The sequence below is a fragment of the Kitasatospora sp. CM 4170 genome (assembly GCF_032110285.1).
Taxonomy (GTDB): domain Bacteria; phylum Actinomycetota; class Actinomycetes; order Streptomycetales; family Streptomycetaceae; genus Kitasatospora; species Kitasatospora aburaviensis.
In genome coordinates this window covers 4515230-4571374 of record NZ_CP134877.1, presented here as the reverse complement: position 1 = coordinate 4571374, position 56145 = coordinate 4515230, and the positions used below count along the sequence as shown (strand labels likewise).

Sequence of the window (56145 nt, the reverse complement as noted above, 5' to 3'; positions counted from 1 at the left end):
ACGGCTGGCACGGCGGGGCGAGCGACGAGGGCCGGGTCCGGGTCCGCCGGGTCTTCCCGGCGCCGGCCCCGGTGGCCGTGCCCGGCCCACTGGACCCGCCGGCGGCCCCCGGTACGCCGTGGGGACCGCAGCCGAGCCGGCCGGCGGTGCTGCTGCCCTTCATGCTGGTGCTGCAGATCGCCTACGTGCCGCTCTGCGGGGTGCTCGGCCTTCTGCTGTTCTGGGGGCGCCACGCCCGGCCGGACTACTGGGACCGCTGGGGTGCCCGCTGGGCGGTCGGCCCGCGCGCCTTCTGGGCGGAGCTGACCGGCAGTTCCGCGGCTTGGGACCGCCACATCCGGCGCATCCTGAAGCCCGACCGGGGCGCGCCCAGGAAGAAGGCCGACGAGCCCGGGGTGCCGTCGCCCGTCATCCGGGCGGTCGTGCCCGCCCGGACCCGGGTCAACCTCGCCACCTACCGCGGCGCCGGCGCCCAGGAGGTGCTGCGGATCGCCGCGGAGCAGGGCTGGGTGCTCGACCCGGCGTACACACCCGAGCCGGAGGCCTGCGTCCGCCTCTACAAGCCGCACCGGGCCGCCTGACCGGGCCGCCTGACCGGTCGTCATGCCGGCCGCCCAGGGCCCTGCCGGGTTCGCCCGGCAGGGCCCCGGGCCGTTGCCGGAGGGTAAGTCAGTCCCGGAGGCCGAGGGAGAGCCAGCCGCTCCCGGCGCAGTCCCGGCAGGTCTCCGGGATGTGGCCGGTCCCCGAGCGGTCGGACCGCACGCCCAGCCGGGCCCGGGTCCGCACGCCGCCGGAACAGCACGGGCAGGGCACCTTGAACCCGGTCGGCCCCGGGTCGACCCGGCGGTCGTCTCGACTGTCACTCATGCGGCCCAGTATTCCGTGCCGCCGCCCGGCCCGGGGCACCGCCGCCGGGCCGGCCCCGCCACCGCCCGGCCCTCAGCCCGGGGCGGATCCCGCGCCGGCCAGGGCCGCAGCGAATCCGTGATCGGCACAACGGGGTCGGGATACTGACAGCGGCGAGGTGGGAGGGGCACAATCGGGCTCGACTGCCCGCGTTACCCACCAGTAGCAGGTGCCGTCGCAGCCGCAGTGCCGCCCGGTCAAGGAGGACCCGTGTTCAGCACGATGCAGGACGTACCGCTCACCGTCGCCAGGATCCTCACCCACGGCGCGACCGTCCACGGGCGCTCGACCGTCACGACCTGGGACGGGACGGGGCCGGTGGTCCGGACGTACGCCGAGGTCGGTGCGCGCGCCGCGCAGCTGGCGTGCGCCCTGCGGGACGAGCTCGGCGTCACCGGGGACGACCGGGTGGCCACGCTGATGTGGAACAACGCCGAGCACCTGGAGGCGTACCTCGCGGTGCCGTCGATGGGGGCGGTGCTGCACACGCTCAACCTGCGGCTGCCGGGGCACCAGCTGTCGTTCATCGTGAACCACGCCGCCGACCGCGTGATCATCGTCAACGGCACGGTGCTCCCGCTGCTGGCCGCCGTGCTGCCCCAGCTCAACCCCACGCTGAAGCACATCGTGGTCACCGGCCCCGGCGACCGGTCCGTCCTCGACGGCTTCGCGGGCACCGTGCACGACTACGAGGAGCTCATCGCCGACCGGCCGACCGAGTACCCCTGGGCGACCGACATCGACGAGCGCCAGGCCGCCGCGCTCTGCTACACCTCCGGCACCACCGGCGACCCGAAGGGCGTGCTCTACAGCCACCGCTCGGTCTACCTGCACTGCCTGCAGGTCAACACCGGCGACAACTTCGCCCTCACCCCGCGCGACCTCGCGCTGCCGGTGGTCCCGATGTTCCACGTCAACGCCTGGGGCCTGCCGCACGCCGCCTTCATGTCCGGCGCCGACCTGCTCATGCCCGACCGCTTCCTCCAGCCGAAGCCGATGGCGGAGATGATCTCCGCGCTCCAGCCGACCGTCAGCGCCGCCGTGCCGACCATCTGGAGCGGCCTGCTGGACGAGCTGGACGGGGGCGACTACGACACCTCCAGCCTGCGCATGGTGGTCATCGGCGGCTCGGCCTGCCCGCCGTCGCTGATGAAGGGCTTCGAGGAGCGCCACGGCATCCGGGTCGTGCACGCCTGGGGCATGACCGAGACCTCGCCGCTCGGCTCCTTCGCCCAGCCGCCCGGCGGCCTCACCCCGGAGGAGGAGTGGCCGTACCGGGTCACCCAGGGCGTCTTCCCGGCGTCCGTCGAGGCCCGGCTGATCGGCCCGGCCGGCGAGCGGATGCCGCACGACGGTGTCGCGGCGGGCGAGCTGGAGGTGCGCGGCCCGTGGATCGCCGGCGCGTACTACGGCGGCGCCGGCAACGACCCGGAGCGGCCGGACGACAAGTTCGCCGAGGACGGCTGGCTCCGCACCGGTGACGTCGGCACGATCACCCCGGACGGCTACCTCACCCTCACCGACCGGGCCAAGGACGTGATCAAGTCCGGCGGCGAGTGGATCTCCTCGGTGGACCTGGAGAACCACCTGATGGCCCACCCGGAGGTCGCCGAGGCGGCCGTGGTGGCGGTGCCGGACGAGAAGTGGGGCGAGCGTCCGCTGGCCACCGTGGTGCTGCGGCCGGGCGCCACGGCCGGGCTGCCGGAGCTGCGGGCCTTCCTGGCCGGGCGGGTCGCCTCCTGGCAGCTGCCGGAGCGCTGGTCGATCGTCGAGTCGGTGCCGAAGACCTCGGTGGGCAAGTTCGACAAGAAGGTGATCCGCGCCAGCTACGCCGCGGACGAGCTGACCGTCACGCTGCTCGGCAAGGAGTAGTCGACAGAACACCTAGGGCCGGCCACCCCGGGAGGGGCGGCCGGCCCTCGGCCTTTCCGCATCCGTGCCGCGGCCGCGCTCCGGCCGGACCGCGCCGGCGGCCGTGGGCCGCGACCGTCAGCCCGCGGCGGCGACGCCCGCCTCGCCCATGGCGCCGATCCGCCCGAGCAGGTCCACGATCCGCGACTGGACGTCCGCGGTGGTCGAGCGCTCGGCGAGGAACAGCACCGTCTCGCCGGTGCGCAGCCGGGGCAGCTCGCGCGGGTCGAGGTCCACCGAGGTGTAGACGACCAGCGGGGTGCGGTGCAGCCGGTCGTTGGCGCGCAGCCAGTCCAGCAGGCCGACCCGGCGGCGGCGGATCTGGAACAGGTCCATCACCACCAGGTTGGGCTGCACGCTGCTGGCGCGGGCGACGGCGTCGTTCTCGTCCGCCGCGTGCTCGACGTGCATGCCGCGCCGCTCCAGGCTGCTGATCATCGCTGCGGCGATGTCCGGGTCGCCCTCGACCAGCAGCACGCGCGGGGCGTGGTTCTCGCCGTCGCGCGGGGCGAGCGCGCGCAGCAGGACGGCCGGGTCCGCGCCGTACGCGGCGTCCCGGGTCGCCTGGCCCAGGCCGGCGGTGACCAGCACCGGGACGCGGCTGTTGAGCGCGGCCGTGCGCAGCGACTGCAGCGCGGTCCGGGTGATCGGTCCGGTCAGCGGGTCGACGAAGAGCGCGGCGGGGAAGCCGGCCACCTGGGCGTCGACCTCCTCGCGGGAGCGGACGATCACCGGGTGGTAGCCGCGCTCCTGCAGCGCCTGCCGGGTGGCCGGGTCGGGCTCGGGCCAGACCAGCAGCCGGCGCCCGCCGTCCTCGGCGGTGGGCGCCGGCGCGGGGTGCTCGGAGGCCTCGCCGCGGCCGGCGGCGGGCAGCTCGGCCATCGGACGCGGCGCCGTGCGCGCCTCCTGCCCGGCGGACGGCTGCGGCGCGTCGCCCGCGGGCACCGGGAGGGGCGCGCCGGAGTCCTGGAGCGGGGCCGGTGCGGGCGGCAGCGGTGCGGGCGGGAGCGCGGCCGGGAAGCCGGCCTGCTCGGGACCGCCGTGCTGGTCGCGGCCCGCGCCGTCCTGCTGGTCGCCCGGTACGGCGGGCGCGAGCAGCGGGCGTGGCGGCATCAGCTCGGCCAGCCCGGTGGCGACCGGCTGCGGGCCGGCCTCGCGGCCGTCCGGTGCCGCGCCGGGGGCGGGCAGCGCGGGGCGCGCGGGCGCCAGGGCGGTGCCGGTGCCCTCGGCCGCCGCCTGCGGCTCGGCGCCGGGGCCGGGAGGGACGGCCAGCCGCCGGCGGCGCCCGGTCGGCGCGGCGGCCGGCTCCGGCGGGGCCGGGGCCGGTCCGGCGGGCAGGGCGTGCTCCAGGCCGGGGTAGTGCGGGGTGCCGGCGTCGGGGACGCCGGGGAGCGCGAAACCGCCGGACGAGTCCTCGGCGGCCGGCAGCGCGCGGCGCCGCCGGGAGGGCTTCGCCTCCGGTGCGCCGACCGCCTCCAGGCCGGTCCCGCCGGCCGGCGTGCCGCCGGCGGGGGTGCCGTCGGCCGGCGTGCCGTCGGACGGCGTCCCGTGCGCCGGAGTGCCGGCGGGGGTGTCGGAGGGGGCGGGGCCGAGTGCGAGCGGGCCGCGCGGACCGGCCGGGCGCGCCTCGGCGGCGGCCCGGTCCTCCGGGGGACCGTCGACCGGGACGGCGTACGCGGTGCCGGACCGGCCGTCGTCCTTGCCCCACGGGTCGGCCGCCTGCGGGGTTGGGCCACCGAGGCCCGGGCGCCCGTAGGCGGCGTCGTTGCCGGTGCCGTTCCACTGCTCGGGGACGGCCCGCTCGACCCGGGCCGGCGCGTGCGGCCACTGCTCGGCGCCGTCGGGGGCGGCCGCGGCACCGGCGACGACCGGGGCGGGGCCGAGGGCGATCGGGGCGCCCGCGCCGCCCGTGTCGCCCGGACCGTCCGCAGGGCCGGCGCCGTCGCCGGACGGCCGGGCCTCGGCCGATGGCTGCTCGGGGGCCGGCCGGCCGCGGCGCCCGCGCCGCTCGCCCGCCGGCTTCTCGCCGGGATCGCCGTCCGCGGGCCGGTCCGCGCGATCGGCGGCCGGGGCGGCACCGTCCGACGCCCCCTCGGCACCGTCCTCGGGCCGCTGCGCGGTGGGCAGCTGCGGGATCCCGGGCAGCTCGGGCAGGACGGCGGAGTCGCTCTCCTTGGGCCGGTCCGACCGGCCCTCGGCGCCGGCGCGCTCGGCGGCGGCCTTCGCCGCGGCCGGGTCCAGCGGCAGCTCGACGACGTACGTGGTGCCGGCCTTGCCGGGCAGCTCGTGCGGCTGGAGCACGCCGCCGTGCCGCTCGACCACCGCGCGGGCGATCGGCAGGTGGACCGGGCTGCCGCCGCGGCCGGGGCCGCGGATCTCCACCCGGGCGACGTCGCCGCGCTGGGCGGCGGCGAGCACCACCATCGGCACCTCGTTCCCGGCCGGCGCCTGCGCGGCCCCGCCGGCGGCGGGCAGACCCGGGGTCAGGCCGGGGGAGGGGAGGCCGGGGGCGGCGTCCAGCGAGAGCGTGACGCCGCTGACGTCGGCCACCAGGTGGGCCAGGGCCTGGGCGAGCCGCTGCTCGTCGGCGATCACCTCGACGGAGGCGGCGTGCACCGAGAACCGCACCCGCCCGGCGCCGACCAGCTCGCCCGCGTGCTCGACGGCCCGCCGGACCACCTTGTCCAGGGCGACCGGGACGCGCTCGGCGGGCTTCTTGCCGGTCCGCCCCTCGGCCGCGCCCGCGCCGGAGCCGGCGGACGCCCCCTCACCGGCCTCGGAGCGCTGGTGGGCGAGCACGCCGTCGATCAGCTTGCCGAACCGGCGGCACTCGTCGGCCAGCCGCCGCAGCGTCCAGTTGGCCTCGGGCCAGAGCTGGCCTGCCGGGTCGGCGGCGAGCGCGTCGATCCGCCGGTGCAGCGCGGTCAGCGCGCCGCCCAGCTCGCTCTCCAGGACGGCGGTGAGGTGCTCGTTGCGGGCGACCAGGGCCAGCTCGCGGCTGCGGTCGGTGAAGGTCATCACGGCGCCGACCAGCTGGTCGCCGTCCCGGACCGGGGCGGTGGTGAGGTCGACGGTGACCGGCCGGCCGTCCTTGCGCCAGAGCACGGTGCCGCGCACCCGGTGCTTGCGACCGGAGGTCAGGGTGTCCAGCAGCGCCGACTCCTCCAGCGCCAGCGGGGTGCCGTCGGCCCGGGAGTGCTGGATCAGCGGGTGCAGCTCGCGCCCGCCGAGCTCGCTGGCCCGGTACTCCAGGATGTGCGCGGCGGCCGGGTTGACCAGGACGCAGCGGCCCTCCAGGTCGACGCCGAGGACACCCTCGGCGGCGGCCCGCAGGATCATCTCGGTCTGCTTGTGCTGGCGGCGCAGCTCCGCCTCGACGCCGAGCCGGCTGGAGAGGTCGCGGACCAGCAGTAGCAGCAGGTCGCTCGCGGAGGGCCGGGAGCCGTCGCGGTAGGGGTCGTAGGGGACGAGCGGCGAGAGCGCGTAGCCGCGGCCGTCGCCGGAGGACGCCCCGTCGTCGGCGAAGTCGTTGCCGGAGACCTCGACCGGGAAGGTGGTGCCGTCGGTGCGGCAGGCGGTCATCCGGACCGGGCGGTCCAGCGCGTCGTCCTCACGGGCCGCGGGGCGCATCGAGCCGGGGATCCGGCTCGGATCGAACTCGGGCAGGAGGTCCAGCACGCCCATGCCGACCAGCGAGGTGCCGGGCGCCTGAAGGGCCTGGACGGCGGCGTTGTTGGCATCGACGACGGTGCCGTTGCTGTTCACCAGCAGCAACGCGTCGGGCAGGGCGTCGAGTATGGCGGCGAGGCGAGCAGCGCCTCGGATCGGCCTGCTGCTCACGTCGACAGGTCTCCTCGGCTCAGGGCAGCTCCTCCGGAGACGGCAGTATCTCATTCTTCTTTGCGGCGGGGACGACCCGCCTAGTAACGTGGTCGGTGGTTGGTGCCGAGCCTACGGGTTGTGGCATCATCACAGGCACACGGAACGGGTCCGCCCTGCGGGTCCGGTCTTTGTGGGGAGGCTTCGCCTAGTCCGGTCTATGGCGCCGCACTGCTAATGCGGTTTGGGTCTTAAAGCCCATCGAGGGTTCAAATCCCTCAGCCTCCGCCAGCCGGGAGCCCCGTCGACGATCTTGTCGGCGGGGCTTCTCGCATGTCCGGGCCGGTTCCGCGGCCCCCGGCGGGGCCGGGTCGGGAGCCCCGGGCCCGGGCCGGGCGGTGGCGGAGGCCGGATCCGGGCGGGGTCGGCGGCCGGTCGGCCGGGGGCCGGATCAATCGATTTCGCCCCGCGTCGCAGGTCATGTAATGTTGTCCCCGCACCGCCCCGGTGGCACGTTCACCAGGGCGAGCGCTCATAGCTCAACGGATAGAGCACTTGACTACGGATCAAGAGGTTGCAGGTTCGAATCCTGCTGAGCGCACCAAAACCCCGCAAGACCGGGTCCGCCCGGCACTTGCGCTCATAGCTCAACGGATAGAGCACTTGACTACGGATCAAGAGGTTGCAGGTTCGAATCCTGCTGAGCGCACCAGAGAGAAGCCCCCGGCCACCGGCCGGGGGCTTCTCCCGTTCCCGGGTGGCGGAGGTCACGCCGGCGGCCGGCCGGCCGGCCCGTGCCGGGCGCCTCCGCCGCCGAGGACGCCGGCCGTCCCGTGCCCGGCGTGCCGGGCGGGCGGGCCGTTCGAACAGATCTGCCCGATGAACGTTCAGGCACCGGGTGGCGGCATTCGGTTGCCTTCGCGGGGATTCCCGGCGATACCGGGCCCAAGGGGATGAAATGCCTCCCTTTCGGGTACATCCGGCCCTGCCGGTCGGATGCCCGCCAATCGGGTGGCAGACGGCTGTCCGCGTAGGTGTCGCGGTATGACCGGCGCAGGATCGTGATTCCGTTTTGTCCGATCTTGTGCCCAGACTGCCCGGCCATCGGCCGCCCTGGCAGCCGATACCGAAGGAGAGCCGGATGAGCCGACAGTTCTCCCGCGAGGCCGCCCCGTCCGCTCCGGCCCCGGACCGGCACGGTGCCCCGGCAGCCCGGGGGCGGCGGCTGCGCCCGGCGGCCGCCGGCGCCTCGGCGGCGCTGGCCGCCGGACTGCTGATCGGCTGGAACCCGCCGCCGTCGGCGGCCCAGCAGTCCCCCGACGGCTGGTCCGGGGAACACCGCGCCGTCCTTCCGTCCGGTCTCACCGTGCAGCTCGACTTTGCCGCCGCGCCGGGCACGGCCGTCATCGCCGAACCGGGGGAGCTGGCCGACCGTTCCGGAGGCGGCCGGGCGGCCGCGCTCTACACCGACGGACTGCGGCCCGGAGACCCCGCGCAGGCTTTCCGGATCGCGCCCGAGCGTTCGCAGGCGGACGGCTCCTGGCGCACGGTGGGCACGCTTCAGCTCACCTTCTCCCGGGCCGTCCGGAACCCCCGGCTCCACCTCTCCGGGCTCGCCGGAACGGCCACCGGAAAGGGCGGCAGCACGAGCACCGCGACCCGGCTGACCCTCACCGGCGGCTCGCCGAGCGCCCCCACCCTGGTCAACCGGACCGACTGGCCCGGCTGGACGGTCGACGGCAACACCCTCGCCCCGGCCGGCGCCGATGGCGCCGACGACGGCTCGGCAGGCTCCGCCGCCGAGGGCAGCCTGGAGCTGGTCGGCACCTTCCGCACCGCCGTCTTCCGGGTCGAGCTGCGCTCCACCGCCCGGGCCGGCAGCAGCACCCCGCCGGAGCCCCTGGACCAGGCCTACACCGTGACCCTGGACGAGGGCGTCAGCACGGCCCCGCAGGTCTACGGCAACGCCTCCCACCTGCTCTCCGACCTCTTCCTCGGTGCGGACGCGGGCGCCACGGGCCCGAACGCCCGCCGGCCCGCGACCGGCGACGGCACGGCGCCGAAGGCGGTCCCGGCCGGGGTCCCGGCCGGAGCGGACGGTGAACCGCTGGTCCAGCTCGACCACGGAGCCGGCCGGCGCAGCGTCTGGTCCAGCCCCGCGCCCCCGCAGCTCCAGCCCGGACACGGCGACTACCAGGGCGCCGACCCGGCCATCAGCTACCCCGCCGAGGCGGCGATCGGCCGCTACTACCGGCTCACCGTCCCGGTCTCGGTCGGCGGCGCGCCGGCCACCCTGGCCGGCTGGATCGACTTCGACCGCAACGGACGCTTCGACGCCACCGAGCGGGTGCAGGCCGAGCTCCAGCCCGGGGCGGACAGCGCGACCCTGGAGTGGACCGTCCCCTCCAACGCCGCGTCCGGGGAGACCTGGGCCCGGCTGCGGATCGGGCGGGACGCCGCCCAGCTGGTGCCGGCCGGCGGCTTCGCCGACTCCGGCCAGGTCTCCGACCAGCGGATCCGGCTGACGGTGGGCGCGGCCCGCCCGGAGATCGCCGCCCCGGTCGACGGCGCCGTGGTCGCCGACGCGCGCCCGCAGGTGCGCGGCGGGGGCGCGGTCGCCGGTGCGACGGTGGAGGTCCGGGACGGTGACGGGGTGCTCTGCCGGGCCCGGGTGGAGCGGACCGGCGACTGGGCCTGCCGGCCGGGCGCCCCGCTCGGTGCGGGACCGCACAGCCTGACGCCGGTCGAGACCACCAGCGGCGGCCTCGTGCTGCGCGGCGAGCCGGTCCGCATCACGGTGAAGACCGCACCGCCCGCCGCCCCGGTGCTCACCGTCCCCGAGTTCACCAACGACCCCGGCCTCCAGCTGACCGGGACCGGCGAGGCGGGCAGCACCGTGTCGGTGGTCGACGAGCCGGCCGGTGCTCGCGGTGGCCCCGCCGTCGAGCTCTGCAGTACGGCGGTGCGGTCCGACGGCGCGTGGTCCTGCCTGCCGGTGGAGAACCTGCCGGACGGGCGTCACCGGCTCACCCCGAGCGCGGTGGACGCGGCGGGCAACCGGACGACCGGCCGGGCCGCGGGGCTGGTGGTCGACACCGTTCCGCCGGACCGGCCGGTGCTGACCGTGCCGGCCGCCGGGGAGACCGTCCGGGTGGCCCGGCCGAAGCTGGCCGGGCGGGCGGAGCCGGGGGCCACGGTGATCGTCACCGCCCGTTCGGGCCGTGCGGCCTCGGCCGAGCGGATCGTGGCCTGCGGGGCCACCGCCGCCGTCGACGGCAGCTGGGTCTGTACGGCCAACCGGGATCTGGTGGACGGCGAGCAGTGGCTGGTCGTCACGGCGACCGACCAGGCGGGCAACGGGACGGCGGCCGACGCGGTCGCCGTCACGGTCCGGGCGTCGGCTCCGTCGGCCACGGCGGTTCCCGCGGCTCCGTCGGCGTCGGCTCCGGCGTCGGCCTCGGCTGCTCCGTCGGTCGCGGTGACGCCCACGGTGACGCCCACGGTGACCGTTCCCGCGGCGCCGTCGGCTCCGGCTACGTCCGCCCCCGCACCGGGCGGCGCGCCGACGGGCGGGGCGCCCTCGCCCGCGGCGTCTCCGGCCGGGGTGACGGCGTCCACGCCGCCCGCGGTGTCCCCGTCCGCTGCGTCGGCGTCCGCGTCGGTGGCGGTGCCGGTGCCCGCCGCGCCGGCCACCCCGGCTGTGGAGCCGGTGCCCGTGCCCGTGCCGCCGGGGCTGTTGCCGATCACGGTCCCCCCGGTCACCGGCACCTCGGCTCCGGACGCCTCGGCGGCACCTGCCGCGGTCGGTGCGCAACCCCCGTCGGCACCGACGGCTGCCGGCGGGACCACCTCGTCGCCGCTGCCGTCCGGGTCGCCGTCGGCCTCCCCGGCTCCTCCGGTCGCGCCGTCCGCCGTGTCGTCGCCGTCCCCCTCCTCGCCCTCGTCCCAGTCCCCGTCCCCGTCCGCTTCTCCGGTCTCGCCGTCCGCCACCCCGTCGGTGACCCCGTCCGACTCCCGGCCCGCGGCCCCGTCCACGGCTCCGGCCGCCGCTGCGGCCACCGCCACCACCCATTCGGCCACGGCCACCACCTCCGCGGCGGCGGCCGTGGCGGCCGGCCGATCGGCCGCCGAGCCGTCCCGGGCACTGGCCGCGCCGCCCGTCGATCGGCCGACCGGACCGGGGGCGGAGGCGTCGCAGACGGCCTCCGACCATTCCCGGTCGGACGGCTGGCGCGGCGGCCTCGCCGGCGTCCTGCTGCTGCTCGCCGGGGTGGGGCTGATCACCCGCCGGGTCTTCGCCCGGGGCCCCGGGCGACGACGGCGCTGAACAACTCCGACCATCCGCTCATGTGCCTGCGCGTCAGGTCCGGGCTTCGGATGATTCGTCAGGAAATGTCGACACGCTCTATCGCAAATGTCGCATTTGATGACGTATGAACTTAGCCTGACTCTGGCACTGCCCGTCAGGTCCGGGCCGCCCGTTGCGCGACACACTGAACCCGAGGATCCGTGCATGGACGTCACCCGCGACTCTTCGCAGCGACCCGACAACCTGTCCAAGGCGTCGCCCCCGGCCCCGCCGGTACGTTCCGCCTCGGGCTCCAGCCCGATGGCCAAGGCGGCCGGCGGCGCCCTGAACGGCACGGCGCGCCGGGTGGCCGGGCCGTTCGACGGCGGGCCGGTCACCACCCCTCTGGCCGTGGTCCCCGGCTCGGCGGTCACCCCCGTCGACCTGCGCGATCCGCTGGAGGCGGCGAGCCCGGAGACGGTGGAGCTGCCGGAGGCCACCCCGGGCGGTGTCGTCACCGCCGCCACCTCCCGCCGCCCCCCGCGCGCCGACCAGGCGCTGCGTGAGCACGCCGCCGCCACGCTGCCCGGCTTCGTCGCCCTGGCGGCGGTACTGCTCGGGGCGGCCGCCGTGCTGCTGGTGCTGCTGCACGACGGCGTCGTCCCGTACTGGAACGCGCTGCCCGACCTGCGCGGCGCCGCCGTCCGGGCCGGGGGCAGGGCCGGGGTGGACGCGAGGTCGATCGCCTCCGTCTCCGCCGCCGGGCTGCTGGTCATCGGCGCCCTGGCCGGGCTGCTGGCCAATGCGGGCGGCGAGACCCGGGTGCTCACCCGCTGGGGCCGCTACCGCGGCACCGTCCGGCGGACCGGCCTGGTCTGGGTCAATCCGCTGCTGCGCCGCCGCCGGGTGGACGTCCGGCTGCGGCACTGGCGCAGCGAGCCGGTCAAGGTGGTCGACCGGACCGGTACGCCGATCGTGGTCCGGCTGCTGATCGTCTGGCGGGTCAAGGACACCGCCCGGGCGCTGCTGGCGATCGAGGACCACGAGAGCTACCTGCGGGAGCAGGTGCAGGCGGTGCTGACCCGGACGGCGTCCACCCTGCCGTGCGACAGCAACGCGGCGCCCGGCCCCGCGCTGCGCGACGGCCAGTGGTTCGCCGACGAGCTGACCCGGGCGCTGGCCGCCGAGGTCGCCCCGGCCGGTCTGGAGGTCTACTCGGCGCAGCCGCTGGCGCTGGACTACGCGCCGGAGGTGGCCGAGTCGATGCGCCGCCGCCGGCTGGCCGATCTGGACGCGGGCCTGCGCACCGTGCTGGTGGACGACGCGGTGGAGGCCGCCGCACTCGCCGTCCGGCGGCTGGAGCGCGCCACTGCGCACGAACTGGACGAGGCCGCCCGCAGCGCGCTGATGGAGCAGCTGCTGGTCGCCTTCGTCGCCCCGGCCGGAGTGGCCGCTGCGGTACCGCCCCCGGCCGCCCGGGCCGGACGGAAGGAAGGACGACCGGCATGAGGATAGCCACCGGCACGGAAGCCGGTGCCGACGGCGGGATCGGGAACGCGTTCGGGACGGGCTCCGCGCTCGACCTCCCGGACGCGTTCGCGGAGGAGGTCGAGCGGGACATCGCCGCCCTCGACGCCGACGCCGCGCTGATCGGCTTCGAGGAGAGCCTCGGCAGCATCCCCGCGATCGCGGGCTGCGGCTGCCCGAACTGCGCCGCCCGGCCGCGTACCGCGCGCCCCGCGGCGGCGGCCGGTGGCGGCCGAATACACCGCGCGGTGCGAAGCACCTGCCTGGCCACCACCGTGCTGGCCGGCGCCGGCGTGGTCGGTCTGACGGCCGGGGCCGGAACGGCGCACGCCGCCCCCGGCAAGCCGGGCTGGGACGGCTCGAAGTACTGGTTCAAGAACGCCAAGGGCGAGTGGCGCTACACCAGCCACTACAGCGTCTACGCCGACCGCACCGGCCAGTCCGGCGGCTCCGAGAAGACCGCCGCGCCGGGCGGCTCCGGCACAGCGGCGACCGGCACCGGCACCCCGGCGGCCGCCTCCGACGGCTCGGCCTCCTCCGGGGGGATGCGGCAGGGCTGGGACGGCTCGAAGTACTGGTTCAAGAACGCCAAGGGCGAGTGGCGGTACACCGGCCACTACGACGTCTACCTCGACCGCACCGGCCAGTCCGGCGGCCAGGGCGGCCAGAGCGGTACGGCCTCCGCGCCGGCCGCCCCCGCGGACGGCGCGCCGTCCTCCGACCGTTACGAGACGGCGATCGACTACGCACTCGCCCAGCTCGGCAAGCCGTACGTCTGGGGCGGCAACGGGCCGTCCGGCTACGACTGTTCGGGCCTGGTCCAGCAGGCGTACCGGCGTGCGGGGATCAGCCTTCCGCGGGTGGCGGACGACCAGTACGCGGCGACCACGCCGATCGGGGCGGGGCAACTGCGCCGCGGCGACCTGCTCTTCTGGTCGGACAACGGCCGTGCCTCCGGCATCCACCACGTCGGGATCTACCTGGGTGGGAACACGTTCGTCGAGGCGCCCCGGCCGGGGAAGACGGTCCGGGTCTCCACCATCAGCCCCGGATTCCGCCCGACCCACTTCGGCCGCCCGTAGCCGACTGCGGGCCGCGACACCCCCCGGCCCGCGACACCCCCCGGCCCACGACACCCCGGGCCAGCGACAGTCGGGGTCCGAAACACCCCGGGCCCCGGCGGGACGATTCCCGCCGGGGCCCGGGTGCGTTCGCCCGCCCGCCCGGCGCCCCGGACCACGACCGGCAGCCGGCCGGGTCGGTGGGCATTGCGTGATCGGGAAGGACTTCACACGTCAGTCGCCCCGGTGTTGCACGGCCGGCGGGTGAAGGCCTGGTGGAGGGTGCCGTCGAAGGGCCCCGCAGGGAGGGTCCGGGGTGTCGGCGGAGTGCACGGATTCGTTAGAGTCCCTGCCATGGCTGACAACGACTACGACTCCGCCGGCAGCACCCAGATGTTCCGGGCGTTCGTCGACGAGAGCCCGGCACCGCAGGCACCGGGCTCCGTCTCCACCTACGGCAGCAGCAACGGCAGCCGGACCGGCCTGATCGCGGTCGTGGCCGTGGTCGCGCTCGCCGTGCTCGGTGCCGTCATCTGGCTGGCGGTCAAGTAACCCTCACGACGGGGTGCCTGGCGGAGTACCCGCACTGCCGATTCAGCAGGGCTTCCGCCAGGCGTCCAGTTCGAGCTTCTTCTGCATCGAGCTGAGGCCCAGGGCCTTGGACTGGGTGCAGAACTTCTCCGTGCCGAGCTTGTACTCGACGTGGAAGACCGCCTTGCCCGCCTGGACGAAGGGCGAGAGCCGGGCGCACTCGTTGAACTGCGCGCACTCCTCGTTCACGGCGAAGTCGAAGTCCGGCAGCAGGGCGGGGATCTGCTCCAGGTCGTTCTTCAGACCGATCGCCATGCCGCGCTCGTGGGCGAGGCCCGCCAGCATGCGGTTGTAGCGGAGCTGGTCCTCGGAGGTCAGCGGGAAGCCGCTGTTCTGGTTGTAGGCCTCGATGGTGTCGGGCTCGACCGCGTCGAAGCCCTTCTGCCTGCACATGTCGAAGCGGGCGGCCATCAGTGGCTTGAGCTGGTCGAGCTTGCGGATGTCGAACCACTTCTCGCCCTTCCAGCCGTTGCCGGAGCCCTGGAGGGCCTGGGCGAAGGCGGCGGAGTCGGGGCGGAAGTCCTCCCAGGAGCCGGCGTTGATGTAGCAGATCACCTTGCGGCCCTTGGCGTGCAGCGCGGCGACCACCGAGGCGTCGGTCTCGAAGCCGTCGACGTCGTAGACCGGTACGTCCACCGACTGGTCGACGCCGCCGCCGAGCTGCCACTGCCAGGCCAGGCCGGGGGCGGGCTGCCAGCGGCCGCCGGTCGGCTGATGGGTGCCGGGGGTGCCCGGCGTGGCGGGCGTGCCCGGAGTGCCGGGGGTCGCGGGGGTGCCCGGGGTGGACGGCGCCGGGGTGCCGGGCGGGGTGGTCGGGGTGCCGGGAGTGCCGGGGGCGGACGTCGCGGGCGGCGTCGACGGGGGCTCGGTCGGGCTGCCCGGAACGGGCGCGGCGGTGGCCGCGGGCGGCTGGGCGCCGGTGGCGTCGGCCGAGGGGTCGTCCTCGTCCTCCGGGCCCGAGCTGCTGCAGGAGGTGGCGAGCAGGGCGGTGGTCAGGGCGAGCGCGGCCAGCAGGGGCCGGGTACGGCGGGTCACGGTACTCGAACTCCGGGTGGGGTCAGGTCGGTTCGGCGACGGTCAGGCCGTGCGGCACGGTGCTCCAGGGGTTGTCCCCGGTGCCCGGGACGGCGCAGCCGACGGCGGCGCGGCGGGCGGCGATCAGGGCGGCGGCCTCCCGTGCCTCCTCGGTGGGCACGTCGTACACCAGGTGGCAGAACCGGGCGGCGGCGTGCCGGCCGGTCCAGAGCGGCAGGGTCATCTCCCGGTACGCCGTCCAGTCGCCCTCGAAGGTGACCAGCAGGTCGGCGAGGCCGACCTCGGCGTAACCGGGGTCGGGGTGGTCGCCGTGCCCGAACACCACGGTGGAGCAGCCGGCGGCGCGGGCCGCGGTGGCCAGCCGCCGGTAGTGCGGCAGCGCGCTCGGGTGGGTGGCGACCTGGTCGAGGTAGACGCCGGTGATGCCGTGGCGCTGGCGGTAGGTCAGGACGTCGTTCACCACGGCGGCGTGCGGGCGCCGGCCGTAGTCCGTGTCGGCGTAGCCGAGCAGCGGGAGTCCGGCCTCGCGCAGCTCCTCGGCGGCGTCGGCGAAGACGTGGTCCGGGGTGGCGCCGGGGCCGTCGGCGAGGTTGAGCACGACGGCGGCGATCCGGTGCGGGTCGGCGGCGGCGACCGCCCGCCAGGCCGCCGGGTCCACCGCGGGGTGGACGTACAGCGGCACCAGCAGGCGGCCGTCGGGGTGGCTCGCGCCGGTCATGCGGCGACCGGTGCTTCGGTGCTGAGCCAGAGGTCGCGCAGGGTGTCGGCGAGTGCGGTCTCCGGGTGCCAGCCGAGCTCCCGGGCGGCGGCCGACACGTCGGCCTGCTGCCAGGAGACGGCGGCCGAGCGCTCGGAGCCGGCCCCGCTCTCGTCGATCCGGCCGGTGAAGCCGGCCGCCGCGACCAGGCCGTCGGCGATCGCCCGGACCGGCTGCGCCCGTCCGGAGGCCAGGTTGAGCACCCGGGGCAGCGGGCGCTCGGCCGTGACCGCGAGGCCGACCGCGCGGGCGATGTCGCGGGCGTCGACGAAGTCGCGGTGGGCCGAGAGGTCCCCGACCTTCACCACGCCCTCGGTGCCGTCCGGCAGCGCCCGGCGCAGCTCGGCCGCGAGGCGGCCGGGCAGCGAACCGGCCGGGGCACCCGGGCCGACCGGGTTGAACACCCGGAGCACCACGGCGTCCAGCGGCGAGCCGGCCACCGCGAGGGAGCCGGCCAGCTTGGTGGCGCCGTAGACGCCGACCGGGCGGGCGTCGGCGTCCTCGGCGAGCGAGCTGCCGGGGGCGCAGACGCCGTACTCGCCGGCCGAGCCGATGTGCACCAGCCGGGCCCCGCGGGCGCCCTGTTCGAGCGCCTCGCAGAGGACGGCCGGGCCGCGGGCGTTGACCTCGGCCAGCTTGACCGCGCTGCCGGCCACCGCGCCGGCGAAGTTGACCACGGCGTCCGGTGCGAGCGCGGCCAGCTCCTCGCCGAGCGGGCCGGCCTCGGCGGCGGCCAGGTCCAGCCGCAGGTCGTGGTCGGGCCGGCGCCCGGCGGTCAGCACGGTGGCGCCGGGCAGCGACCGCAGGACGTCGGCGGCGTGGCGGCCGAGGAAGCCGTCCGCGCCGAGCAGCAGGATCCTCACGCGGCCCGTCCGTCGTTCTCGGGGCCGCCGGCGACGGCCGCAGCCGGCTGCCCGGCGGCGTCGGCCTCGGTGCGGGCGGCCGGGATCGGGGGCTCCTGGCCGTTCGGGACGGCGTACAGGCCCTCGGCGGACTCGGCCGGGAGCAGCTGGGTGCGGATCTCGGCGAACTCGGCGTTGGCCCGGTCGTAGTCGTCCGGCCGGCCGATGTCGAGCCAGTAGCCGCCGAACTCGTAGGCGGACGGCGGGGTCTGGGCGGCCAGCAGGTCGAGGACCAGCTCGTCGAAGCCCAGCGGCAGGCCGGGGCTGTACTTGGCGAGCGCCGAGCGGGAGACGCCGTAGACGCCCATCGAGACCCGGTAGTCGATGCTCGGCTTCTCCTGGAAGCCGGTGATGGAGCCGGACTCGGTGGTCAGCACGCCGAAGTCGATCTTGACCTGGCGGGCGTAGGTGGCGATGGTCAGCGGCGCCCCGGAGGCCTCGTGGTGCTTGAGCACACCGGCGAAGTCCAGGTCGGTGAGGATGTCGCCGTTCATCACCAGGAAGTTCTCGGGCAGCCGGTCCTGCATGGTCAGCAGCGGGCCCATGGTGCCGAGCGGGGTGTCCTCGACGGCGTAGCCGACCCGCAGCCCCCACTGGGAGCCGTTGCCGACGTAGGCGCGGATGATGTGGCCGAGGTGGCCGATGGCCAGGGTGACGGACTTGAAGCCCGCCGCGGCGAGCTGGCGCATCACGATCTCCAGGATCGCGTGCTGGTCGCCGATCGGGACGAGCGGCTTGGGAAGCGCGGTGGTGTACGGGCGCAGGCGTACGCCCTTGCCGCCGGCCAGGATCACTGCGTGCATGGTGTTTCCCCCACGGAAAGATGGTGCGACTGGAGCCTTCGGTTACCAGTGGTCGGGCGGAGCCGGCGGTTCGTGCGGCCGGCGGCCCCGGTGTGTGGCGGAGCGGCGCGCGGGATCAGACGTTGTAGATGTCGGTCTTGTAGCGCGCCAGGTTGGCCGGGTCGCGGAAGAACTCGATGGTCTGCTCCAGGCCCTCCTCCAGGGAGAACTGCGGGGCCCAGCCGGTGGCGGTGCGCAGCCGGGTGGCGTCGGCGACCAGGCGCATGACCTCGGAGTTGGTCGGGCGGATGCGCTGCTCGTCCTCCTTCACCGTGACGTCCACGCCCATCAGCTTGCCGACCAGGGTGACCAGGTCGCCGACCGAGATCTCGCCGCCGGTGCCGGCGTTGAAGGTCTTGCCGACGACGGCCTCGGCCGGGGCGGTGCCGACCGTGCGGAAGGCGTTGGCGGTGTCCTTGACGAAGGTGAAGTCGCGGGTCGGGCGCAGGTCGCCCAGGGTGATCTCGGTCTCGCCGGCTGCCAGCTGGGCGATCACCGTCGGGATGACGGCGCGCATCGACTGGCGCGGGCCGAAGGTGTTGAACGGGCGCAGCGTGACGACCGGGGTCTCGAAGCTGGCGTGGTAGCTGTCGGCGAGCCGGTCCCCGCCGGCCTTGGAGGCGGCGTAGGGGGACTGGGTGTTGATCGGGTGGTCCTCGGTGATCGGCACGGTCTGGGCGGTGCCGTAGGTCTCGCTGGTGGAGGTGTGCACCAGGCGGGGGATGTCCAGGTGGCGCACCGCCTCCAGCACGTTGAGGGTGCCGGTGACGTTGGTCTCGATGTACGAGTGCGGGGCCCGGTAGGAGTACGGGATCGCGATCAGGGCGGCCAGGTGGTAGACCGCCTCGGTGCCCTTGACCAGGCCGTTGACCGAGCCCGGGTCGCGGACGTCGCCGAGGACGATCTCGACCGAGTCCAGCACCTCCTTGGGCAGGGTCTCCAGCCAGCCGAAGGACGAGAAGGAGTTGTACTGGACCATGGCCCGGACGTGGTGGCCGTCGGCGACCAGGGTCTCGACCAGGTGGGAGCCGATGAAGCCCTCGGCTCCGGTGACGGCAACGCTGCTCATGGTGACTCGCTTTCTGCTGAAGGGGACTGCCGAGCGCCGGACGGTCGTGGTGGCGCGCTCAGCGGTGCTTGGTGGTGCGGCCGAGCACGGGCCCGGCGATGGCGGTGAGGACGGCGGCTGCGGCCCCGCAGCCGATCAGCTGCAGGACGGTCGGGTCCGCACCGGTCAGGAGCCCGGCGCACTCGGCGCCCGCGGCTGCCAGACAGATCAGGGCGGTGCTCCAGCTGAGCCCGAAGGCGTTCAGCAGCAGCGCCAGCCAGAGGGAGCCGCCCAGGAGCAGCAGCGCACCGAGCTCCGGGATCCCGAGCGCCGGGGCGCCGGGCCAGAGCACGGTGGCGGCGGCGTCCAGCGCGGCCACGGTGGTGAGGTAGATGAACAGACAGCCGAGCAGCACGCCGCCGGTGCGGCGGACGAACGCGGCCGGGGTGTGGCTGGTCCGCAGCGCGGCGACGGCCATCGCCCGGTAGCGGAAGAGCAGCCACTCGGCGAGGCCGAGGCTGAGCGTGAGCGCGATCATGGCCGGCCCCGTCGGGCTGGCGGACGCGCCCGCGGCGGCGCCGGTCTCGACGGCCTGGTGCACGGTGGCACCGAGGCCGGCGATCAGGGTGAGCGTGCCGACCGCCAGGCCGAACAGCAGGTGCGGCAGCTCGTGCAGGAGCGGGAGCTTCAGCACGGTGGTGTCCCGCTCGCCGCGCAGGCAGCGGACGATCTCGCGGGCGGCCAGCCCGATCGCCAGCCCGAGCGAGGACAGCAGCACGACCGTTCGGGCGAGCTGCGGGACGTCCACGGCGAGCACCACACCGGCGCCGACCGCGGACGGTGCCAGTGCGAGCAGCAGGAACTTCTCCCGGCCGAGCACCAGCAGGACGGTGGCCGCCGCCAGGTAGCCGGACTGCCCGGCGGCGAAGCAGAGTGCGCCGAGCGGCCCGCCGACGACGTACCCGGCGGTGGCCGCGACCAGCGCGCCGAGCGGTGCGCCGACGGCCAGGCAGACCCCGGCCGCGCGGCGCCGGCCGCGGCCCAGCCAGGCGTACGAGCGGTGCGCGAGCGCCTGGTTCCAGGACCAGCTGACCAGGGTGGACACGGAGAGCGCGACCATCCCGGAGGGGAGGCCGAAGCGCATCCGGGTGGCCGCGAACAGGTTGGCGCCGAGCAGGTAGCCGAGGCCGGGCAGGGCGAAGACCAGGCCGCGCACCACGCAGCGCCAGGGGTCGGCCCGCCAGGGGTTGGCGAACTCGGCGCTGGGCCCGGGGTAGCGGCGGTCGACCTTCTCGAACAGCTCCTCGGCGACGGTGAACGCGTCGGGGCGGCCGTAGAGCAGGGCGGCCTGCTCGTCGGAGAGGCCGTCGGACTCCAGGAAGGCCGCGATCTCGTACGGGTGGACGGCGTCGGCGCACACGTCGGCGAGCCGCTCGGCGAGCTCGTCGAGCGGGTCGGGGGAGAGGTCGAGCTGAGGCTCCGGCTCGGGCCGCTGCCCGGGCAGGACGGGGCGGCGGCGCTTGCGCGGCAGGGTGCGCAGCTGCACGGTCTGTTCGGCCCAGTCCGGGCCGGCCTCGTCCGGAACGAGACGCAGGGGACCGCTCATGCCGTCACCTCGTCGCGCTCGCCGACGGTCAGCGGTTCGTCCCAGCCGGCCGGGGCGGCGTCCTCGACCGCCACGACGCCCTTCGGCATCCAGCGGGAGGTGCCCAGCAGCTCGGTGTAGATGCCGCGGAAGCCGTCGATGTTCTGGCGGAGGGTGAACTGCTCGATCACCCGCAGCCGGGCCTGCTCGCCCAGCCGGGCGCGGCGCTCCGGGTCGCGCAGCAGCTCGATGGCGGCGGCGGCCATCGGCTCGGGCTCGCGCGGCGGGACGACCAGGCCGGTGTCGCCGACGGCCTCGCGCACGCCGCCCACGTCGGTCGAGACGGTGGAGCGGCCGCAGGACATCGCCTCGATCAGGGTGAACGGGAAGCCCTCGCTGATGCTGGAGAGCATCACCACGTTCCCCGCCGCGTACGCGTCGGTGATGTCGGCGACGCGGCCCTCGAAGGCCACCGAGTCGGCGATGCCGAGCTCGGCGGCCAGGGCTATGCAGCCGTCCCGGTACGCCTCGCCGCCCTTGGGCGTGCCGCCGAACAGCCGCAGCTTCGCCTCGGGTATCTCGCGCTGGACGATCGCGAAGGCGCGGATCAGCGTCTCCAGGTCCTTGATCGGGTCGACCCGGCCGGCCCAGCTGAGCGTGGGGGTCTCCGGCTCCGGCCCGGCCGGCGGGAAGGCGGCCGGGTCCACGCCGTTGTAGACGGTGCGGATGTGCGCGGACGGCGTGCCGCCGCGCTCCTCCCAGCGCCGGTTGTAGCGGTTGCCGGGGGTGACGAGGGCGGCGCGGCGGTAGCTCTCCTCGGCGAGCATCCGGTAGAAGCCCAGCAGCAGCGCCTTGACCGGCCAGCGGTAGGGGCCGGTGCGGTAGCCGAGGTAGCGCTCGCGCAGGTAGATGCCGTGCTCGGTGAGCAGGAAGGGGACGCCGTACTGCTGCGAGGCGATCAGCCCGGGCAGCGTGGCCAGGCCACCGCTCGCGGCGTGCGCGACGCCCTCGCGCGGCGGCTCGACCGACAGCGGGCGCAGCGCGTGCTCCAGCAGGTCGGTGGCGTTGAGCGCGTCGTGCAGGGTGGGCCGGGAGACGGCGGTGGAGAGGTAGTCGCGGGTCCAGACGTGCTGGAGGGTGCGCAGGGCGCGCTCGCTGCGCAGCGCCGGGCTGAGCAGCCCGCGCCGGGCGAGGTCGGCGAAGCCGTACAGCTCGGTGCCGAAGTGGGTGGTGTAGACCGGGTCCAGGATGGAGTGCAGGAAGCGCTCGTACGCGTTGAGGAAGCGGCGCATCTCCTTGCCGCGCGGGGCTCTGCCCTCCGAGGGCGGCCCCCAGAGCGGCGCGGTGGTGACCGACCGCACGTTGGCGGGCAGCTCCCAGGCGAGCGACTCGTGGCCGGTGCCGGTGACGGCGATGACGTCGAAGTCGACGTCGGGCATGCCCTGGACGAGCTGGTCGCACCAGACGCTCACGCCGCCGTGCTGGTGCGGGTACGTTCCCTCGGTGAGCAGGGTGACGCGCATGGCTTTCCCCCCTCCTGTCCTTGCGTCAAGCGCCCGGTCCTGGACGGTCCGGGTCGGGTGCGAGCGGTGGGGCCGGGAGACGGCCCGGCCCCACCACTCGTATCACCTGTCTAGCGGTTGCCGGGCTGGCCGGCGGTCTTCTTGGCCGGTTCGGCCTTCCCCCCGGAGGCCTTGCCGGTGGTGCCCTTCGTGCCGGCGGTGGTGCCGCCCTTGGCGGCCGCCTTGCCGGCGGCCACGCCCTTGCCGGCCACCGGAGCCCCGCTGCCGGGGACCAGCACCGGGGCGTCGGTACGGGCGATGTCGCCCGGACCGGCCGGAACGGCGTCGGCGGTGCCCTTGGGCACGACCTTCTTGTCGGCCGGGGCCGGGGCCGTCACCGAGTTGGCGGCGACGGACGGAGCGGCAGTCGGCGCCACCGGGGCGACGCTCGACGGCAGCTTCAGCAGGACGCTGCTCTGCAGCGAGCCCGGCTTGACCCAGCCGGACATCGTACCGGCGTAGGCCGAGCCGAACCCGCCGGTACCGATGGCGAACTGCTGAACGGTGCCGGTCGGCATGGTGGCCTGGACCTGCACGCCGCTCGGGGCGGACACCGTCACGGTGTTGCCGATCCGGTAGGCGGTGACCTGGCCGGCGGCGAGGGCCGCGTTCCAGGCCGCGCGGCGCTGGAACTCGGCGCCGATGTCCTTCTGCGCCAGGTTCACGATCGGGGCGTTGTCGGCGTGCAGGGACCGGTAGGTGGAGAGGATCTTCTCCAGCACCGGGTACACGATCCGGTCCTCCGCCAGGTTCGACTGGTGGATGAAGTGGGGGCGCGGGTCGTTGCTCAGCACGTGGCCGAGGTCGATCCGGGCCTCCAGCGGCACGATGTACGACTGGTAGCCGGTGTTGACGTCCAGCGGCGCCGGCAGGCAGGTGGAGTTGGCGTTGCTCTCGCAGACGCCGCTGCCGCCGTTGGCCACGCTGGTGTAGATCCAGTTGTACTCGTCGGCCTCCTCCTTCGCCGTGCCGGCGTTGTAGAAGACGTTCATCGGGTAGCGCGGCACGGTCAGCGTGGACGAGCCGACGGCCCGCTGGGCGGGCTCGCGGGACGCGTCGCTGGCGGTCCACTTGACGCCGTTGGCGACCAGCGAGGGCGCCAGGTACGGGTTGTCGCTGGTCTCCTGCGGAGCGGTCAGCAGGCCGGAGTGCTCGCCGGTGACCAGCTCGGTCTTGTCGATGTGCAGGTTGCGCGCCGTGGCCCAGTCGATGTTGTTCTTGATCTGGGACGTGACGGTGGCCTGGTCGACCCAGACGGTGTTGCCCGAGGCGTCCTTGGTGCACTTCCACGGCACCACCGAGACGTCCTGGAGGCAGCCCAGGTACGGGTGGGTGTAGGTGTGGTTGATCCACCGGTAGCTGTTCTGGTCGGCGACCATCTGGTCCACCACCGGGTCGGCGGTGACCTCGTGGTCGGCCTTCCAGTCCTCGCTGCCGCCGCCGTTGAACACCATGTCCATGGTGAAGTTGTTGGCGGTCTGCCACTGCTTGGCGTACTGCGCGTCCGCGATGGTCATCCGGATCGGATTGGCCGTCTCGGGGGTGCCGGGCGGGCAGGTGACGTCGCCGGGGGTGCACTCGAGCACCGGGTCCCAGCGGTCGTCGGCCAGGAAGACGTCGTCGACGTGGGCCGCGAAGTAGTTGCGGTCGTAGCCGAGGTGGACGCCCTGGGTGATCCAGTCCACGATGCCGCGCGCCAGCAGGCGGTACTGCTGCTGGTACTGGTTGTAGACGAAGGTGACGACCAGCTCCTTGCGGCCGTCGTGGCTGTACTCGCCGACCAGCGAGCCGCGCTCGGTGGCGCCCGGTATGGGGGCGTCGACCAGCGGCGTGAACGTGGAGCCGGACGGCAGCGAGGCCAGCGGGGTGGCCAGGAAGCCGTAGCTCTCGTCGACGCCCGGGTCGTTGTTCTCGAACGGCACGGAGCCCTTGAGGTACCCGAACGGGCCGGCCAGGCCGGCGCCGGTGACCTGGGCCTGGACGCCGTCCAGCTTGCCCATGTATCCGGGGTTCTGTGCCCAGTTCAGACCGACGTCCGGCTGGGCGTAGGTGTACGCATCGACCTGGCGCACGTTGAACGCCGCCTCGTAGGTCGCGATCGCGGTCATCTCCGCGGAGCCCGCCGCGAACGGGTTGTTGTTGGGCATCACGATGCCCTGGTACTTGCCCCGCGGCTGCCCGTTGACCGTGTCGCTGAGGAAGGCGGCGTCGATCACGGGACGGTGGGCGTCGGTGAGGTCGACGACCTTGTACGGGGTGCCCTGGCTCTTGAGCTCGGCGGCGATGGCCGCCGTCGCGGGCCCGCCGTCGCTGATGACCAGGACCGTCAGGTCGATCCTGGGAGCGCTGGTGGCACCGTGTGCGAGGGACGACTGCAGGCCGCCGGCCAGCAGGACTGCTGCCGCGCAGGCGGCAACTCTTCGGGTCGCTCGACCCATTCTGTGTTCCTCCCCTGGGCAGGGCGCTCCGCTGCTCGGCGCTCACCTGCCCTGTCGCTGTTCGCGGGCAGCAGGCTGCCCGGCGCCCATCCTGGTGGAGACTCCGCACCGATTGGGACCAAATGGGCGGGAGTGCAGCGAATCTGTTACCAACGTTCATGGCGATGCCATGGAAGCGCTGATTGTGGCCGGAACCGAGCCTGTTGCGCAAATAATGAATTGAGAATTAAAAGGAGGCGGAGTCGGAGCGTTACCGCTGGTCACCGATCTTCTGACCGTGGCCGGTAACCCGCGGCCTACACTGGCGGCGTTGCGCATGACACTCTTGCACATCCAGCCGTTCTGTCGGGCAGGTTCATGCAATATTGCGCAGGGTTGTGCCATGTCACAGTCCGAATATCCAATGGAGGCCACCGCGTGACCGAGCAGCAGACCGAGACCACCGCAATCCAGGCCGACCGGAAAGCGGTGCGGATGCCGACGGACGGGGCCGAGGCGGCCCCGCAGGCGCGGAGCCTCGGGCTCCGCGGCGCCGTCAACGCCCGCGATCTCGGCGGCTACCGGACGGCCGACGGCCGGGTGCTGAAGCACGGCGTGGCGCTGCGCAGCGACGGTCTCAACCGGCTCACCGAGGAGGACCTCGGCCTGCTGTCGGCGATCGGTCTGCGCCAGGTGGTCGACCTGCGCAGCCTCGACGAGGTCCGCGAGGCCGGTCCGGACCGCGTCCCCGGCCTGCCGGTCGCCGCGATCGCGGCCGCCGAGCTCTCGTCCGCCCCGATCACCGTGGAGCCCGCCTCCCGGGGCGGCATGACCTTGCACCACCTGCCGGTCTTCGCGGCGGACTTCGACATCTACGTGGCGCTGCGCGACGCCCTGGCCGACCGCAGCCCGGAGAAGCAGCGCGCCCTGCTCGGGGACGGCAAGGCCGCCGCGATGATGACCGGCCTCTACCGGTGGTTCGTCACCGACGCCGTGGCCCGGGAGCGCTTCGCCGCCGTGCTGCGGCTGCTGGCCGCCCCGGACGGCCCGCCGCTGATCTTCCACTGCTCGGCCGGCAAGGACCGGACCGGCTGGACCGCCGCCGTCCTGCTGACCGCGCTCGGGGTCGACCGCGAGACCGTCTTCGCCGACTACCTGCTCACCAACGAGCGCTCCGCCGCGATCGTGGAGCACGTCGTGGACAGCTTCGGAACCCGCGGCCTGATGCAGGAGCCGCAGCTGCTGCTCCCGGTCTTCCGGGCGGAGCGCAGCTACCTGGAGGCGGCCTTCGCGGAGGTCGAGGCCGGCTGGGCCACCTTCGAGGACTTCTGGCAGGACGGCCTGGGGCTGGACGACGAGGTGCTCGCCGGCCTGCGTGCCAACCTGCTGGCGGACGCCCGGTAGGGGCGCCCGCCGGGGCGGCTCAGCCCTCGCTGACCAGGCCCTCGCGCAGCTGCGTGAGGGTCTTGGTCAGCAGCCGGGAGACGTGCATCTGGGAGATGCCGATCTCCTCGCCGATCTGCGACTGGGTGAGGTTGCCGAAGAACCGCAGCATGATGATCCGGCGCTCGCGCGGCGGCAGCTTGGCCAGCAGCGGCTTGAGCGACTCGCGGTACTCCACGCCCTCCAGGGCGAGGTCCTCGTAGCCCAGCCGCTCGGCCAGCGGGCCGTCGCCCTCCTCCTCGCCGGGGGCGGAGTCCAGCGAGCTTGCGGTGTACGCGTTGCCCACCGCCAGGCCCTCGACCACGTCCTCCTCGCTGACGCCGAGGCAGGCGGCGAGCTCGGCGACGGTGGGGGAGCGGTCCAGCCGCTGGGAGAGGTCGTCGCCGGCCTTGGTGAGGGCCAGCCGCAGCTCCTGCAGCCGCCGGGGGACCCGCACCGACCAGCTGGTGTCCCGGAAGAAGCGCTTGATCTCGCCGACCACGGTCGGCATCGCGAAGGTGGGGAACTCCACCCCGCGCTCCGGGTCGAACCGGTCGATCGCCTTGATCAGGCCGATCGTGCCGACCTGGACGATGTCCTCCATCGGCTCGTTGCGGCTGCGGAACCGGGCCGAGGCGTACCGCACCAGCGGCAGGTTGAGCTCGATCAGGGTGTCGCGGACGTAGGTGTGCTCCGCGCTGCCGGCCTCCAGTGCGGCCAGCCGCAGGAAGAGCGAACGGGAGAGCGTCCGGGTGTCGAGTCCGGCGGCGGCCGGCCCGGCGGCGGTGGCCGGCTCGGCGGCGCCGGGAGGGACGTCGGCGCCGGGCGGCGCGGCCTCGGCCCGCTGGAGCGGGATCAGGCCGGTGGCCGGCGTGCGGCCGGCCGCACCGGCGTGGCTCCGTGCAGTGTGGATCTCCGCAGTGCCCAGCTCTCCGGACATGCGCCCACCCCCTTGTGACTGACGGTTCAACGGGTGCCGTCGCGGGAGCGTTCCCGTACGGCGCCTTCCCCCCTCCATACCGGCGCACCGGCCCCGGCAAACCCGAGCGTCGCGAGATGTCACGCGGCGGTAACGCGCAGCGACCGGTCGCTGGCCCCGCGTGCCGGTCAGTCCTCCCAGGAGTTGCCGGTCCGCAGCCGGGTCAGGATCCGCGAGAGCAGCCGGGAGACGTGCATCTGGGACATCCCCAGCTCGGTGCTGATCTGCGACTGCGTCAGGTTGGCGAAGAACCGCAGCATGACGATCCGCCGCTCCCGCTCGGGCAGCTGGACCAGCAGGTGGCGGACCATGTCCCGGTGCTCGACCTCGGCCAGCGCCGAGTCCTCGTAGCCCAGCCGGTCCAGCAGGGCGAGCCCGCCCTCGTGCTCCTGGGCGGCCTCCAGCGAGGCCGCGTTGTAGGCCCGGCCGGCGTCCAGGCAGGCCCGCACGTCCTCCTCCGGGATGCGCAGGCTGGCGGCGATCTCGGGCACCTTGGGGGCCCGGCCGTGGACCACCGTCAGCTCCTCCATCGCGCCGCTGACCTGCACCCAGAGCTCCTGGAGCCGGCGCGGGACGTGCATGGTGCGGACGTTGTCCCGGAAGTAGCGCTTGATCTCGCCGAGGATGGTCGGCAGCGCGTAGGTCGGGAACTGCACGCCGCGGCTCGGGTCGAACCGGTCGATCGCGTTGATCAGGCCGATCGTGCCGACCTGGACGACGTCCTCCATCGGCTCGCTGCGGCTGCGGAACCGGGTGGCCGCGTAGCGGACCAGCGGGATGTTCACCTCGATCAGGGCGGCCCGGACCCGCTCGCGCTCGGGGGCGTCCGGGGGCAGCTCGGCGAGCCGCTCGAACAGCACCCGGGTCAGGGTCCGGACGTCCACCGCGGGGCGGCCCCCGGGGCCGCGCAGGCCGTCCGGGCGCAGCTCGCCGGCGGGGCTGATGATCGCGGCCAGCACCTCCTCCGGCGGGTTGGCCGGGGCGGGGGGCTGCGGGGCCGGTGCGGCCGTCCGCGCGGCGGCGGAGTGCGCGGCGGCGTCCGGCGCGGTCGGGGACTGCGCGGTGGCGGACTGCCCGCCGGCGGACTGCGCGGCGGTCTGTGCGGCGGCCGGACCGGTGTCGGCACCCGGCACGCTCCCTGGTGTCCGCACGGACACGTCACCCCTCCCAAAGTCGACAACGGTGGGACTTGCGGATCGGGTGTCGCGTCTCGATTCACCGCCTCGCCATGTCCGGCAAAACCGGTCATAGCATCACAAGCTGGGCGCAGTTCGGGCAAGCACCGAGCGGAGGTGTGTTGGTGCGGTGTTGGCGCTTCACGGGGCTTTCCGGCGGGCGGCCGGGCGGACCGTTCCGGGACAGAGCAAGGCGCCCCGCCCGGGTCTCGGGCGGGGCGCCGCGGTCCGTCCGGGGGATGCCCCGGGGGATCAGACCTCGATGTCGGCGATCACCCAGGTGGCGAACTCGCGCCACTGGCCGGCCGCGGCCTGGTGGGCCGGGTGGGTGAGGTAGGACTGCAGCGCCTCGCGGTCCTCGACCAGGCTGTTGATGGCGTAGTCGTACGCGATGTCGCGCTCGGTGGTGTTCCAGCCGCACTCCCACTCGCGCAGCTCGGGGATCACCGGGCCGAGCTCCTCGAAGGCCTTGGCGCCGGCGAGCGCGCGGGCGTCGTCCTTGCCGACGCCTTCGTTGAGCTTGAACAGGACCAGATGGCGGATCACGATGCCGCTCCTAGCGGACGGGGTTGAGGGACGGCCCCACCGTAGCCGGTGCCCCGGGGCCTACTTCACCAGCCCGGTCATGAAGGTGCCGATGGCCTTGGCGGCGTTCGAGATGCCCTCGAACCCCAATTGGACCAGCTCGGCGGCCCGGGCGGGTGAGGTGATGATCGTGTAGAGCACGAAGACGAGCAGGAGGACCATGCCGATCTTCTTCGCCTGCGCCATCCGGGACCTTCCTCCCTGCTGCGGGCCGCCGTCACTCGGTCCCCGAGCGGCCCTCTGCAGTGGGCAGCTTATCCACCGAACGGCCCATCAAGTGTGCGACGCGTTCACTCGGCGGGACGAAGGTCCTCGCGACTGGGGCCTTTCTCCGGGTGCCCCGGTCCGGGCGGTCGAGCAGGATGGATGTCGTACCGAGGATCTGGCAGGAGTCCCCGGTACGTGGATCCGGAGCCCCCGCTGTGGGACCGGGTGCCGCGGCTTCCCCCCGACGCGGCCCCGGTTGTGGGACTCCGTCCGGGGGAGCGGTCAGTCCCCCCGAACCGCTCCCCCTCGGGCTCCGTGCACGAAGGGGCGTTGGTGGTCATCGGCCCCGGCGCGGAGCCGCCTTTCCGCGGATGAGGGTGCGCGGAAACGACGAAGGCCCGTCCGTCCGGACGGGCCTTCGTGTTGCTGGCGGTAGCGGTGGGATTCGAACCCACGGTGGAGTTGCCCCCACACACGCTTTCGAGGCGTGCTCCTTTGGCCGCTCGGACACGCTACCGAGGGGAACTCTACCGGACGGCGCCCGCCGGAACGAAATCCGTATCCGTGCGGGCGTGCGGCGGGCGTGCGGCGGGGTTGTGGCGAGGCGTGCGGCGGGGCTCAGCGGTGGGTGTCGAAGAAGTCGCGGAGCTGCTCGCCGCACTCGTCGGCGAGGACGCCCCAGACCACCTCGGGGCGGTGGTTGAGGCGCCGGTCGCGCATCACGTCGAAGAGGGAGCCGGCCGCGCCGGCCTTCTCGTCCAGGGCGCCGTAGACCACGCGGTCGATCCGGGACAGCACGATGGCGCCCGCGCACATCGTGCAGGGCTCCAGGGTGACCACCAGCGTGCACCCGCCGAGTCGCCACGCCCCGGTCTTCTCCGCGGCCTGCCGGATCGCCACCACCTCGGCGTGCGCGGTCGGGTCGCCGACCGCCTCGCGCTCGTTGTGGCCGCGTCCGATCACCTCGCCGTCCGGGGCCAGGACGAGCGCCCCGACCGGGACGTCCCCGGTGGCCGGCGCCAGCGCGGCCTCGGCCATGGCGAGGCGCATCGGCGCCGCCCAGCGGTCGCGGACCGGGTCGGGGCGGACGGGAGCGGGGAGCGGGGCGGCCTGGGGGGCGGACACGGACTGCATGGCATCCAGTGTCCGGCATCCGTCGAGCGGCACCGGCCGCTACCGGACGGCCTCCAGGACCTCGCCGCAGCCGAGGGCCTCGGCGATCTCCTCCAGCGCGTCGCCGGGCACCGCGCCCTCGCCGCTGAGCCCGAGCAGCTCCTCGGAGGCCAGCCCGAACTCGGTGAGCAGGTGGGAGTCGCCGAGCGGGCCGACCGGGACGCCGTCGTGGCCGACCGCGTCGTCGTCCTCGTCCGCCTGCTCCTGGGCCGCCTCCTCGTCCTCCAGTTCGGCCACCAGGTTGTCGAGGTCGCCGAACTCGCTCTCGCCGGCCTGGTCGACCAGCTCGTCGGTGAGGACGGAGCCGTAGGAGCTGCGCGCGGCGGCGGCGCCGTCCGACACGAAGATCCGCGGGTCGTCCTCGCCGTCGACCCGGACGATGGCGAACCAGGCGTCCTCCTGTTCGATGAAGACCAGGACGCTGTCGTCGTCCTGCGCGGCCTCGCGGGCCAGGTCGGCCAGGTCGGCCAGCGTTTCGACGTTGTCGAGCTCCGTCTCGCTCACATCCCACCCGTCCTCGGTGCGAGCAAGCACTGCAGCGAAGTACGCCACCAGGGACACTCCCAAGATCTCGTCTCGGCTGTCGGCGCGCTCGGGCAACGCGGAACCTGGCCGCCCCCGCGCCAGAGGCGGTCCGCTGTTCGGACCGTCCCATCGGAATCGTGACAGAAAGCCCGCCCTTGCGGGGGGTGTTCGGCAGCGCGTCTTTGCAGGTCGTGTCGGAAGCCTTGGCCGGGAGCCGGTGAACCGCAGCCCCGGCCGCGCCGGACCGGTCGGATCGGTGTCAGATCCGGAAGGTTCGCATCCGCATCGCCTCGCGCATCCGGCGCTCCTTGGTCCGGCGGGGCTGGACCCGCTCCCTCAGTTCGCGCGCCTCGGCGAGCTCGCGCAGGAAGACGGCCCGCCGCTTGCGGCGCTCCGCCTCCGTCTCCGGGCGGTCCGGGGGCTGGCCCGAGCGCCCGCCCGACGGGCCCGGGAGGCCGTCCGCCGAGCCGTCCCCGGTCCTCGGGTTGCTCGTCATAGGACGTGACTTTCCCAGATCCGCCCGGTTGATACCACAGGAAGCCGTTCCGTCCGGACATTCGCGGAGCGTCACGGCGTGTCACGGCGGCGTCACTCCGGCTCCCCGTCGGCGAGCGCTCCGGGGCGGCCGTCCGGGGGCTGTTCTCGGCCGGGCGGGCGACGGCGGGTCGTACGGGCGTCCGGGCGCGGGCTAACCTCGACGCATGCGGATCCACGTCGTCGACCACCCCCTGGTCGCCCACAAGCTCTCCACCCTGCGCGACGAGCGCACCGACTCGCCGACCTTCCGTCGCCTGACCGACGAGCTGGTCACCCTCCTCGCGTACGAGGCGACCCGGGACGTCCGCACCGACGAGGTCGAGATCACCACGCCCGTGGCGGTCACCACCGGTACCCGGCTGAGCTACCCGCGCCCGCTGGTGGTGCCGATCCTCCGGGCGGGCCTCGGCATGCTGGACGGGATGACCCGGCTGCTGCCGACCGCCGAGGTGGGCTTCCTCGGCATGGTGCGCAACGAGGAGACCCTGGAGGCCTCCACCTACGCCACCCGGATGCCGGACGACCTCTCCGGCCGCCAGGTCTACGTGCTCGACCCGATGCTGGCCACCGGCGGCACGCTGGTCGCCGCGATCCGGATGCTGATCGAGCGCGGCGCCACCGACGTCACCGCCGTGGTGCTGCTCGCGGCCCCCGAGGGCGTCGCGGTGATGGAGAAGGAGCTGGCCGGGCTGCCGGTCACCGTCGTCACCGCCGCGGTCGACCAGCGGCTGAACGAGAACGGCTACATCGTCCCCGGCCTCGGCGACGCGGGCGACCGCCTGTACGGCACCGCCGGCTGAGTCCGCCACCTGCGACGCGAAGGAGCCCCCGGCGCCGTGCCGGGGGCTCCTTCGCGTCCGGGAGCGGTTCAGCAGCTGCCGGTGGTGCTGGGGGTCGGGGACGGCTTGGTGGCCAGGGCCAGGGCGGCCGCGGCCTGCGTCTCGTCCAGCAGGGCGTTGTAGCTGTCGCCGACGACGACGTCCACGGTGTTGTCGGTGCGGGCGTCCGTGGTGACGGTGGCCCCGGCGATCTGCGAGCTGATCAGGGTGGCGGCTCCGGCGCCGGCCGGACCGGCGATCACGACGGCGGTGCCGGGCACCTTCTTGTCCAGCTCGGCCGGGGCGTTGCCCTTCTTGTCGACGGTGAAGCCGCGCTTGGTGAACTCCTCGGCCGTCCGCCCGGCCAGGCCGGACTTGGTGGTGGCGTTGAAGACGTTCAGCTTGAAGGCGGTCGGCTGCGGGATGGCCTTCGGGTCGCCGGCGGGGGCGCCGGGCGACGCGTCCGGGGTGGGGGTGGGCGCGGCCAGCGGCTTGCCGGAGGGCGTCGCGCAGGCCTGGGCGGAGGAGTTCCTGCCCTTGCCGGTGAAGATGTCGTAGAGCTGCACGCCGCCGAGGGCGATCAGCGCCAGTGCGAGCACCGAGCCGATCAGGGCGAACACCTTGCGGCTCTTCTTCGGCGGCCGGCCCAGCCGTGGATAGCTGTTGCCGGTGATGCGGTACTGCTTCCCCTTCAGGCCTTGGGGAGTCAACATGCTCACGGTTTGTCTCCCCCTCGTGCCAGGGCGGGGATCGGGTGACGGGTCGGCCGGTGCCGGCGTTCGCCGTGGTCGCGGCCGTAGTCAGCAGACTAGTGCGGTACGGCAGCGAAGGTACTAAATGATCATCATCTGGAGTACGCCGGTACCCGAAAGGAGGTATCCGGGTACGAACGGACCGCCCCCCGGCGGGTGGCCGGAAGGCGGTGCGGCGGTACGCGGGAGGGGCCCGTCACTCCATTTCGAGGACGCGGGCGTGCAGCACCTGGCGCTGCTGGAGCGCGGCGCGGACCGCCCGGTGCAGCCCGTCCTCCAGGTAGAGGTCGCCGTGCCACTTCACGACGTGGGCGAAGAGGTCCCCGTAGAAGGTGGAGTCCTCCGCGAGGAGCGTTTCGAGGTCCAGTTGTCCCTTGGTGGTCACCAGCTGGTCCAGTCGCACCGGGCGCGGGGCGACGTCCGCCCACTGGCGGGTGCTGGTCCGGCCGTGATCCGGGTACGGCCGCCCATTGCCGATGCGTTTGAAGATCACACGGAAAGCCTACCGTTTGGGCGGCGGATGGCGCAGCAGCCGCGGCGCCGCCACGCCCTCGGGTGCGAGCTGCGGGCGGCCGATTGCGGCTGTTTCATGGGAAATGTCGCGATCGTCGTTCCTCAGCTCTGCCTCTGGAGTGTGCCCGATGCCCCCCGCCGAGCCGCCGTCCCCCGCTCCCGGCCCTGCCGTCGCTCCTCCGCAGGTGCGGGAGATCGCCGACGGCTACGCCTTCACCGGCCCCGCACTCGACCTCGGCGCCGTGCTGCTGGACGGCACCGCCTACCCGGACGCCCCGGTGCGCGTCCCGCTCGGGGTGCTCAACCGGCACGGGCTGGTGGCCGGCGCCACCGGCACCGGCAAGACCAAGACCCTGCAGCTGATCGCCGAGCAGCTCTCCGCCCAGGGCGTCCCGGTGTTCCTGGCGGACGTCAAGGGTGACGTCTCCGGCGTCTCGGCGCCGGGCGCGCCGAGCGGGCGGACCGCCGCCCGCGCGGCCGAGGTCGGCCAGAGCTGGGCGCCGCAGGGCTGTCCGAGCGAGTTCTTCGCGCTCGGCGGCCAGGGCGAGGGCATCCCGGTCCGGGCCACCGTGACCAGCTTCGGCCCGCTGCTGCTGGCCAAGGTGCTGGACCTGAACGAGACCCAGGAGTCCTCGCTCGGCCTGGTCTTCCACTACGCCGACCGCAACGGGCTGGAGCTTTACGACCTCAAGGACCTCACCGCCGTCATCGCCTTCCTCGCCTCGCCCGAGGGGAAGGAGGAACTGAAGGGCATCGGCGGGCTCTCCGCGGCGACCGCCGGGGTGATCCTCCGCTCGCTCACCACGCTGGAGAACGAGGGCGCCGGCGCGTTCTTCGGCGAGCCGGAGTTCGACACCACCGAGCTGCTGCGGACCGCGCCGGACGGCCGGGGCGTGGTCTCGGTGCTGGAGCTGCCCGCCGTGCAGGACCGGCCGCGGCTCTTCTCGACCTTCCTGATGTGGCTGCTGGCCGACCTCTACCAGGAGCTCCCCGAGGTGGGGGACCTCGACCGGCCCAAGCTGGTCTTCTTCCTCGACGAGGCGCACCTGCTCTTCAAGGGGGCGTCCAAGGCCTTCCTGGAGGCGATCACCCAGACCGTCCGGCTGATCCGGTCCAAGGGCGTGGGCATCTTCCTCGTCACCCAGACGCCGAAGGACGTCCCCGCCGATGTGCTCGCCCAGCTGGGCAACCGGGTCCAGCACGCGCTGCGCGCCTTCACCCCGGACGACGCCAAGGCGCTGAAGGCGACCGTGTCGACCTTCCCCCGGTCGCCCGCGTACGACCTGGGGGAGGTGCTGACCACGCTCGGCACCGGCGAGGCGGTGGTGACCGTGCTCTCCGAGAAGGGTGCGCCGACGCCGGTGGCGGCGACCAGGCTGCGGGCGCCGCAGTCGCTGATGGGGCCGATCGAGCCGGCCGCGCTGCGGGCCGCGGTGGACGCCTCCGCCCTGACGTCCCGGTACCGGGACGCGATCGACCGGGAGTCGGCGTACGAGAAGCTGGCCGCCCGGGCGGCGCGGCCCGCCGCCGCGGGGGTGCCGCAGGTGCCGGCGGCCCCGGAGGCGGAGGACGAGCCGCGCCGGGAGGCGGGCCGGGAGTCGGACCGGGAGTCGGACCGGGAGGCGGGTCGTGGCGGGAAGGAGGACGGCGGGCTGCTCGGCTCGCTGCTGAGCAGCCCGGCGCTCAAGTCCTTCGCGCGGTCCGCCGGGACCCAGCTCGGGCGGGAGATCTCCCGGAGCCTGTTCGGCACGTCCCGGCGGCGGAGGTGACGGGCGGGTCGGATCAGAGGTTGTCCTTGAGCCAGACCCGGCCGGCCGCGATCGGACGGTCCTTCGCCGCGTGCGCGGTCCTGGAGGTGACGCTCCAGCGGTAGCCGGCGAACAGCTTGGTGGCGGCGTCCGCGTAGAAGACCATGTGGCCGTAGCCGACGCCGTTGTGCTTGACGAAGGTGGACTGGCCGGTGGTCGCGAGGACCTCCTCGAAGCGGGTGTCCGGGAAGGCCCGGTAGAGCTCGGTGGCGGCGCCGCCGAGGTTCGGGCCGCCGTGCGGGCCGCTGGTGCAGTCGATGATCTCGAAGACGTGGGGGACGACGTCGGGGCCGACGAGCCTGTCGACGTCGGGGTCCGCCCAGACGCCCTTGCGCTCGCGGATCATGACGATGTGCCCGGTGTAGAGCGCGTCGCTGTCGTCGTCGTACTCGAAGGCGACGAGGTCGCCTGGGCGCAGGTTGACCGGCTTGGTGACCGGCTCGAAGTGCGGCAGCGGGTCGGCCCCGGAGACGTCCTTCCGGGCGAAGGCCGTCCGGTACTCCTGGGCGTTCGGGAAGTCCTTGGTGTCGGCCTTGTCGAAGTAGAAGTTGTCCCGGAAGTACTGCTCGTTCGCCCAGCCGTAGCTGTAGGCGGACCAGGGCAGGGCGGCGGCCGGCCTGGTGGGCGCGGTGCCGTAGGCGCGCTCCAGCACCAGGCTGAGGAAGGACGAGCACTGCGAGAGGTTGTAGAAGTCCTCGGGGTGGCCCGGGGCGCCCCACTGGACACGGCTGTTGAGGGACTCCAGCGGGGTGTTCTTCGCCTTGTAGCGGTTGGCCTCGAACTCCCAGGGCAGCAGGCGCAGGTTGTCGACCAGCGCCTCGGCCTCGATCTGGTGCGGGAGCTTGAGCGCGTGGGGGGCGGCCGCCGGGACGGCGGTGGCGGCGGCGGCCCGGGTGGTGCCGGCCGCGGTGGCCAGGGCGGCGGCTCCGGCGGTGCCCGCGGCTCCGGCGAGCAGCCCGCGGCGGCTGATGCGGGCGGGTGTGGTCTCCATGGTTGCTCCCCCTCGGCGGATGATCACGTCGAGGGGGAGCCTAGGGTCCAGATGTTGGCATGGACAGGGACAATCGCGCAGGTGAGCGACGGTTTTCGGCCAACCGGTGGGCGTTCGTTGGCCGGTTCCTGACTGGCCGGTACCTGCCTCGGTCTGCCGGTTGCCCGTGGCGGCCGCCCGCCTCAGCCGGCGAGGGGGCCACCGGCCTCAGCCGGCGAGGGCGGCGCCGATCCGGTCGAGCGAGGAGAGCCGCATCAGGCCGTAGTGGTAGAACTCCACCTCCGGCACGCCCAGCTCGCGAAGCACGGCGATCTTGGCGGCGAGGTCGGCCGGGCCGTCGCAGTCCATGGCCATCGGCCGCAGGATCACCGCCATCTCCTGCGGGCGGACGCCGTGCAGGGCGAAGGCGGCGACCTTCTCGCGGACCGCCTCCGGGGTCTTCGCGTAGCCGAGCGTCTCGATCTGGTCGGCGGCCGCGGCGAGTGCGGGCAGGTCGATGCCGGCGAGCCACCCCCGGCCCGGGCCGGCGCCGTCCATGAAGCTCAGCCGCATGCCGTGCCGGCGGGCCTGCTCGGTCAGCTCGGCGGCGAGCGAGGACACCGTGGCGGCGGAGGCGTCGACGTACGCGGCGAAGGCGCCGCCCGCCAGTTCGTCCAGGGCGGCGGGTGCGCCGGCGGCCGCGTCGTCCGCCAGCCTGCGGCGCAGCTCGGTCCGGACCGCCGCCGCCACCTCCTCGGCGGGTACGCCGGCCCGGTCGGCGGCGGCGCGGCAGTGCGTGCAGAAGCAGACTCCGAGCAGGGCCTCGGCGACCGGGCCCAGCTCCTCGAAGTAGCGCTCGTGGTGGTAGCCGTGGCGCAGGCCGTGGAAGTGCAGCGATTCGGCCCGGATCGCGTCCACCCCGTACCGGGCCAGCTCGGCGACCAGGGTCGCGGCGTACGCGCGGACCTCCGGGTGGGCCGGGCAGAGGTCGGTGAGCCGGCGGTCGCCGAAGGCGTTGGCGGGGGCGCAGTCGGGGTGCTCGAAGCCGAGCCGGTCGTTGTGGCAGAAGACCGTCCAGGCGTGCAGCTTCAGTCCGCGCCGGCGGGCCTCGGCGGCGGCCTCGGCGAAGGGGTCGCGGTCGCCGATCGCGGTGGACGGGGTCGGCCGGAGCCGGCGGCCGGTCCAGTGGGCCGGGTCGGGGCGGAAGTAGGCGGCGCCGGGCTCCAGGTAGCGGACCACCCGGTGCGGGTTGTGCGGGAAGACGTCCCGGGCCGCGTGGTAGACCGAGGCGAGGGTGACGCCGCCGACGCCCGCCCGGTCGGTGAGGTTGCCGAAGAAGGCGTCGGCCCCCTCGTCGAGCAGATCGGTGGCGAAGGCGAGGACGGACGACTCCACGGTGCGGCTCCGGAGCAGGGGGCGGGTGCCCCTTCACGCTAGCCCGAGGGGTGGGATTGGTCTATACCTAGCCCGTGGGGCGCGCCGCTGTGGCGGGGTGCTGCGGCTCAGAGGCCCAGGTCGTCCAGCTCCTTGAGCAACTCGGCCCGGGAGCCGGTGGCGCTGCTCGGGCCGGTGGCGGTGCGGGCGGTGGTGGTCGCGGCCGCCGCGGGCTTCGGGGCGGCCGCCCTCGGCGCCCGCGTCCGGTCGCGGAAGATCCAGGCGCCGGCCAGTCCGCCGACCAGTCCGCCGAGGTGGGCGGCCCAGCTGATGCCCGGGGCGACGCCCGGCAGGGCCCCGGTGACCATGTAGGCGTAGGAGGCGCCCAGCACGACGCCGATCAGGGTGTCGATCAGGTTGCGGTCGAAGACCCCGCGGAGGACCACGTAACCGAAGTAGCCGAACACCAGACCGCTGGCTCCGACACCGACGGAGTTCGGCTTGTCGAAGACCCAGGCCGTCAGCTCGCTGGTCACCGCGAGCAGCGCGGTCAGGCCCAGGAACTTCTTCACCCCGCGGTAGGCGGCGAGGAAGCCGAAGACGAACAGCGGGCCGGAATTGGCCTCCAGGTGCGCCCAGTTCCAGTGCAGCAGCGGCGAGGTGACGATGTTCGGCAGGCTGTCGAGCTCCTGCGCCCGGACTCCGTACGCCCGGCTGAGTCCGTAGTCGTCGAGCCAGTTCACCAGCTGCAGCAGCCAGACGACGGCCAGGACGCCGACCATGGTGAACAGCGCCCGCCGCGCATCGGCGATCATCCGGGACGGGTCGAGGGCGGACGCGGAACCGTCGGGGGTGGACGCGGAAGCGCTGCGGTCGTTCAGGGCCATGACGGTGACTCTAGGGCCGCGTCGATCGGGTGTGTAGCCCTAGAGTGAAGGGCGTCATTCAGCCAGGAGCCGGGTCGACCCGGCTCGTCGAGAGGTGACCACCCATGAGTCTTCGTCCGCCGCTGCCGTACGAGTTCCTGCCGCAGGTGCCGACCTTCGAGCTGACCAGCGAGGACATCGCCGAAGGCGGCAAGCTGGCCGAGGAGTTCATCCACGCCGGTGGCAACCTCTCGCCGCAGCTGGCCTGGTCCGGTCTGCCCGGGGGTACCCGGTCCATCGCCGTCACCTGCTACGACCCGGACGCCCCGACCGGCTCCGGCTGGTGGCACTGGCTCGCCCTCAACCTGCCGGCCGACACCGCCGGGCTGGCGCGCGGCGCCGGCTCGTCCGATGCCGACCTGCCGGGCGGGCGCTCGTTCCACGCCCGCAACGACTTCCCCGGCAACAGGTACGACGGCGCCGCGCCGCCGCCCGGTGCCCCGCACCGGTACGCCTTCGCGGTGCACGCGCTGGACGTCGAGGCGCTGGACGTCGCCGCCGACACGCCGCCGGCGCAGGTCGGATTCCACATCACCTTCCACACGCTGGCCCGCGCGGTGCTGACCGCCGAGTTCGGGGTCTGACGGACCGTCCGCGGGAGCCGGGGCGGCACGGGTCAGTCCGTGCGGCCCCGGCTCCCGCTGTTCGCGGCCCGGTCGGCCCGGCCGGCGAGGTCGCGCAGGTGGGCGTGCAGCTCCGTCGGCCGGTGCACCTCGAACTCGCAGCCGACCATCAGCAGGCGCATCGCCAGCCACTCCAGCGAGTCGCCCCTGGAGCGGAGGCGGCAGGTGTGCTCGTCGACCGGCTCGACCGCGGAGTCGCCGTAGCCGCCGATCCGGCGCTCGACCTCGGCCGCGGGGGCGCGCAGGGTGGCCTCCAGGGTGTACGTCGGGGAGTGCCGGCGGAGCTTGCTCGCCACGAACGCGGCCGCGTCCTCGGCGGGGAGCGGCCGCGGGGTGAACCGGGCGCCGGTGGGGAAGGGCTCGCTGAGCCGGTCGACCCGGAACAGCCGCCAGTCGTCGCGGTGCAGGTCGTACCCGACGAGGTACCACCGGCGGCCCGCCGAGACCAGCCGGTTCGGCTCGACCTGGCGCCTGGTCTCGGCGCCGTCGCCGGCCCGGTAGGCGAAGCGCAGGCGTTCGCGGTTGGTGACGGCGTTGGCGAGCACGGTGAGGTCCTCCGGGTCGACGGTCGGGCCGTCGCCGGTGAGCAGGGGGACGGTGGCCGTGTTGAGCGCGCCGACCCGGTGGCGCAGCCGGCTCGGCAGCACCTGGAGCAGCTTGCCGAGCGCGCGCACCGAGGCCTCCTCGATGCCCACCACGGCGTGCCCGGCGGCCGCCCGGAGGCCGACGGCGATGGCCACCGCCTCCTCGTCGTCGAGCAGCAGCGGCGGCATGGCCGTCCCGGCCACCAGCCGGTAGCCGCCGACGGCGCCCATCGTCGCCTCGACCGGGTAGCCGAGCGCGCGCAGCCGGTCGATGTCGCGGCGGATCGTCCGCGGGCTGACGTCGAGGCGCTCGGCCAGTTCACTGCCGGGCCACTCGCGCGGCGTCTGGAGCAGGGACAGCAGGCTCAGCAGTCGTGCCGGAGTGTCGGTCATGGTGCCCAGCATGCCGGACAAGGCGGACAGGATCTGACCTACATGCCCCCTACCGTCGCAGACGTGCCGAAGAGCGACGAAGAGGAGTACGTGATGACGAGGGACGCCGTGGCCGCGGACCGCCGGAGGTGGATCGCGCTGGCGATCGTGATGACCGCCTCGTTCATGGACCTGGTGGACGTCACCATCGTGAACATCGCGGTGCCGAGCATCCAGGCCGACACCGGGGCCTCGTTCAGCGCCGTCCAGTGGGTGACCGGGGGCTACGCGCTGGCCTTCGCGATCGGGCTGATCACCGGCGGGCGGCTGGGCGACATCCACGGACGGAAGCGGCTGTTCCTGGTCGGCATCGGCGGCTTCACGCTCGCCTCCGCGCTCTGCGGACTGGCGACCGGTGCCGAGATGCTGGTCGCGATGCGGGTGGTGCAGGGTGCCACGGCCGCCCTGATGGTGCCGCAGGTGCTGTCGATCATCCACGCGACCTTCCCCGCGGAGGAGCGCGGCAAGGTGTTCGGCATGTTCGGCGCGGTGGTGGGGCTGGGCGCGGTCTCCGGGCCGATGATCGGCGCGCTGCTGACCGAGTGGGACCTCTTCGGCCTGGGCTGGCGGCCGATCTTCCTGATCAACCTGCCGGTGGGCGTGGCCGGGCTGCTGCTGGGCCGGGCGTTCATCGCCGAGTCGAAGGCCGACCGGGCGCTGAAGCTCGACCTGGTGGGCGTGCTGCTGGCCAGCGTGGGCCTGCTGATGCTGATCTACCCGCTCACCCACGGCCGGGAGGCCGGCTGGCCGCTCTGGGGCCACCTCTCGATGACCGGGAGCCTGCCGGTGTTCGCGCTGTTCGTCGCCTACGAGCGGGTGAAGACCCGGCGGGACGGCTCGCCGCTGGTCGAGCTCTCGCTGTTCCGGGTGCGGAGTTTCGCGGCGGGGATCGGGGTGCAGCTGGCCTTCGGCGTGGTCACCGGGATCTTCTTCCTGGTCTGGACCCTCTACATGCAGCTCGGCCTGGGCTGGAGCCCGCTCAAGGCCGGCACGACCGGTATCCCGTTCTCGCTCGCGGTCTCCACGGCCGCCGGGCTCTCGGTGCAGAAGCTGGTGCCGCGGTTCGGGCGCAAGGTGCTCCAGGCGGGCGCGGCGGTGATGGCGGCCGGCGTGCTGGTCTACATCGCGGAGGCCGAGCGGTACGGGGCGGCGATCGCGCCCTGGCAGATGGCGCTGCCGCTGGTGATCATGGGTCTGGGCATGGGGCTGATCGTCGCGCCGATCACGGACGCGATCCTGGCCGAGGTGCCGCGCGAGCACGCCGGGTCGGCCTCGGGGCTGATCAACACGGTGGGCCAGGTGGGCATGGCGCTGGGGCTGGGCCTGGTGTCGGTGGCGTTCTTCGGGGCGATGCCGGAGACGGTCGCCCCCGCGGCGGCGGGGGAGGCGTTCAGCGCCGCCTTCGTGCACGCGATGTGGTGGGTCGTCGGGGTGCTGGCGGTGGTGTTCCTGCTGATGTGCGCGCTGCCGCGGCGCCGGCCGGCGGCGGTCGCGCCGGAGCCCGTCGGGGCCGTGGAGCACGGGCAGAAGAAGGAGCAGGAGCAGGAGCCCGTGCTGGTCTGACGGTGTGCGGGTGGTGGGCCCCGGTCGCGGTGCGCGGCCGGGGCCTTCGTGCGCACACTGGAAGGGCCATGGACCGCACGCCGGTGGACTCCTCGGCGCTGCGATCGGTCGGGTACGACGCGGCGCGGCGGGTGCTGGAGGTGGAGTTCGTGGGCGGGGGCGTGTACTCCTATGACTCCGTTCCGGGGCGGGTGCACGGGGAGTTGATGGCGGCCGAGAGCCACGGCCGCTACTTCGTCCGGCGGATCAGGGGCAGGTACCCGTACCGGCGGCTCGGCTGAGCTGCCGTCGGTCGGCAAGAGCCGAAACAGAGGGCCTAGCGGGGCCACTCGGGGGCCGGGTCGGTGTCGAGCAGCGGGCGGACGGCGCCCAGGACGGCGCCGATGCAGACGTCGCGCAGCTCGGCGCGGGAGCAGGTCTCCTCGGCGAGCCAGTCCACGCAGAGCACCTGGACGAAGACCAGCCAGCTCCTCAGGACGCCCGAGACCGCCCGGCGGGCGGCCTCGTCGGCCAGCGGGAGGACGCCCAGCAGACGGGCGCGGAGGGCGTCCAGCTCGTTGTTCATGATCGTCTGGATGACCGGGTCCCCGGCGAGCACCCGGTTGGCGGCGAGCACGGCGTGGCGGTTGGCGACGAAGTAGTCGAGGTGGGCGTCCATGCCCTGCGCGAGCTGCTCGACCAGGGTGTGGGCGGGGTCGAGCCGGGTCTCGGCGAGCAGCTCGTCCGCGGCCTGCTGGTAGACCGCCGCGAAGAGGTCGTGCTTGCTCGGGAAGTGCCGGTAGAGCAGGGCGCGCGAGACGCCGGCGCGCTCGGCGACGTCCTCCATCAGCACCTCCTCGTACGGGCGCGCGGCGAACAGCTGCGCGCCGACGGAGAGCAGCTGGGCGCGGCGATCGGCGGGGCTGAGCCGCTGGCGGGGAGGCATGCGGGAAGCCTACTTGACACGTGTCTACCAGAGCGGGCTAGCTTAGTAGACACATGTCAACCAGTGGCGTGAGGGGTGGTCGTCATGGCCAGGGTCAAGGCGCTCCGGGTGCTCGCCCGGACGATGGGCGTCGCGTGCGTGCTGATCGGCCTGTTCCACGTGCTCGGCGGCAATGCGGCGATCCCGGGCGAGGCGGACGCCGGCCCGACGATCGACAGCCTGGGCCGGTTCTTCGGTGCGATCTTCGTCGGGTACGGGCTCGCGTGGGTATGGGTGGCCCGGCAGGCGCCGATCCCGGCGCGGGTGGTGCGGGTGCTGACCGGCGTCTTCCTGCTGGGCGCGGTCGGGCGACTGCTGTCGATCGCGGTGGAGGGCCGGCCGCACGCGTTCCAGCTCGGCCTGATGGTGCTCGAACTCGCCCTGTCCCCGGTCTACTTCTGGCTCGCCGACGCGGACGAGAAGGCGGTGCGGGCCGCGTAGGCCCGGCGTGGGAAGCCCCCTGAATGCCGCAGGGCCCGGGCCCTGCGCTCCCCCGTGGGTGCCGGGCCCGGGCGGCGCGGTGGGCTCAGACCTTGGCCTTGGCCTCCTTGGCGGCGCGCTTCACCTCCTGCTTGTGGGCGCGGACCTTCTCCAGCGACTCCGGTCCGGTGATGTCCGCGACCGAGCGGTAGGCGCCCTCCTCGCCGTACGCGCCGGCCGCCTCGCGCCAGCCCTCGGGCTGCACGCCGTACTGTTTGCCGAGCAGGGCGAGGAAGATCTGCGACTTCTGCTTGCCGAAGCCCGGCAGCGCGTTCAGCCGGCTGAGCAGCTCCTTGCCGGTGGCGACGCCCCGCCAGAGCGCCGCCGCGTCGCCGTCGTACTGGGCCACCAGGAACTGGCAGAGCTGCTGCACCCGCTTGGCCATCGCCGCCGGGTAGCGGTGCACGGCCGGCTTCTCGGAGAGCAGCGCGACGAACTCCTCGGGGTTGTAGACGGCGATCTCGTGCGCGTCCAGGTCGTCCCGGCCGAGCCGCTGGGCGATGGTCAGCGGTCCGCTGAACGCCCACTCCATGGGCACCTGCTGGTCGAGCAGCATCCCGACGAGCGCGGCGAGCGCGCTGCGCCCGAGCAGTTCGTCGGCCTCGGGCTGCTGCGCGAGCCGCACGGTGACGTTCATGGGCAAGCCCTCCTCTGAGCGTGGAGAATCGGGTCGCCGCCCAGTCTGGTGGACGGGCGAGGAGGGGGAGGGGCAACACGCCCACGGGGGCGCTTCTCCTTGGGGTGACTGGTTGGTTCGTCGGCATAGTTGTTGCGTGGCCGTTGTCCGCGCGCCGATCCGGCCCGGCCCGGCCGATGTGGGCGCCCGGTGGCGCGCCTCGCGGGGATCCCCGTGACGCTCTGCCCGATGGGGGGAACCAGGCGTACAGGTGATCCAATGCCGGGCGATTCCTGGGGCGTCTGTTCGAGTCAATGGGCTTATTTCATATGACTGTTCCTGTTGCCCGGTGCGGGGCGGCGCCGGCGGGTAATGCTGTGCCGACCGGGCGGCGGGTGTGGGGAGTGAAGGCGCTGCTTCGCCGTGCCGGTCGGCCTCGTCGACGCGTCCAGAAAGGCTCGCCCGGTGACTCAGCCGTTCGAACTGCCCTCCTTCTACGTGCCGCACCCGGCACGGCTCAATCCCCATCTGGAGGAGGCCCGCACCCATTCCACCGCCTGGGCGCGGGAGATGGGGATGCTGGAGGGCTCGGGAATCTGGGACCAGGCCGACCTGGAGGCCCACGACTACGGCCTGCTCTGCGCCTACACCCACCCGGACGCCTCCGCCGAGGCGCTGTCGCTGGTCACCGACTGGTACGTCTGGGTCTTCTTCTTCGACGACCACTTCCTGGAGGTCTACAAGCGCACCAACGACCGTGAGGGCGGCAAGGCCTACCTCGACCGGCTGCCGCTGTTCATGCCCGCCGACCCGGCCACCCCGATGCCCGAGCCGACCAACCCCGTCGAGGCCGGGCTGGCCGACCTCTGGCGGCGCACCGTGCCGGCCATGGGCGAGGACTGGCGGATCCGGTTCGCCGAGAGCACCCGGAACCTGCTCAACGAGTCGCTCTGGGAGCTCGCCAACATCAACGCGGGCCGGATCGCCAACCCGGTGGAGTACATCGAGATGCGCCGCAAGGTCGGCGGCGCGCCCTGGTCCGCCGGGTTGATCGAGTACGCCGCCGGCGCGGAGGTGCCGAAGGAGGTCTCCGGCTCGCGGCCGCTGCGGGTGTTGATGGACGCCTTCGCGGACGGCGTCCACCTGCGCAACGACCTCTTCTCGTACCAGCGGGAGGTCGAGGACGAGGGCGAGCTGAGCAACGGCGTGCTGGTCCTGGAGACCTTCCTGGGGTGCACCACGCAGGAGGCCGCCGAGGCCGTCAACGACCTGCTCACCTCGCGCCTGCAGCAGTTCGAGAACACCGTGTTCACCGAACTCCCGGTGCTCTTCGCGGAGACCGGGCTGGACCCGGAGGGCTGCGCCCGGGTGCTCGCGTACGTCAAGGGGCTGCAGGACTGGCAGTCGGGCGGCCACGAGTGGCACATGCGGTCCAGCCGGTACATGAACGGCGGTGGCGCGGCGGCCGGTTCGGGCGGGAACTGGTGGGACGCGTACGCGATCGGCGGGGTCGGCACGTCCGCACTGGACGTGCTGCGGCCCGGGGCGTCGGGCGGACTGCCGGGCGGGATGGGCGAGTTGGGCTCGCTGAGCCGGGCGCGGGCGGCGGTCGAGGAGTCCGTGCCGGCCGCCGGGCCGGATCCGGCCGCGCGGCGGGCGCGCTCCCACGCCCATGTGCCGTTCCAGCACGTCGGGCCCTCCCGGCTACCGGAGTTCAGGCACCCGTTCACCGTGGAACCGAGCCCGCACCTGGACTCCTCGCGGCTGCACACGGGGGCGTGGGCCGAGCGGATGGGCCTGCTGGAGACCCAGCCCGGTGTGATCGGCTCGGGCGTCTGGACCGCCGAGAAGCTCGCCGACTACGACTTCCCGCTCTGCTCGGCCGGCATCCACCCGGACGCCACCGCGGAGGAACTCGACCTCACCTCCGACTGGTTGGCCTGGGGGACGTACGCCGACGACTACTACCCGGTGGTGTTCGGGCGCAGGCGCGACCTGCTCGGTGCCCGGCTGCAGAACGAGCGGTTCTCGGCCTTCATGCCGGTCGACGGCGGCCCGGTGCCGGATCCGGTCAACGCCCTGGAGCGCGGCCTGGCCGACCTCTGGCGGCGGACCGTCGCGCCGATGACCGTCGAGGCCCGGCGCCGGTTCCGCGAGGCCGTCGAGTCGATGGTGGCGAGCTGGCTCTGGGAGCTCGCCAACCAGGCGCAGCACCGCATCCCGGACCCGGTCGACTACATCGAGATGCGCCGGAGGACCTTCGGCTCCGACCTCACGATGGGCCTCGGCCGGCTGTCCCACGGGCAGGCCGTGCCGCAGGCGATCCACGAGAGCGGGCCGATGCGCTCGCTGGAGAACGCGGCCGCCGACTACGCGTGCATGATGAACGACCTGTACTCCTACCAGAAGGAGGTGGAGTACGAGGGCGAGGTGCACAACGCGGTGCTGGTGGTGCAGAACTTCTTCAACTGCGACTACCCGTCGGCCGTCCGGATCGTCGACGACCTGATGCACTCGCGGGTGGACCAGTTCCAGCACGTGGCGCAGAACGAGTTCCCGGTGCTGTACGAGGACTTCGGGCTCGACGCGGAGGCCCGGGCGCTGCTCGACGGCCACGTGAAGCGGCTGGAGAACTGGATCGCGGGCATCGACGTCTGGCACCGGGACTGCCGGCGGTACGGCGAGGCCGACCTGCGGCGGCACTTCGGGCTTGAGACGGCGACGGTTCCGGCGGTGGCCGCCCTGTCGGCGGCGGACGCGCCGGGCGGGGAGGCGCCGGCCGCGGACGCGCCCGCCGGCGTCGCCGCGCTGCGGCTCGGGCCGACCGGGTTCGGCACGGCGGGTGCGCGGGCACCGTTCGGCGGGGCGGTGCCGGCCGCGGCCGGCGCGCCGGGCCCGGTCCGGGCCGCGGCGGAGCTGCGGTAGCGCACGGCGGCAGCGGTGTCGGGCGGCGGTCCGCCGGGTTCCCACCCGGGCGGGCCGCCGCCCCCGTGCGTGCCGGGTGCCGGCGGCTCGGGGCGCGGTGCGGCGGCGGACTGGCTACTGTGGCGAACCGGGGCAAATCGTCACATGGAGAGGGCAGAGCCATGGCTGTGCTACCCGAGGGAACGCCCTGCTGGGCCGACGCGATGATCAAGGACCTGGACAGCACGAAGGCCTTCTACGGCGCCGTGCTCGGCTGGACCTTCGGCGAGAGCGCGTCCGAGTTCGGCAACTACACGACGGCGTACTCGGACGGGAAGGCGGTGGCCGCCGTGGTCCCGCCGATGCCCGGCGGCGAGGAGCCGCAGTCGGCCTGGTGCCTGTACTTCGCCTCGCCCGACGCGGCCGCGACCGCCGAGCGGATCCGCGCCAACGGCGGCGAGGTGCTGATGGGCCCGATGCCGGTCGGCGACTTCGGCACCATGGTGCTGGCCAAGGACCCGGGCGGGGTCGCCTTCGGGGTCTGGCAGGCGGGGAGCCACGAGGGCTTCGAGAAGCAGGGCGCGCCCGGCGCGTACACCTGGGCCGAGGTGCTGACCCGCGAACCGGGCAAGGCGGACGCCTTCTTCCCGGCGGTCTTCCCGTTCACCACCAAGCGGATGGACACCGACGAGGTCGACTACAAGATCTTCCACGTCGCCGATCAGCCCGTCCTCGGCCGGATGAAGGTCGGCCCGGGCGAGCTCCCGCCCGAGGCGCCGTCCTACGTGAGCGTGTTCTTCGCCGTGCAGGACTGCGACGCCGCCGTCGGCAAGGTCACCGAGCACGGCGGGCAGCTGTTCTTCGGGCCGATGGACAGCCCGTACGGCCGGTTCGCCGCGGTGGGCGACCCGCAGGGCGCCGCCTTCGGCATCATCGACCTCGGCGCGGCCGCCGGCGACGTCCCCGCGCTGGCGGACGCCTGATGGGCGGGGGTTCGGCGGGCGGGGGTTCGGCGGGCGCGGGTCACTCCACGGGCGCCGGGGAGCGGGCCGAGCTGGTCGAGACGCTGGACAAACACCGGGGCTTCCTGCGCCACACCGTCCGCGGCCTCGACGACGAGCAGGCCGCCCGGCGCACCACCGTGAGCGAGCTGTGCCTGGGCGGCCTGATCAAGCACGTCACGGGCACCGAGGAACGCTGGATGCGGTTCGCGGTCGGTGGCGCGGAGGCGATGGAGAGCGTGCCGTACGACTGGGCGGGCCAGTTCCGGATGGCGGACGGCGAGACGCTGGCCGGCCTGCTCGCCGCGTACGAGCGGGTGGCGCACGAGACCGACGAGCTGGTGTCGACGCTGCCCGACCTCGACCTCGTCCACCCGCTGCCCGAGGCGCCGTGGTTCGAGCCGGGCGCGGGCTGGTCCGTGCGACGGGTGGTGCTGCACGTCATCGCGGAGACCGCGCAGCACGCCGGGCACGCGGACATCATCCGGGAATCGCTGGACGGGCAGAAGACGATGGGGTGAGTGCGGCCGCCGCACGTCCGGGCCGAGGCCTCGCACGGGGCTTCGGCCCGGACGTGCGGCGGCCGGTCGGTGCGGTCCGGTCCGGTGCGGTCCGGTGCGGGACCTCGTCCGGTGCGGGGCCGGCTCAGTGCGCCGGGTCGAGGTCGATCCCGAGCAGCTCGCGCAGCGTGCGTCCGCCGTCCGACGTCACCCGCAGGGCGCGGCCGGAGCCGATCCGCTCCACCCAGGACCGGTCCAGCGCCGTCCGGCAGAGCGCCGCGCCGAGCACGCCGCCCAGGTGGGTGCGGCGTTCCGTCCAGTCCAGGCAGCTGCGGACCAGTGGGCGGCCGCCCGCGCGGACCGGCCGGACCGGCAGCTCGATCCCGGCGCCGGCCAGCCAGGCCCGCCCGTCCTCGGTGACGGCGAGGCCCGCGTCGTCCGCCACCAGGCCGCGGTCGTGGAGCGCGTCGGAGACGGCGACGCCGAGGCGGCCGGCCAGGTGGTCGTAGCAGGTCCGGGCCCGTGCCTCGGCGCTCTGCCGGGTGGACTCGCGCAGGGTGCGCGGGGTCCGGCCGGGGCTCGCCGCCTCGGCGAAGGCGGCGAGGTCCTCGATCAGCGCGGCCGCCGCCGGGTCGGCCAGCCGGACGTAGCGGTGCCGGCCCTGCCGTTCCTCGGCCAGGAGTCCGCCCGCGATCAGCCGGGACAGGTGCTCGCTCGCGGTGGAGGGCGCCACGCCGGCGTACCGGGCGAGTTCGCCGGCGGTCCAGGCCCGGCCGTCGAGCAGGGCGGTGCAGAAGGAGGCGCGGGTGGGGTCGGCGAGGAGTCCGGCGAGCTGGGCGAGTGACATGCCTCCATGGTGCTCCTGTGGCAGTTCGGCGGGGGACGAAACGTCCCGTGCCCCGCGCCTGCGGACCGTAATAGGTAAATCATCGACATATCCAAATCGTTGATCTATGCTCCGAAGCATGGCTAACCGTCAACTTCAGGAGCCGACAAGGCTCGTGCTCACTGCGCTGGCCGACACCCCGCGGCACGGCTACGCGATCGTCCAGGAGGTGCTGGCCATCTCGGGCGGCCGGACCAAGCTCCTCACCGGCACGCTCTACACGGCACTGGACCGCCTGCTCCAGCAGGGGCTGATCCGGATCGACCACGAGGAGGTGGTGGCCGGGCGGCTGCGCCGCACCTTTGCGCTGACCGAGGAGGGCGGCGAGGTGCTGTCCGCGGAGACCGAGCGACTGCGCGCCGGTGTCGCCGAGGCCGAGCGCCGGCTCGCCCTCGGCGGGCTCCGGCCGAAGCTCCGGCCGGGCCTGCAGCGCGGCCTGGAGGAGGGCGTGGAGCGGACGTTCGGTGCGGTGCCGGGGCCGGGAGGGGTGACCATATGAGCGCGACGTCGCCGCGGCTCCCGCTGCCCACCGGGCTGCCCCTGCTCGGTCTCTACCCCGCCGCGTACCGGGCCGCGCACGGCGAGGAGATCGCCGCCGTCTTCGCCGAGTCCGTCGAGGGCGCCGACCGCGGAACCGTCCTGCGCGAGTGGGCCGTCCTCGCCGCGCACGCCCTGCGGCTGCGCACCGGGCTCAGCTCGCGCGACCGGCTCGGCCGGGTCGCCGCCGGCGCCGCGCCCCTGATGCTGGCCGGCGGGGCCGCGCTGGCCACCGTCCACCTGCTGCTCGGCCTCGTCCTGCGGCAGCCGTTCTTCGAGGACTTCACCCACCCCGGGGTGGCGGTCGCGGTGGGCGCGGCACAGACGCTGCCGTGGATCCTCGCGCTGCCCTTCGCCGTCGCCGGCCACTGGCCGCAGGCCCGGCTGCTGGTGCTGGCGGGCACCCTGCTCCGGATCGGTTCCGCGGCGGCGGCGCTGCTGGTCGGGTACGCGTCCTTCTGGCAGTACGCGTTCCTGCTGCCGTTCTGGCTGGTGCTCGGCGGAGTGCTGCTGGCCGCCCCGCCGGACGCCGTGGACCTCTCGCGGCGCGGCCGCTACGGGATGGCGCTCGCCGCCGGGGCCGTGGCCCTGCCGATGGTCGCCCTGGTGACCCTCTGGCCTTGGCCGGACCCGTCGATGGCCGTCGGGGCGGAGTTCGGGGAGACCGCGAAGGTCCTGCTCGACGTCTCCACCGCCTGGCCCGCCACCGTGATGTGCCTCGCCTATCTGGTCCGGCTCGGCGGGGCGCGGCCCGACCGCCTTCGGGCCGCCGGGGCGGCCCTGGCGGCGCTGCCCTGGACGGTGATGCTCTCGGCGCCGGACTACCTGATCCCGCCGGTTCCCAACGCCGCGCTGCGCAACCTCGGCGTCGTGGTCGGGCTGATCGGGTTGTGCACCGCGATCGACGCCCTCCGGCGTGCGGTCGCCGCGCGGACAGGCCGGACCGGTGGTACGGACCGTGCGGCCGGGGTGGCCGAGCAGGCCTGAGGAGACGTCACCCCGGTGTGGGGCCCCGCCGTGCGCCGGCGGGGCCCCGCTGCGGTGGACCCGGGGCGGGCGCCCGGGTCGTCTGGGGCTCCCTCGACCAGGGCGCTCGCTGCCCGAGACGATCGGACATCTCTCGAAGACTGAAGGATATTCAGCGGCTCGTTCGGTCTTCCTAGAGTTGAGGACATCAGGAGCCGGGCCGACAGGGGCCGGCCCGAGCGAGAGGCAGTCCTCCCATGCGCGCAGTCATTCAGAAGTCCTTCGGCGGCCCCGAGGTCCTGGAGGTGGCCGAGGCCGAGCGCCCCGCCCCGCTCGGCGCCGAGGTCCTCGTCCGGGTCCACGCCAGCGGCGTCAACCCGGTTGACGTGGCGGTCCGTTCGGGCGCCTACCCGCTGCTCGGCGAGCCGCCGTACGGGGTCGGCTGGGACATCTCCGGTGTCGTCGAGGAGGCCGGCCCCGGGGCCCGGTTCAAGCCCGGCGACGAGGTCTTCGGGATGCCGTTCTTCCCCCGTGCTGCCACCGGCTACGCCGACTACGTCGCCGTCCCCTCGCGGCAGGTGGCCCGCAAGCCCGCCACGCTCGACCACGTGCAGGCCGCCGCGCTCCCGCTGGCCGCGCTCACCGCCTGGCAGGGTCTGGTCGACGCGGCCGCGCTGACCGAGGGTCAGCGCGTCCTGATCCACCGCGCGGCCGGCGGTGTCGGCCACTTCGCCGTCCAGATCGCCAAGGCCCGCGGCGCCCACGTCATCGCGCTGGCGAGCGAGGCCAAGCACGAGTTCGTGCGCGGCCTGGGCGCGGACGAGGTGATCGACTACCGCACCACCGACTACACCGAGGCGGTCGCCGACGTCGACGTCGTCTTCGACTCCTCCTCCGAGGGCACCCGGGCCCTGGAGGTGCTGAAGCCGGGCGGCACCCTGGTCAGCATCATGGAGCACTGGAACACCGAGCTCGCCGCCAAGATCGAGGAGGCCGGACGGCGCTTCGCGGGCGTCTCCGTCGAGCCCGACTACGCCTCGCTGGAGGCGATCGCCGCGCTGGTCGACGAGGGCCGGATCCGCCCGCACGTCGCCGCGACCTTCCCGCTCGCGGAGGCCGGCAAGGCGCACGAACTGGTCGGCTCGGGCCGGGTGCAGGGCAAGGTCGTGCTGACCGTTGCCTGAGCGGCACTCCCGCGGGTGCGGGGGTGCGGGAAGGACCCGGGGACGCAGGGCCGGGCTTCCGCCCGCTCGGGGGAGGGGCGGAGGCCGGGCGCGGACGGCGGGCGGGGCCCGGTACGGGGGCCGTCGGCCGCCCGTACCGGGCAGGGAGCCGGCCATGACAGCCCCTATGGTGGGGGCGGACCGCGGCGGACCGTGGGCAAACGGAAGACGGGGGAAGGTCGTTGGACATCCTGACCGAGGCGCTGAGCTCGATGCGGACCGGGCTGCCGACGTCGGTACGCACCGAGGGCCGGGCCCCGTGGGGCCTGCGCCTCCCACCGGTCGCCGGAGCCGGCTTCCACGTGGTGCTGCACGGCACCTGCTGGCTGATCCCGCTGGGCTGCGCGTCCAGCACCGAGCCGATCGCGCTCAACCCCGGGGACGTGGTCTTCCTGCGGGACGGCAGCGGCCACATCCTGGCCGACCACCCGTCCACCCCGGCCGAGCCCGAGCGCCCCGACCAGTACCGCCCGACCGGGCCGATCGGCACCGTGACGCTCGGCGGTGACGGCGCCCGCACCAGCCTGCTGTGCGGCAACTACCACCTGGACAAGGGCCGTCCGCACCCGCTGGTCCGCCAGCTGCCCGAGGTCGTCCACCTGACCACCGGGCACGGCCGGCACCCCGAACTGAGCGCCGCCGTCCAGCTCCTCGGGGCCGAGCTGGAGAACCCGCGGCTCGGGTCGACCGGCATCGTCCCGGCCCTGATCGACTCGCTGCTGCTCTACATCCTGCGGGCCTGGCTCGACGACCAGCCCGCGGCGGCCGCGGCCGGGTGGGCCGCCGCGCTGGGCGACTCCGCGGTCGCGCCGGCGCTGGCCGCCATCCACGAGGACCCGGCGACCCCGTGGACGGTGGAGTCGCTGGCCCGGCGGGTGGGCCTGTCCCGGGCGGCCTTCGCCCGGCGGTTCACCACGATGGTGGGCGAGCCTCCGATGGCCTACCTGACCCGGTGGCGCCTCACCACCGCGGCCCGGCTGCTCCGCGAGTCGGAGGCCCCGCTGACCGCGGTGGCCGCCCAGGCCGGGTACGGCTCCGAGTACGCGTTCGCGAAGGCGTTCAAGCGCGAGTTCGGCCAGGCGCCGGGCGGCTACCGCCGCGAGCTCAGGGTCGCCGCCTGAGGGCCTGAGGGCCTGAGGTGCCTGAGGTGCCCGAGGCGCCCGAGACTTGGGCGTTGGGCGTCGGGCGTCGGGCGTCGGGCGTCGGTGCGGGCCCCGGCCCCCCGTGTGGTCGGGGTCCGCACCGGGTCCGGCTACCGACCGGCCGTCTCGCGCGGCGCCGTCGGCAGCGTCCGCAGCCGGACGACGGGGGAGACGACCAGCCCGGCCACCACCGCGGCGGAGCCGATCGCGGCCACGGTCAGCGCGCCCCGCCCGCCGAGCCACCCGGTGAGCAGGCCCGCCGACAGCCCGCCCAGGGAGCCGCCGCCGAACAGCAGCGTCCGGAAGGCGGCCGTCATCCGGCCCATCATCGACTGTGGTGTCAGCGCCTGGCGCAGGCTGACGATGACGACGCCCGCCACTCCCAGGCCCAGGTAGGTGGTGAAGAACGAGGCCACGAACATCGCGATCATCACCGGCCGGGGCCCGGCGGCCGCGGCGACGAGCGTCGGCCCGAGCAGCAGCGCCGACTGCGCGACCAGGTAGACAGGGCCGAGCGGGAACCGGGCGATCACCCGGCGGGAGACCAGCGCCCCGACCAGCCCGCCCACCGAGGCGGTCGCGAAGACCGCCCCGAGCGCCGTCGAGCCGAGGTGGAGGTCGTTGGTTCCGTGGAGCAGGAACATGGTCCACACGGTGACCATGGAGAAGTTGCAGCAGAAGCCGATCAGCGCGAGCGCCCGCAGCACCCCGTCGCCCAGCACCCAGCCCAGCCCGTCCCGGAGTTCGCGCAGCAGGTGCCGCTCGGCGGCCGGTTCGGGGCGCGGCTCGGGCGTGCGGATGAGCAGCAGCGAGACGACGGAGGCCGCGTACGAGCAGGCGTCCACGACCAGGGCCACCGGTGCGGTGACCGCTGACACCAGGAGGCCGGCCAGCCCGGGCCCGGCGACGTCGGCGGCCGAGGAGCTGGTGCCCATCCGGGCGCTCGCCTCGACGTAGTGCTCCGGAGTGCGCACCAGCGCCGGCACGTACGACATCCAGCTCACGTCGAACACCACCGAGGCGATGCCCACCGCGCAGGCGATCGCCAGCAGCACGGTGAGGTCGAGCGCGTCCCACCAGTACATCAGCGGGACCAGCGCGATCAGGACCAGCCGGACGAGGTTGGCGCCGAGCATGACCGGTCGGCGTCGGACCCGGTCGGTCCAGACCCCGATCAGCAGGGCCAGCCCGAGGTAGGGGACGAGCTGCAGGAAGCGCAGCAGGCCGACCTGTTCGTCGGTGGCGCCGAAGGCGTGGATCGCGGTCAGCGGCAGGGCGAGGTTGGTGACCTGGGTGCCCAGCAGGGAGACCGTCTCGCCGGCCCAGAACTTGAGGAAGTCGCCGTTGCGCCAGAGGCTCTCCGGTGCACGGGGCGCCGCGGCCTCCGTGGCCCCGGGCATTTCGGCCTCGGGCATTTCGGTCCCGGCGGTCCCGGGTACCGCGCCGGAGTCGGTCGCCGGCGTCACCGGGTGGCGTCCGCGAGCTCGGCGACCGCGGCGGCGACCGTGTCGACCTCGTCCTCGGTGTTGTAGTAGTGCGGCGACAGCCGCAGGCACCACTCCACGTCCTTGTCGCCGAAGTCGAACTGCGCGAACTCCCGGAAGCTGAGCGCCGAGTTGACGCCGCGGTCGTCCAGGGCCCGCTTGAACGGCTGCGGCTGCCACCCGGTGACGGCGAAGGTCACCAGCGCGGCGGGCGCGGGCCCGCGGTCGAGGACGCGCACCCCGGGCAGGTCTGCCAGCCCGGCGCGCAGTCGCGCGGCCAGCGCGGGGGTGCGCCTGGACACGGGTGCGATCCCGACCCGCAGCGCGTAGCGGACGGCGGCCGCGCAGCCGAGCACGGTCGCGTACGGGAACTCCCACTCCTCGAAGCGGGCCGCGGTGTCGACCGGGCGGTACTCACCGGGCGCCGTCCAGCGGGCCCCGTGCATGTCGATGAAGAGCGGTTCGGCGCCCGAGCGCAGCACTCGCTCGGAGACGTACAGGAAGCCCGAGCCGCGCGGCCCGCGCAGGAACTTGCGGCAGGTCGCGGTGAGCAGGTCGCAGCCGATCTCCTCGACGTCGACGGGGAGTTGGCCGACGGACTGGCAGGCGTCGACCAGGTACAGCAGATCGAGCTCGCGGCAGTGCCGGCCGATCTCGGCAACCGGCTGGACCAGGCCGGAGTTGGTGGGCACGTGGGTGGCGGCGACCAGCCGGGGGCGGTGGGCGCGCATCAGCGCCGCCATCGCCGCGACGTCGACACCGCCCCCGTCCGGGAGGTCGGGGGCGTGCACGACCTCGACGCCGTGGCGCCGGCGCAGTGAGAGGAAGGCGATCTGGTTGGAGATGAAGTCGTTGCGGGTGGTGAGGACGACGTCGCCGGGGCGGAAGTCGATCGCCGAGAGCGCCTTGGCGTAGGCGTGGGTGGCGCTGCCGGCGAAGGCGATGGTGCCGGGCCGGGCGTTGATCAGCTCGGCGATCGCGGCGTGGAAGTCGGCGACCTCGGCGGCGCGGGCGGCGGAGGCCTCGTAGCCGCCGATGGCGGCCTCCAGTTCGAGGTGTTCGACCGTCGCCCGGAGGACCGGACGGGCCATCAGTCCGCAGCCGGCGTTGTTGAAGTGGATGACCGATTCGCAGCCCGGGGTGTCGGCCCGCAGGGCGACGAGGTCGAGGAGCGGTTCCGATGTCGGCGCAGAAGCGCTATCCTGTGTCTTCATGAATGACGGTAGCAGTACTGAGGCGCTGGTGGCGACCCTCCGGTCCGGGATCGCCGGGCTCGCCCCCGGCGACCGGCTGCCCAGCAGCCGGGACCTGATCGCCCGTCACGGCGTCGGCCCGGTCACCGTCTCCCGGGCGATCGCCCTGCTGGCCGCCGAGGGCGTGGTGGTCACCCGGCCCGGCGCCGGCACCTACGTGGCCGCCCGCCGGCCCGGCCGGAGCGAGGAGGCGCCGGACACCTCCTGGCAGGCCGTCGCCCTGGCCGGCCGCGACCACGACCTGATCGGCCTGGACGGACCCTCGACGGCGCTGCCCGCCGGCACCGTCGCGCTCTCCGGTGGCTACCTGCACGAGGACCTGCAGCCCACCCGGGCGCTCGGCGCGGCGCTGGCCCGCGCCGCCCGCCGCCCGGACGCCTGGCACCGCGCCCCTGCGGCCGGCCTCGCGCCCCTGCGCGCGGTCTTCGCCCGCCAGGCCGGGGCCGGCGTCGCCCCCGAGGACGTCCTCGTCACCGGCGGCGGCCAGGGCGCGCTGTCCCTGCTGTTCCGGGCGGTGGCCGCCCCGGGCAGTCCGGTGCTGGTCGAGTCGCCGACCTACCGGGGCGCGCTGGCGGCCGCCCGGGCCGCCGGACTGCGCCCGGTGCCGGTGCCGATGGACGCCGACGGCATCCGCCCGGACCTGCTGGCCGACGCGTTCGCGATGACCGGCGCCCGGCTGCTCTACTGCCAGCCGACCTTCCACAACCCCACCGGCACCGTGCTCGCCCCCGAGCGCCGCCGTCAGGTCGTCGACGTGGCCCGCGCCGCCGGGGCGTTCCTGATCGAGGACGACTTCGCCCGCCACCTCGGCCACGGCCGCCCGGTGCCCCGCCCGCTGGTCGCCGACGACCGCGACGGCACCGTCGTCCAGGTCACCTCCCTGACCAAGCCCGCCTCGCCCAGCCTGCGGATCGGCGCCCTGATCGCCCGCGGCCCGGTGATGCGCCGCCTGCAGGCGATGCGCCAGGTCGA

General features: G+C 74.3%; 48 protein-coding genes, 4 tRNA genes and 1 pseudogene (2 of these 53 only partly in view). 24 read left to right on the top strand and 29 right to left on the bottom strand.

Annotated features, from left to right (window positions below; all coding sequences use genetic code 11):
- Positions 1-581: the 3' end of a hypothetical protein gene (locus RMN57_RS19365; protein WP_313764605.1), read on the top strand. It extends 790 nt beyond the left edge of the window; 581 of the gene's 1371 nt are visible here — the last part of the coding sequence; the start codon falls outside the window, past its left edge; it ends in the stop codon at positions 579-581.
- An 88-nt stretch (positions 582-669) separates the two neighbouring features.
- Here RMN57_RS19365 and RMN57_RS19360 read toward each other — a convergent pair whose 3' ends face one another.
- Entirely contained in the window at positions 670-867 is a 198-nt protein-coding gene (locus RMN57_RS19360; RefSeq protein ID WP_313764604.1) for a hypothetical protein, read from the bottom strand.
- 249 nt (positions 868-1116) lie between these two features.
- Here RMN57_RS19360 and RMN57_RS19355 point away from each other — a divergent pair, with 249 nt between their 5' ends.
- Positions 1117-2778 (top strand): long-chain fatty acid--CoA ligase, encoded by a 1662-nt coding sequence (locus tag RMN57_RS19355; RefSeq protein WP_313764603.1) that lies wholly within the window; start codon positions 1117-1119, stop codon positions 2776-2778.
- 117 nt (positions 2779-2895) lie between these two features.
- Here the strand turns inward: RMN57_RS19355 and RMN57_RS19350 are convergent, their stop codons facing one another.
- Positions 2896-6657 carry a PAS domain-containing protein gene (locus RMN57_RS19350; protein WP_313764602.1) on the bottom strand — a complete coding sequence of 1254 codons (3762 nt, stop codon included), beginning with the start codon at positions 6655-6657 and terminating at the stop codon, positions 2896-2898.
- 176 nt (positions 6658-6833) lie between these two features.
- On the opposite strand from RMN57_RS19350, the gene RMN57_RS19345 reads away from it, so the two are divergent.
- The 7 genes from RMN57_RS19345 (at position 6834) to RMN57_RS19315 (ending at position 14064) form a co-directional block, all read left to right on the top strand.
- Positions 6834-6927, top strand: a tRNA-Ser gene (locus RMN57_RS19345).
- A gap of 237 nt (positions 6928-7164) precedes the next feature.
- Positions 7165-7240, top strand: a tRNA-Arg gene (locus RMN57_RS19340).
- Positions 7241-7272: 32 nt separating this feature from the next.
- Positions 7273-7348, top strand: a tRNA-Arg gene (locus RMN57_RS19335).
- Positions 7349-7777: 429 nt separating this feature from the next.
- Complete coding sequence (locus tag RMN57_RS19330; RefSeq protein ID WP_313764601.1) at positions 7778-10963, top strand: Ig-like domain-containing protein; 3186 nt, start codon at positions 7778-7780, stop codon at positions 10961-10963.
- A gap of 186 nt (positions 10964-11149) precedes the next feature.
- Entirely contained in the window at positions 11150-12433 is a 1284-nt protein-coding gene (locus RMN57_RS19325; protein WP_313764600.1) for an SPFH domain-containing protein, read from the top strand.
- Entirely contained in the window at positions 12430-13533 is a 1104-nt protein-coding gene (locus RMN57_RS19320; RefSeq protein ID WP_313764599.1) for a C40 family peptidase, read from the top strand. The genes RMN57_RS19325 and RMN57_RS19320 overlap by 4 nt, the downstream gene beginning before the upstream one ends.
- A gap of 333 nt (positions 13534-13866) precedes the next feature.
- Positions 13867-14064, top strand: coding sequence for a hypothetical protein (locus RMN57_RS19315; protein ID WP_313764598.1), 198 nt, complete (start codon positions 13867-13869; stop codon positions 14062-14064).
- Positions 14065-14106: 42 nt separating this feature from the next.
- Here RMN57_RS19315 and RMN57_RS19310 read toward each other — a convergent pair whose 3' ends face one another.
- The 8 genes and pseudogenes from RMN57_RS19310 to RMN57_RS19275 all read right to left on the bottom strand — a co-directional run bounded on the left by RMN57_RS19310 (position 14107) and on the right by RMN57_RS19275 (position 24272).
- Positions 14107-15138 (bottom strand): endo alpha-1,4 polygalactosaminidase, encoded by a 1032-nt coding sequence (locus tag RMN57_RS19310; RefSeq protein WP_380236828.1) that lies wholly within the window; start codon positions 15136-15138, stop codon positions 14107-14109.
- A gap of 22 nt (positions 15139-15160) precedes the next feature.
- Entirely contained in the window at positions 15161-15856 is a 696-nt protein-coding gene (locus RMN57_RS19305; RefSeq protein ID WP_313764597.1) for a spherulation-specific family 4 protein, read from the bottom strand.
- Complete coding sequence (locus RMN57_RS19300; protein ID WP_313764596.1) at positions 15853-16758, bottom strand: NAD(P)-dependent oxidoreductase; 906 nt, start codon at positions 16756-16758, stop codon at positions 15853-15855. Before RMN57_RS19300 ends, RMN57_RS19305 begins: the two co-directional genes overlap by 4 nt.
- A gap of 140 nt (positions 16759-16898) precedes the next feature.
- Positions 16899-17600: pseudogene (locus tag RMN57_RS19295) on the bottom strand (NDP-sugar synthase); the annotation flags it as partial.
- Between the two features lie 115 nt (positions 17601-17715).
- Positions 17716-18708, bottom strand: coding sequence for an SDR family NAD(P)-dependent oxidoreductase (locus RMN57_RS19290; RefSeq protein ID WP_313764595.1), 993 nt, complete (start codon positions 18706-18708; stop codon positions 17716-17718).
- Positions 18709-18766: 58 nt separating this feature from the next.
- The gene (locus tag RMN57_RS19285; RefSeq protein WP_313764594.1) at positions 18767-20293 is read right to left on the bottom strand and encodes a hypothetical protein; all 1527 of its coding nucleotides are present in this window, start codon (positions 20291-20293) and stop codon (positions 18767-18769) included.
- Positions 20290-21795 (bottom strand): GT4 family glycosyltransferase PelF, encoded by a 1506-nt coding sequence (gene pelF, locus RMN57_RS19280; protein ID WP_313764593.1) that lies wholly within the window; start codon positions 21793-21795, stop codon positions 20290-20292. The genes RMN57_RS19285 and pelF overlap by 4 nt, the downstream gene beginning before the upstream one ends.
- Positions 21796-21905: 110 nt before the next feature.
- A complete protein-coding gene (locus RMN57_RS19275) occupies positions 21906-24272 on the bottom strand; it encodes a hypothetical protein (RefSeq protein ID WP_313764592.1) in 2367 nt (788 codons plus the stop codon).
- 417 nt (positions 24273-24689) lie between these two features.
- On the opposite strand from RMN57_RS19275, the gene RMN57_RS19270 reads away from it, so the two are divergent.
- Complete coding sequence (locus RMN57_RS19270) at positions 24690-25655, top strand: tyrosine-protein phosphatase (protein ID WP_313764591.1); 966 nt, start codon at positions 24690-24692, stop codon at positions 25653-25655.
- 19 nt (positions 25656-25674) lie between these two features.
- On the opposite strand, the gene RMN57_RS19265 is transcribed toward RMN57_RS19270, so the two are convergent.
- From RMN57_RS19265 to RMN57_RS19230, 8 genes are all read right to left on the bottom strand, one after another.
- Positions 25675-26613 (bottom strand): RNA polymerase sigma factor SigF, encoded by a 939-nt coding sequence (locus RMN57_RS19265; RefSeq protein WP_313764590.1) that lies wholly within the window; start codon positions 26611-26613, stop codon positions 25675-25677.
- Between the two features lie 167 nt (positions 26614-26780).
- Positions 26781-27785 carry an RNA polymerase sigma factor SigF gene (locus tag RMN57_RS19260; protein ID WP_313764589.1) on the bottom strand — a complete coding sequence of 335 codons (1005 nt, stop codon included), beginning with the start codon at positions 27783-27785 and terminating at the stop codon, positions 26781-26783.
- Between the two features lie 294 nt (positions 27786-28079).
- Positions 28080-28373, bottom strand: a complete 294-nt coding sequence (locus tag RMN57_RS19255) for a Dabb family protein (RefSeq protein WP_313764588.1) — start codon at positions 28371-28373, stop codon at positions 28080-28082.
- Between the two features lie 60 nt (positions 28374-28433).
- On the bottom strand, positions 28434-28598 hold the full coding sequence (locus RMN57_RS19250) for a hypothetical protein (protein WP_174315669.1): 165 nt from the start codon (positions 28596-28598) through the stop codon (positions 28434-28436).
- Between the two features lie 448 nt (positions 28599-29046).
- Positions 29047-29136: transfer RNA gene (locus tag RMN57_RS19245), tRNA-Ser, on the bottom strand.
- 101 nt (positions 29137-29237) lie between these two features.
- On the bottom strand, positions 29238-29753 hold the full coding sequence (gene tadA, locus RMN57_RS19240) for a tRNA adenosine(34) deaminase TadA (protein ID WP_313764587.1): 516 nt from the start codon (positions 29751-29753) through the stop codon (positions 29238-29240).
- Between the two features lie 39 nt (positions 29754-29792).
- Positions 29793-30344 (bottom strand): hypothetical protein, encoded by a 552-nt coding sequence (locus RMN57_RS19235; RefSeq protein WP_313764586.1) that lies wholly within the window; start codon positions 30342-30344, stop codon positions 29793-29795.
- A 232-nt stretch (positions 30345-30576) separates the two neighbouring features.
- Complete coding sequence (locus tag RMN57_RS19230; protein WP_313764585.1) at positions 30577-30813, bottom strand: hypothetical protein; 237 nt, start codon at positions 30811-30813, stop codon at positions 30577-30579.
- 205 nt (positions 30814-31018) lie between these two features.
- On the opposite strand from RMN57_RS19230, the gene upp reads away from it, so the two are divergent.
- Positions 31019-31654 (top strand): uracil phosphoribosyltransferase, encoded by a 636-nt coding sequence (gene upp / locus RMN57_RS19225; protein WP_238860165.1) that lies wholly within the window; start codon positions 31019-31021, stop codon positions 31652-31654.
- Between the two features lie 68 nt (positions 31655-31722).
- On the opposite strand, the gene RMN57_RS19220 is transcribed toward upp, so the two are convergent.
- The gene (locus tag RMN57_RS19220; RefSeq protein ID WP_313767882.1) at positions 31723-32385 is read right to left on the bottom strand and encodes a LytR C-terminal domain-containing protein; all 663 of its coding nucleotides are present in this window, start codon (positions 32383-32385) and stop codon (positions 31723-31725) included.
- 235 nt (positions 32386-32620) lie between these two features.
- Positions 32621-32917 (bottom strand): type II toxin-antitoxin system VapB family antitoxin, encoded by a 297-nt coding sequence (locus RMN57_RS19215; RefSeq protein WP_030061387.1) that lies wholly within the window; start codon positions 32915-32917, stop codon positions 32621-32623.
- 148 nt (positions 32918-33065) lie between these two features.
- Here RMN57_RS19215 and RMN57_RS19210 point away from each other — a divergent pair, with 148 nt between their 5' ends.
- Positions 33066-34706: a helicase HerA-like domain-containing protein gene (locus RMN57_RS19210; RefSeq protein ID WP_313764584.1), complete on the top strand. Its 1641-nt coding sequence runs from the start codon at positions 33066-33068 to the stop codon at positions 34704-34706.
- Between the two features lie 13 nt (positions 34707-34719).
- On the opposite strand, the gene RMN57_RS19205 is transcribed toward RMN57_RS19210, so the two are convergent.
- The 3 genes from RMN57_RS19205 to RMN57_RS19195 form a co-directional block, all read right to left on the bottom strand.
- Positions 34720-35736, bottom strand: a complete 1017-nt coding sequence (locus RMN57_RS19205) for a hypothetical protein (RefSeq protein WP_313764583.1) — start codon at positions 35734-35736, stop codon at positions 34720-34722.
- Between the two features lie 207 nt (positions 35737-35943).
- A complete protein-coding gene (locus RMN57_RS19200) occupies positions 35944-37110 on the bottom strand; it encodes a hypothetical protein (RefSeq protein WP_313764582.1) in 1167 nt (388 codons plus the stop codon).
- Positions 37111-37217: 107 nt separating this feature from the next.
- Positions 37218-37976 carry a rhomboid family intramembrane serine protease gene (locus tag RMN57_RS19195; RefSeq protein WP_313764581.1) on the bottom strand — a complete coding sequence of 253 codons (759 nt, stop codon included), beginning with the start codon at positions 37974-37976 and terminating at the stop codon, positions 37218-37220.
- 104 nt (positions 37977-38080) lie between these two features.
- Here RMN57_RS19195 and RMN57_RS19190 point away from each other — a divergent pair, with 104 nt between their 5' ends.
- On the top strand, positions 38081-38599 hold the full coding sequence (locus RMN57_RS19190) for a YbhB/YbcL family Raf kinase inhibitor-like protein (protein WP_313764580.1): 519 nt from the start codon (positions 38081-38083) through the stop codon (positions 38597-38599).
- Between the two features lie 32 nt (positions 38600-38631).
- On the opposite strand, the gene RMN57_RS19185 is transcribed toward RMN57_RS19190, so the two are convergent.
- Entirely contained in the window at positions 38632-39615 is a 984-nt protein-coding gene (locus RMN57_RS19185) for a YafY family protein (protein WP_313764579.1), read from the bottom strand.
- Positions 39616-39708: 93 nt separating this feature from the next.
- Here RMN57_RS19185 and RMN57_RS19180 point away from each other — a divergent pair, with 93 nt between their 5' ends.
- Both RMN57_RS19180 and RMN57_RS19175 read left to right on the top strand, forming a co-directional pair.
- The gene (locus RMN57_RS19180; protein WP_313767881.1) at positions 39709-41217 is read left to right on the top strand and encodes an MFS transporter; all 1509 of its coding nucleotides are present in this window, start codon (positions 39709-39711) and stop codon (positions 41215-41217) included.
- A 68-nt stretch (positions 41218-41285) separates the two neighbouring features.
- Complete coding sequence (locus RMN57_RS19175) at positions 41286-41498, top strand: KTSC domain-containing protein (protein ID WP_313764578.1); 213 nt, start codon at positions 41286-41288, stop codon at positions 41496-41498.
- Between the two features lie 35 nt (positions 41499-41533).
- Here the strand turns inward: RMN57_RS19175 and RMN57_RS19170 are convergent, their stop codons facing one another.
- Positions 41534-42142: a helix-turn-helix domain-containing protein gene (locus tag RMN57_RS19170; protein ID WP_313764577.1), complete on the bottom strand. Its 609-nt coding sequence runs from the start codon at positions 42140-42142 to the stop codon at positions 41534-41536.
- Positions 42143-42226: 84 nt separating this feature from the next.
- Here RMN57_RS19170 and RMN57_RS19165 point away from each other — a divergent pair, with 84 nt between their 5' ends.
- The gene (locus tag RMN57_RS19165; protein WP_313764576.1) at positions 42227-42622 is read left to right on the top strand and encodes a DUF4345 domain-containing protein; all 396 of its coding nucleotides are present in this window, start codon (positions 42227-42229) and stop codon (positions 42620-42622) included.
- Between the two features lie 85 nt (positions 42623-42707).
- On the opposite strand, the gene RMN57_RS19160 is transcribed toward RMN57_RS19165, so the two are convergent.
- Positions 42708-43298, bottom strand: a complete 591-nt coding sequence (locus RMN57_RS19160) for an HhH-GPD-type base excision DNA repair protein (RefSeq protein WP_313764575.1) — start codon at positions 43296-43298, stop codon at positions 42708-42710.
- A gap of 444 nt (positions 43299-43742) precedes the next feature.
- Here RMN57_RS19160 and RMN57_RS19155 point away from each other — a divergent pair, with 444 nt between their 5' ends.
- From RMN57_RS19155 to RMN57_RS19145, 3 genes are all read left to right on the top strand, one after another.
- Positions 43743-46202: a terpene synthase family protein gene (locus tag RMN57_RS19155; RefSeq protein ID WP_313764574.1), complete on the top strand. Its 2460-nt coding sequence runs from the start codon at positions 43743-43745 to the stop codon at positions 46200-46202.
- A 161-nt stretch (positions 46203-46363) separates the two neighbouring features.
- Positions 46364-47164 carry a VOC family protein gene (locus RMN57_RS19150; RefSeq protein ID WP_313764573.1) on the top strand — a complete coding sequence of 267 codons (801 nt, stop codon included), beginning with the start codon at positions 46364-46366 and terminating at the stop codon, positions 47162-47164.
- On the top strand, positions 47164-47703 hold the full coding sequence (locus tag RMN57_RS19145) for a DinB family protein (protein WP_313764572.1): 540 nt from the start codon (positions 47164-47166) through the stop codon (positions 47701-47703). Before RMN57_RS19150 ends, RMN57_RS19145 begins: the two co-directional genes overlap by 1 nt.
- A 124-nt stretch (positions 47704-47827) precedes the next feature.
- Here the strand turns inward: RMN57_RS19145 and RMN57_RS19140 are convergent, their stop codons facing one another.
- Entirely contained in the window at positions 47828-48529 is a 702-nt protein-coding gene (locus RMN57_RS19140) for a winged helix-turn-helix domain-containing protein (protein WP_313764571.1), read from the bottom strand.
- 118 nt (positions 48530-48647) lie between these two features.
- On the opposite strand from RMN57_RS19140, the gene RMN57_RS19135 reads away from it, so the two are divergent.
- From RMN57_RS19135 to RMN57_RS19120, 4 genes are all read left to right on the top strand, one after another.
- On the top strand, positions 48648-49067 hold the full coding sequence (locus RMN57_RS19135; protein ID WP_313764570.1) for a PadR family transcriptional regulator: 420 nt from the start codon (positions 48648-48650) through the stop codon (positions 49065-49067).
- Entirely contained in the window at positions 49064-50092 is a 1029-nt protein-coding gene (locus RMN57_RS19130) for a hypothetical protein (protein WP_313764569.1), read from the top strand. The genes RMN57_RS19135 and RMN57_RS19130 overlap by 4 nt, the downstream gene beginning before the upstream one ends.
- A gap of 236 nt (positions 50093-50328) precedes the next feature.
- On the top strand, positions 50329-51255 hold the full coding sequence (locus RMN57_RS19125; protein WP_313764568.1) for an NADP-dependent oxidoreductase: 927 nt from the start codon (positions 50329-50331) through the stop codon (positions 51253-51255).
- A gap of 221 nt (positions 51256-51476) precedes the next feature.
- A complete protein-coding gene (locus RMN57_RS19120) occupies positions 51477-52415 on the top strand; it encodes an AraC family transcriptional regulator (protein ID WP_313764567.1) in 939 nt (312 codons plus the stop codon).
- Between the two features lie 131 nt (positions 52416-52546).
- On the opposite strand, the gene RMN57_RS19115 is transcribed toward RMN57_RS19120, so the two are convergent.
- A complete protein-coding gene (locus RMN57_RS19115) occupies positions 52547-53851 on the bottom strand; it encodes an MFS transporter (RefSeq protein WP_313764566.1) in 1305 nt (434 codons plus the stop codon).
- A 47-nt stretch (positions 53852-53898) separates the two neighbouring features.
- Positions 53899-55134 carry an aminotransferase class V-fold PLP-dependent enzyme gene (locus tag RMN57_RS19110; protein ID WP_313764565.1) on the bottom strand — a complete coding sequence of 412 codons (1236 nt, stop codon included), beginning with the start codon at positions 55132-55134 and terminating at the stop codon, positions 53899-53901.
- On the opposite strand from RMN57_RS19110, the gene RMN57_RS19105 reads away from it, so the two are divergent.
- On the top strand, positions 55133-56145 hold the 5' portion of the coding sequence (locus tag RMN57_RS19105) for a PLP-dependent aminotransferase family protein (RefSeq protein ID WP_313764564.1). 394 nt of this gene lie beyond the right edge of the window; only the first 1013 of its 1407 coding nucleotides appear in the window; it begins with the start codon at positions 55133-55135; its stop codon lies beyond the right edge, outside the window. The genes RMN57_RS19110 and RMN57_RS19105 overlap by 2 nt on opposite strands.

What these genes read in the sequence shown, in the direction of transcription:
- RMN57_RS19315 (WP_313764598.1), top strand. Translation starts at nt 13,867, where the DNA reads ATGGCTGACAACGACTACGACTCCGCCGGCAGCACCCAGATGTTCCGG.
- RMN57_RS19130 (WP_313764569.1), top strand. Translation starts at nt 49,064, where the DNA reads ATGAGCGCGACGTCGCCGCGGCTCCCGCTGCCCACCGGGCTGCCCCTG.
- RMN57_RS19145 (WP_313764572.1), top strand. Translation starts at nt 47,164, where the DNA reads ATGGGCGGGGGTTCGGCGGGCGGGGGTTCGGCGGGCGCGGGTCACTCC.
- RMN57_RS19285 (WP_313764594.1), bottom strand. Translation starts at nt 20,293, where the DNA reads ATGAGCGGTCCCCTGCGTCTCGTTCCGGACGAGGCCGGCCCGGACTGG.
- RMN57_RS19275 (WP_313764592.1), bottom strand. Translation starts at nt 24,272, where the DNA reads ATGGGTCGAGCGACCCGAAGAGTTGCCGCCTGCGCGGCAGCAGTCCTG.
- RMN57_RS19250 (WP_174315669.1), bottom strand. Translation starts at nt 28,598, where the DNA reads ATGGCGCAGGCGAAGAAGATCGGCATGGTCCTCCTGCTCGTCTTCGTG.
- RMN57_RS19210 (WP_313764584.1), top strand. Translation starts at nt 33,066, where the DNA reads ATGCCCCCCGCCGAGCCGCCGTCCCCCGCTCCCGGCCCTGCCGTCGCT.
- RMN57_RS19135 (WP_313764570.1), top strand. Translation starts at nt 48,648, where the DNA reads ATGGCTAACCGTCAACTTCAGGAGCCGACAAGGCTCGTGCTCACTGCG.
- RMN57_RS19110 (WP_313764565.1), bottom strand. Translation starts at nt 55,134, where the DNA reads ATGAAGACACAGGATAGCGCTTCTGCGCCGACATCGGAACCGCTCCTC.
- upp (WP_238860165.1), top strand. Translation starts at nt 31,019, where the DNA reads ATGCGGATCCACGTCGTCGACCACCCCCTGGTCGCCCACAAGCTCTCC.
- RMN57_RS19290 (WP_313764595.1), bottom strand. Translation starts at nt 18,708, where the DNA reads ATGAGCAGCGTTGCCGTCACCGGAGCCGAGGGCTTCATCGGCTCCCAC.
- RMN57_RS19330 (WP_313764601.1), top strand. Translation starts at nt 7,778, where the DNA reads ATGAGCCGACAGTTCTCCCGCGAGGCCGCCCCGTCCGCTCCGGCCCCG.
- RMN57_RS19160 (WP_313764575.1), bottom strand. Translation starts at nt 43,298, where the DNA reads ATGAACGTCACCGTGCGGCTCGCGCAGCAGCCCGAGGCCGACGAACTG.
- RMN57_RS19195 (WP_313764581.1), bottom strand. Translation starts at nt 37,976, where the DNA reads ATGGCCCTGAACGACCGCAGCGCTTCCGCGTCCACCCCCGACGGTTCC.
- tadA (WP_313764587.1), bottom strand. Translation starts at nt 29,753, where the DNA reads ATGCAGTCCGTGTCCGCCCCCCAGGCCGCCCCGCTCCCCGCTCCCGTC.
- RMN57_RS19180 (WP_313767881.1), top strand. Translation starts at nt 39,709, where the DNA reads ATGACGAGGGACGCCGTGGCCGCGGACCGCCGGAGGTGGATCGCGCTG.
- RMN57_RS19265 (WP_313764590.1), bottom strand. Translation starts at nt 26,613, where the DNA reads ATGTCCGGAGAGCTGGGCACTGCGGAGATCCACACTGCACGGAGCCAC.
- RMN57_RS19150 (WP_313764573.1), top strand. Translation starts at nt 46,364, where the DNA reads ATGGCTGTGCTACCCGAGGGAACGCCCTGCTGGGCCGACGCGATGATC.
- pelF (WP_313764593.1), bottom strand. Translation starts at nt 21,795, where the DNA reads ATGCGCGTCACCCTGCTCACCGAGGGAACGTACCCGCACCAGCACGGC.
- RMN57_RS19140 (WP_313764571.1), bottom strand. Translation starts at nt 48,529, where the DNA reads ATGTCACTCGCCCAGCTCGCCGGACTCCTCGCCGACCCCACCCGCGCC.
- RMN57_RS19125 (WP_313764568.1), top strand. Translation starts at nt 50,329, where the DNA reads ATGCGCGCAGTCATTCAGAAGTCCTTCGGCGGCCCCGAGGTCCTGGAG.
- RMN57_RS19205 (WP_313764583.1), bottom strand. Translation starts at nt 35,736, where the DNA reads ATGGAGACCACACCCGCCCGCATCAGCCGCCGCGGGCTGCTCGCCGGA.
- RMN57_RS19190 (WP_313764580.1), top strand. Translation starts at nt 38,081, where the DNA reads ATGAGTCTTCGTCCGCCGCTGCCGTACGAGTTCCTGCCGCAGGTGCCG.
- RMN57_RS19115 (WP_313764566.1), bottom strand. Translation starts at nt 53,851, where the DNA reads ATGCCCGAGGCCGAAATGCCCGGGGCCACGGAGGCCGCGGCGCCCCGT.
- RMN57_RS19175 (WP_313764578.1), top strand. Translation starts at nt 41,286, where the DNA reads ATGGACCGCACGCCGGTGGACTCCTCGGCGCTGCGATCGGTCGGGTAC.
- RMN57_RS19320 (WP_313764599.1), top strand. Translation starts at nt 12,430, where the DNA reads ATGAGGATAGCCACCGGCACGGAAGCCGGTGCCGACGGCGGGATCGGG.
- RMN57_RS19360 (WP_313764604.1), bottom strand. Translation starts at nt 867, where the DNA reads ATGAGTGACAGTCGAGACGACCGCCGGGTCGACCCGGGGCCGACCGGG.
- RMN57_RS19325 (WP_313764600.1), top strand. Translation starts at nt 11,150, where the DNA reads ATGGACGTCACCCGCGACTCTTCGCAGCGACCCGACAACCTGTCCAAG.
- RMN57_RS19170 (WP_313764577.1), bottom strand. Translation starts at nt 42,142, where the DNA reads ATGCCTCCCCGCCAGCGGCTCAGCCCCGCCGATCGCCGCGCCCAGCTG.
- RMN57_RS19220 (WP_313767882.1), bottom strand. Translation starts at nt 32,385, where the DNA reads ATGTTGACTCCCCAAGGCCTGAAGGGGAAGCAGTACCGCATCACCGGC.
- RMN57_RS19230 (WP_313764585.1), bottom strand. Translation starts at nt 30,813, where the DNA reads ATGACGAGCAACCCGAGGACCGGGGACGGCTCGGCGGACGGCCTCCCG.
- RMN57_RS19165 (WP_313764576.1), top strand. Translation starts at nt 42,227, where the DNA reads ATGGCCAGGGTCAAGGCGCTCCGGGTGCTCGCCCGGACGATGGGCGTC.
- RMN57_RS19305 (WP_313764597.1), bottom strand. Translation starts at nt 15,856, where the DNA reads ATGACCGGCGCGAGCCACCCCGACGGCCGCCTGCTGGTGCCGCTGTAC.
- RMN57_RS19185 (WP_313764579.1), bottom strand. Translation starts at nt 39,615, where the DNA reads ATGACCGACACTCCGGCACGACTGCTGAGCCTGCTGTCCCTGCTCCAG.